The organism is Pedobacter lithocola (genome assembly GCF_042650845.1).
Classification (GTDB): domain Bacteria; phylum Bacteroidota; class Bacteroidia; order Sphingobacteriales; family Sphingobacteriaceae; genus Pedobacter; species Pedobacter lithocola.
In genome coordinates, this window is record NZ_JBHSBW010000011.1 from 346,029 (window position 1) to 403,699 (window position 57,671).

General features: G+C 35.5%; 51 protein-coding genes and 1 tRNA gene (2 of these 52 cut by a window edge). 28 read left to right on the forward strand and 24 right to left on the reverse strand.

Annotated elements, in window-relative coordinates; all coding sequences use genetic code 11:
• The 6 genes from ACFOWA_RS11850 to ACFOWA_RS11875 all read left to right on the forward strand — a co-directional run.
• Positions 1-1,615 carry the 3' portion of a SusC/RagA family TonB-linked outer membrane protein gene (locus ACFOWA_RS11850; protein ID WP_378985366.1) on the forward strand. Its footprint begins 1,445 nt before the window's first position, so only the last 1,615 of its 3,060 coding nucleotides appear in the window; the start codon falls outside the window, past its left edge; it ends in the stop codon at positions 1,613-1,615.
• Between the two features lie 11 nt (positions 1,616-1,626).
• The gene (locus ACFOWA_RS11855) at positions 1,627-3,012 is read left to right on the forward strand and encodes a RagB/SusD family nutrient uptake outer membrane protein (RefSeq protein WP_378985368.1); all 1,386 of its coding nucleotides are present in this window, start codon (positions 1,627-1,629) and stop codon (positions 3,010-3,012) included.
• A gap of 114 nt (positions 3,013-3,126) precedes the next feature.
• Positions 3,127-3,771, forward strand: coding sequence for a hypothetical protein (locus ACFOWA_RS11860; protein ID WP_378985370.1), 645 nt, complete (start codon positions 3,127-3,129; stop codon positions 3,769-3,771).
• Positions 3,772-4,081: 310 nt separating this feature from the next.
• Positions 4,082-7,183, forward strand: a complete 3,102-nt coding sequence (locus tag ACFOWA_RS11865) for a SusC/RagA family TonB-linked outer membrane protein (protein WP_378985372.1) — start codon at positions 4,082-4,084, stop codon at positions 7,181-7,183.
• Positions 7,184-7,206: 23 nt separating this feature from the next.
• The gene (locus ACFOWA_RS11870; protein WP_378985374.1) at positions 7,207-8,802 is read left to right on the forward strand and encodes a RagB/SusD family nutrient uptake outer membrane protein; all 1,596 of its coding nucleotides are present in this window, start codon (positions 7,207-7,209) and stop codon (positions 8,800-8,802) included.
• Positions 8,803-8,882: 80 nt separating this feature from the next.
• Complete coding sequence (locus tag ACFOWA_RS11875; protein WP_378985376.1) at positions 8,883-9,515, forward strand: hypothetical protein; 633 nt, start codon at positions 8,883-8,885, stop codon at positions 9,513-9,515.
• A 49-nt stretch (positions 9,516-9,564) separates the two neighbouring features.
• Here ACFOWA_RS11875 and ACFOWA_RS11880 read toward each other — a convergent pair whose 3' ends face one another.
• The gene (locus ACFOWA_RS11880) at positions 9,565-9,972 is read right to left on the reverse strand and encodes a DoxX family protein (protein WP_378985378.1); all 408 of its coding nucleotides are present in this window, start codon (positions 9,970-9,972) and stop codon (positions 9,565-9,567) included.
• 1 nt (position 9,973) lies between these two features.
• A complete protein-coding gene (locus ACFOWA_RS11885) occupies positions 9,974-10,873 on the reverse strand; it encodes a S66 peptidase family protein (protein ID WP_378985380.1) in 900 nt (299 codons plus the stop codon).
• A gap of 38 nt (positions 10,874-10,911) precedes the next feature.
• On the opposite strand from ACFOWA_RS11885, the gene metG reads away from it, so the two are divergent.
• The 5 genes from metG to ACFOWA_RS11910 all read left to right on the forward strand — a co-directional run bounded on the left by metG (position 10,912) and on the right by ACFOWA_RS11910 (position 15,589).
• A complete protein-coding gene (metG, locus tag ACFOWA_RS11890; RefSeq protein WP_378985382.1) occupies positions 10,912-13,017 on the forward strand; it encodes a methionine--tRNA ligase in 2,106 nt (701 codons plus the stop codon).
• A gap of 129 nt (positions 13,018-13,146) precedes the next feature.
• Positions 13,147-13,218, forward strand: a tRNA-Arg gene (locus ACFOWA_RS11895).
• 212 nt (positions 13,219-13,430) lie between these two features.
• Complete coding sequence (locus tag ACFOWA_RS11900) at positions 13,431-13,817, forward strand: hypothetical protein (protein ID WP_378985384.1); 387 nt, start codon at positions 13,431-13,433, stop codon at positions 13,815-13,817.
• A 51-nt stretch (positions 13,818-13,868) separates the two neighbouring features.
• Positions 13,869-14,585: a hypothetical protein gene (locus ACFOWA_RS11905; RefSeq protein ID WP_378985386.1), complete on the forward strand. Its 717-nt coding sequence runs from the start codon at positions 13,869-13,871 to the stop codon at positions 14,583-14,585.
• 392 nt (positions 14,586-14,977) lie between these two features.
• Positions 14,978-15,589 carry a GIN domain-containing protein gene (locus ACFOWA_RS11910; RefSeq protein WP_378985388.1) on the forward strand — a complete coding sequence of 204 codons (612 nt, stop codon included), beginning with the start codon at positions 14,978-14,980 and terminating at the stop codon, positions 15,587-15,589.
• 340 nt (positions 15,590-15,929) lie between these two features.
• Here the strand turns inward: ACFOWA_RS11910 and ACFOWA_RS11915 are convergent, their stop codons facing one another.
• Both ACFOWA_RS11915 and ACFOWA_RS11920 read right to left on the reverse strand, forming a co-directional pair.
• Positions 15,930-16,313, reverse strand: coding sequence for a hypothetical protein (locus ACFOWA_RS11915; protein WP_378985389.1), 384 nt, complete (start codon positions 16,311-16,313; stop codon positions 15,930-15,932).
• 76 nt (positions 16,314-16,389) lie between these two features.
• Positions 16,390-17,091: a hypothetical protein gene (locus ACFOWA_RS11920; protein ID WP_378985391.1), complete on the reverse strand. Its 702-nt coding sequence runs from the start codon at positions 17,089-17,091 to the stop codon at positions 16,390-16,392.
• Positions 17,092-17,518: 427 nt separating this feature from the next.
• On the opposite strand from ACFOWA_RS11920, the gene ACFOWA_RS11925 reads away from it, so the two are divergent.
• The 4 genes from ACFOWA_RS11925 to ACFOWA_RS11940 all read left to right on the forward strand — a co-directional run bounded on the left by ACFOWA_RS11925 (position 17,519) and on the right by ACFOWA_RS11940 (position 20,335).
• A complete protein-coding gene (locus tag ACFOWA_RS11925; RefSeq protein WP_378985393.1) occupies positions 17,519-17,926 on the forward strand; it encodes a hypothetical protein in 408 nt (135 codons plus the stop codon).
• Positions 17,898-18,524, forward strand: a complete 627-nt coding sequence (locus ACFOWA_RS11930; protein ID WP_378985395.1) for a hypothetical protein — start codon at positions 17,898-17,900, stop codon at positions 18,522-18,524. The genes ACFOWA_RS11925 and ACFOWA_RS11930 overlap by 29 nt, the downstream gene beginning before the upstream one ends.
• A gap of 235 nt (positions 18,525-18,759) precedes the next feature.
• The gene (locus tag ACFOWA_RS11935) at positions 18,760-20,136 is read left to right on the forward strand and encodes a hypothetical protein (protein ID WP_378985397.1); all 1,377 of its coding nucleotides are present in this window, start codon (positions 18,760-18,762) and stop codon (positions 20,134-20,136) included.
• Position 20,137: 1 nt separating this feature from the next.
• Positions 20,138-20,335, forward strand: a complete 198-nt coding sequence (locus ACFOWA_RS11940; RefSeq protein WP_378985399.1) for a hypothetical protein — start codon at positions 20,138-20,140, stop codon at positions 20,333-20,335.
• A gap of 287 nt (positions 20,336-20,622) precedes the next feature.
• Here ACFOWA_RS11940 and ACFOWA_RS11945 read toward each other — a convergent pair whose 3' ends face one another.
• Positions 20,623-21,354, reverse strand: coding sequence for an HNH endonuclease (locus ACFOWA_RS11945; protein WP_378985401.1), 732 nt, complete (start codon positions 21,352-21,354; stop codon positions 20,623-20,625).
• A gap of 302 nt (positions 21,355-21,656) precedes the next feature.
• Between ACFOWA_RS11945 and ACFOWA_RS11950 the strand changes: the two genes are divergently transcribed.
• Entirely contained in the window at positions 21,657-22,706 is a 1,050-nt protein-coding gene (locus ACFOWA_RS11950; RefSeq protein WP_378985403.1) for an HNH endonuclease domain-containing protein, read from the forward strand.
• A gap of 135 nt (positions 22,707-22,841) precedes the next feature.
• Complete coding sequence (locus tag ACFOWA_RS11955; RefSeq protein ID WP_378985405.1) at positions 22,842-23,204, forward strand: response regulator; 363 nt, start codon at positions 22,842-22,844, stop codon at positions 23,202-23,204.
• Positions 23,205-23,210: 6 nt separating this feature from the next.
• On the opposite strand, the gene ACFOWA_RS11960 is transcribed toward ACFOWA_RS11955, so the two are convergent.
• From ACFOWA_RS11960 to ACFOWA_RS11980, 5 genes are all read right to left on the reverse strand, one after another.
• The gene (locus ACFOWA_RS11960; RefSeq protein ID WP_378985407.1) at positions 23,211-23,423 is read right to left on the reverse strand and encodes a hypothetical protein; all 213 of its coding nucleotides are present in this window, start codon (positions 23,421-23,423) and stop codon (positions 23,211-23,213) included.
• Positions 23,416-23,625, reverse strand: a complete 210-nt coding sequence (locus ACFOWA_RS11965) for a hypothetical protein (protein WP_378985409.1) — start codon at positions 23,623-23,625, stop codon at positions 23,416-23,418. The genes ACFOWA_RS11960 and ACFOWA_RS11965 overlap by 8 nt, the downstream gene beginning before the upstream one ends.
• Before the next feature lie 397 nt (positions 23,626-24,022).
• The gene (locus tag ACFOWA_RS11970) at positions 24,023-24,274 is read right to left on the reverse strand and encodes a hypothetical protein (RefSeq protein ID WP_378985411.1); all 252 of its coding nucleotides are present in this window, start codon (positions 24,272-24,274) and stop codon (positions 24,023-24,025) included.
• A 118-nt stretch (positions 24,275-24,392) separates the two neighbouring features.
• Complete coding sequence (locus ACFOWA_RS11975; protein ID WP_378985413.1) at positions 24,393-24,839, reverse strand: pyridoxamine 5'-phosphate oxidase family protein; 447 nt, start codon at positions 24,837-24,839, stop codon at positions 24,393-24,395.
• 102 nt (positions 24,840-24,941) lie between these two features.
• On the reverse strand, positions 24,942-25,808 hold the full coding sequence (locus tag ACFOWA_RS11980) for an aldose 1-epimerase family protein (protein WP_378985415.1): 867 nt from the start codon (positions 25,806-25,808) through the stop codon (positions 24,942-24,944).
• Between the two features lie 175 nt (positions 25,809-25,983).
• Between ACFOWA_RS11980 and ACFOWA_RS11985 the strand changes: the two genes are divergently transcribed.
• Positions 25,984-26,310 (forward strand): hypothetical protein, encoded by a 327-nt coding sequence (locus ACFOWA_RS11985; protein WP_378985417.1) that lies wholly within the window; start codon positions 25,984-25,986, stop codon positions 26,308-26,310.
• Positions 26,311-26,345: 35 nt separating this feature from the next.
• On the opposite strand, the gene pepT is transcribed toward ACFOWA_RS11985, so the two are convergent.
• Complete coding sequence (gene pepT, locus ACFOWA_RS11990) at positions 26,346-27,608, reverse strand: peptidase T (protein ID WP_378985419.1); 1,263 nt, start codon at positions 27,606-27,608, stop codon at positions 26,346-26,348.
• Positions 27,609-27,668: 60 nt separating this feature from the next.
• Between pepT and ACFOWA_RS11995 the strand changes: the two genes are divergently transcribed.
• Genes ACFOWA_RS11995 through ACFOWA_RS12005 form a run of 3 tightly spaced genes read left to right on the forward strand, consistent with a single transcriptional unit; the run spans position 27,669 to position 30,780 of the window.
• Entirely contained in the window at positions 27,669-28,400 is a 732-nt protein-coding gene (locus ACFOWA_RS11995) for a hypothetical protein (RefSeq protein WP_378985421.1), read from the forward strand.
• A 19-nt stretch (positions 28,401-28,419) separates the two neighbouring features.
• Positions 28,420-30,159, forward strand: a complete 1,740-nt coding sequence (locus tag ACFOWA_RS12000) for a M14 family metallopeptidase (protein WP_378985423.1) — start codon at positions 28,420-28,422, stop codon at positions 30,157-30,159.
• 6 nt (positions 30,160-30,165) lie between these two features.
• On the forward strand, positions 30,166-30,780 hold the full coding sequence (locus ACFOWA_RS12005) for a rhomboid family intramembrane serine protease (protein ID WP_378985424.1): 615 nt from the start codon (positions 30,166-30,168) through the stop codon (positions 30,778-30,780).
• Between the two features lie 42 nt (positions 30,781-30,822).
• On the opposite strand, the gene ACFOWA_RS12010 is transcribed toward ACFOWA_RS12005, so the two are convergent.
• Positions 30,823-31,785 carry a hypothetical protein gene (locus ACFOWA_RS12010; protein ID WP_378985425.1) on the reverse strand — a complete coding sequence of 321 codons (963 nt, stop codon included), beginning with the start codon at positions 31,783-31,785 and terminating at the stop codon, positions 30,823-30,825.
• A gap of 388 nt (positions 31,786-32,173) precedes the next feature.
• Between ACFOWA_RS12010 and ACFOWA_RS12015 the strand changes: the two genes are divergently transcribed.
• On the forward strand, positions 32,174-33,217 hold the full coding sequence (locus ACFOWA_RS12015; RefSeq protein WP_378985427.1) for a dipeptide epimerase: 1,044 nt from the start codon (positions 32,174-32,176) through the stop codon (positions 33,215-33,217).
• On the opposite strand, the gene ACFOWA_RS12020 is transcribed toward ACFOWA_RS12015, so the two are convergent.
• Entirely contained in the window at positions 33,183-33,380 is a 198-nt protein-coding gene (locus tag ACFOWA_RS12020; protein ID WP_123205905.1) for a DUF6358 family protein, read from the reverse strand. The two genes, ACFOWA_RS12015 and ACFOWA_RS12020, sit on opposite strands and share 35 nt — an antisense overlap.
• Before the next feature lie 244 nt (positions 33,381-33,624).
• The gene (locus tag ACFOWA_RS12025; RefSeq protein WP_123205897.1) at positions 33,625-33,942 is read right to left on the reverse strand and encodes a rhodanese-like domain-containing protein; all 318 of its coding nucleotides are present in this window, start codon (positions 33,940-33,942) and stop codon (positions 33,625-33,627) included.
• A 269-nt stretch (positions 33,943-34,211) separates the two neighbouring features.
• Here ACFOWA_RS12025 and ACFOWA_RS12030 point away from each other — a divergent pair, with 269 nt between their 5' ends.
• The 3 genes from ACFOWA_RS12030 (at position 34,212) to ACFOWA_RS12040 (ending at position 39,025) form a co-directional block, all read left to right on the forward strand.
• Positions 34,212-35,336, forward strand: coding sequence for a DUF4407 domain-containing protein (locus ACFOWA_RS12030; protein ID WP_378985429.1), 1,125 nt, complete (start codon positions 34,212-34,214; stop codon positions 35,334-35,336).
• A 502-nt stretch (positions 35,337-35,838) separates the two neighbouring features.
• Positions 35,839-37,671 (forward strand): M61 family metallopeptidase, encoded by a 1,833-nt coding sequence (locus ACFOWA_RS12035; RefSeq protein ID WP_378985431.1) that lies wholly within the window; start codon positions 35,839-35,841, stop codon positions 37,669-37,671.
• Between the two features lie 46 nt (positions 37,672-37,717).
• The gene (locus ACFOWA_RS12040) at positions 37,718-39,025 is read left to right on the forward strand and encodes a M20/M25/M40 family metallo-hydrolase (protein ID WP_378985433.1); all 1,308 of its coding nucleotides are present in this window, start codon (positions 37,718-37,720) and stop codon (positions 39,023-39,025) included.
• Positions 39,026-39,202: 177 nt separating this feature from the next.
• On the opposite strand, the gene ACFOWA_RS12045 is transcribed toward ACFOWA_RS12040, so the two are convergent.
• From ACFOWA_RS12045 to pnuC, 7 genes are all read right to left on the reverse strand, one after another.
• Entirely contained in the window at positions 39,203-39,697 is a 495-nt protein-coding gene (locus ACFOWA_RS12045) for a GNAT family N-acetyltransferase (protein ID WP_378985435.1), read from the reverse strand.
• Positions 39,694-40,254, reverse strand: a complete 561-nt coding sequence (locus ACFOWA_RS12050) for a thiamine pyrophosphokinase (protein WP_378985437.1) — start codon at positions 40,252-40,254, stop codon at positions 39,694-39,696. Before ACFOWA_RS12050 ends, ACFOWA_RS12045 begins: the two co-directional genes overlap by 4 nt.
• 61 nt (positions 40,255-40,315) lie before the next feature.
• The gene (locus ACFOWA_RS12055; RefSeq protein WP_378985439.1) at positions 40,316-41,605 is read right to left on the reverse strand and encodes a hypothetical protein; all 1,290 of its coding nucleotides are present in this window, start codon (positions 41,603-41,605) and stop codon (positions 40,316-40,318) included.
• A 52-nt stretch (positions 41,606-41,657) separates the two neighbouring features.
• Complete coding sequence (locus ACFOWA_RS12060) at positions 41,658-42,290, reverse strand: thiamine phosphate synthase (RefSeq protein ID WP_378985441.1); 633 nt, start codon at positions 42,288-42,290, stop codon at positions 41,658-41,660.
• Positions 42,291-42,415: 125 nt separating this feature from the next.
• Positions 42,416-44,857, reverse strand: a complete 2,442-nt coding sequence (locus ACFOWA_RS12065) for a TonB-dependent receptor (protein ID WP_378985443.1) — start codon at positions 44,855-44,857, stop codon at positions 42,416-42,418.
• A gap of 543 nt (positions 44,858-45,400) precedes the next feature.
• Complete coding sequence (locus ACFOWA_RS12070; protein ID WP_378985445.1) at positions 45,401-45,931, reverse strand: AAA family ATPase; 531 nt, start codon at positions 45,929-45,931, stop codon at positions 45,401-45,403.
• Complete coding sequence (gene pnuC, locus ACFOWA_RS12075; protein WP_378985447.1) at positions 45,915-46,499, reverse strand: nicotinamide riboside transporter PnuC; 585 nt, start codon at positions 46,497-46,499, stop codon at positions 45,915-45,917. Before pnuC ends, ACFOWA_RS12070 begins: the two co-directional genes overlap by 17 nt.
• A gap of 480 nt (positions 46,500-46,979) precedes the next feature.
• Here pnuC and ACFOWA_RS12080 point away from each other — a divergent pair, with 480 nt between their 5' ends.
• Both ACFOWA_RS12080 and carB read left to right on the forward strand, forming a co-directional pair.
• On the forward strand, positions 46,980-47,297 hold the full coding sequence (locus ACFOWA_RS12080) for a carboxypeptidase regulatory-like domain-containing protein (protein WP_378985449.1): 318 nt from the start codon (positions 46,980-46,982) through the stop codon (positions 47,295-47,297).
• Between the two features lie 213 nt (positions 47,298-47,510).
• Positions 47,511-50,348, forward strand: a complete 2,838-nt coding sequence (gene carB, locus ACFOWA_RS12085) for a carbamoyl-phosphate synthase large subunit (RefSeq protein WP_378985451.1) — start codon at positions 47,511-47,513, stop codon at positions 50,346-50,348.
• A gap of 471 nt (positions 50,349-50,819) precedes the next feature.
• On the opposite strand, the gene ACFOWA_RS12090 is transcribed toward carB, so the two are convergent.
• Positions 50,820-53,261: a TonB-dependent receptor domain-containing protein gene (locus ACFOWA_RS12090; protein ID WP_378985453.1), complete on the reverse strand. Its 2,442-nt coding sequence runs from the start codon at positions 53,259-53,261 to the stop codon at positions 50,820-50,822.
• Between the two features lie 253 nt (positions 53,262-53,514).
• Complete coding sequence (locus tag ACFOWA_RS12095; RefSeq protein ID WP_378985455.1) at positions 53,515-55,197, reverse strand: dipeptidyl-peptidase 3 family protein; 1,683 nt, start codon at positions 55,195-55,197, stop codon at positions 53,515-53,517.
• A gap of 114 nt (positions 55,198-55,311) precedes the next feature.
• On the opposite strand from ACFOWA_RS12095, the gene ACFOWA_RS12100 reads away from it, so the two are divergent.
• Positions 55,312-56,148 carry an N-acetylmuramoyl-L-alanine amidase gene (locus ACFOWA_RS12100; RefSeq protein ID WP_378985457.1) on the forward strand — a complete coding sequence of 279 codons (837 nt, stop codon included), beginning with the start codon at positions 55,312-55,314 and terminating at the stop codon, positions 56,146-56,148.
• 162 nt (positions 56,149-56,310) lie between these two features.
• On the opposite strand, the gene ACFOWA_RS12105 is transcribed toward ACFOWA_RS12100, so the two are convergent.
• Positions 56,311-57,671: the 3' portion of a glutamine--tRNA ligase/YqeY domain fusion protein gene (locus ACFOWA_RS12105; RefSeq protein ID WP_378985459.1), read on the reverse strand. 295 nt of this gene lie beyond the right edge of the window; only the last 1,361 of its 1,656 coding nucleotides appear in the window; its start codon lies off the right edge, out of view — the gene reads right to left on this strand; it ends in the stop codon at positions 56,311-56,313.

The following is a 57,671-nucleotide window of genomic DNA, read 5'->3' on the forward strand; positions in this document are numbered from 1 at the left end:
GCTTACAAATGCAGGTGCTGGTTCTGGTGGTTCTGCAACAGAAGGTCAAAACCAAGAGGTTAACTATATATTTGATAATACTTTGAACTATACTAAAGTATTTGGTGGTATACACAATGTTAATTTATTAGCAGGTTTTTCTTATCAGGAATCTAACTATGAAAATATTTTAGCTTCTGCTACAGGATTTCCTGGTAACGATATCAGAAGACTTTCAGCAGGTTCAGTTAGAACAACTGCTAGTTCTGGAGGTACATCAAATGCCTTAGAATCTTATTTTGCTAGAGCAAATTACTCTTATAAAGGAAAATATATTTTCCAGGCATCAGGTCGTTTAGATGGTTCATCTAGATTTGGTTCTGAGAAAAGATATGGTTTTTTTCCTGCAGTTTCAGGTGCATGGAGATTATCGGAAGAATCATTCTTAAAAAATGTTAGATCTATAAGTGATTTAAAAATTAGAGCAAGTTATGGTATTGTGGGTAACCAGGAAATTGGAAACTTTACCTCGTTACCTTTGGTAGGCGGAGGTTCAAACTACCTTCAAAATCCAGGTCTAGCACCTACTCAATTAGGTAATGTTAATTTAACTTGGGAAAATACTGCTGCTTTAGATTTAGGATTAGATTTAGGTTTATTTAACAACAGATTAACCTTAAATGTAGATGTTTATCAGAAAAAAACATCTGACTTACTTTTAGGTAAACCACTTGTTGGATCATCTGGTTTCACAACCATTCAATCAAACCTTGGTAAAACAGAAAATAAAGGTTTAGAGGTTGCATTAACAGGTGTAATCATCGAGAAGAAAGATTTTTCATGGACAACCAACTTCAATATCTCTTTAAATAAAAACAAAATAGTTGAGCTTTCTGGTAATCCTTTTGCGGCGGGTTTCGCTTCTTGGGTAGAGGCAGGTCAACCTTTAGGTGCATTTAGAGGTTACAGAGTTTTAGGTATCTTCCAAAGTGCTGCAGAAATTGCTGCATCACCAACACAAGCAGTTACTGCAAGTCCGCTTACTTCTACTGCGCCAGGTGATATCAAGTTTGCTGATATAAATAATGATGGTGTTATCAATTCATTAGACCAGGAAATTATTGGTAAAGGTATGCCAACGTATCAGGGTGGTTTTACAAATAATTTTAAATATAAAAACTTCGATTTATCTATCTTCTTACAATATCAAGGTGGAAATCAAATCTATTCAAATACTCGCTCATTTGGTGAAGGTATGAATAGTGTTTTTGGTCAGTTAGCTAGTACATTAGATAGATGGACGCCTACCAATACAAATACGACTATGCCTAGAGCGGTTTATGGGGATCCAAACAATAATAGAAGGGTATCTGATAGATTTCTTGAAGACGGTGATTTTTTAAGAATAAAGAATGTTAATTTAAGCTATAATTTTGGTCCTAAAGTGTTAAATGCACTTAAGGTATCAGCTATAAAATTATACGCTTCAGCACAAAACCTTTATACTTTTACAAATTACTCAGGTTTAGATCCAGAGGTAAGTACATTCTCAGTAACCAACACTGCTCCAGGTACTGATTTTTTAACCTATCCTCAAGCAAGAACATACACTTTTGGTCTTAACTTAACTTTTTAATGAATCTTGATATGAGAACATATATAAAATATAAATATTTAACCTACTTATTTGCAGCATCTGCTGTTTTCTCTTCCTGCAAAAAGGAATTGGAAGCGCAAAAGCCTCAAGCGTCGTTAGATGCTGCTGGTGCATTTACTAATGTTGCGAGTGTTAGGGCAGGATTATTTGGTGTCTACAATAGTTTACAAAGCGGAAATTATTATGGTTTACAATACAATGCATTTGCAGAATTAGGTGGCGGTAATTTAATTCATGTTGGTACATTCCCTACTTATGCACAGATTGCCAACAACCAAATCCTTACAGATAATGTTAACATTAGTGATATGTATAACACCATCTATACTGGGATAAACAATGCAAATACAATGATTGCTGCGGTTCCAAGTATTACGGATGCAGCATTAGATAAAGATGCAACGTTAGCAGAATTAAGAACGCTAAGAGGCTTAATGTATTTCGATTTATTGAGGTATTTTGGCGGTTCAAATGATGGTTACGGTAAAGCAAATGGAGTTGGTGTTTCTTTAAAACTTACACCAACACTTACAGAATCTGATGCTACTCCAATCGCAAGAAATACAGAAGCACAAGTTTACACTCAAATTTTAGCTGATTTAGATTTTGCGATAGCTGCACCAACCTTTGCAAACAGAATTACAAACAGAGCAGGGAAAGATGTTGCTAGCGCTTTAAAAGCCAGAGTACAATTATATAGAGAACAATGGGCAGAGGCTGAAGCTTTAGCTACATCTGTTATCGGTAGTACTAGATATTCATTGCTAACTACTGCTAATTATGGTAATATTTGGGCTGCTAAAAATTCTGCAGAATCAATTTTTGAATTGGATTACAATTCGGCCGACCAAAACAGTATTGCATTTTATTATTACACAACTGCTGCTGGTGGTCGTAACGAGATTAGCTCATCAGGTGCTCTAAATACAGCGCATGAAGCAAATGACGTTAGACAAGCAATCAATTTTACAACTGTTGCACCTCTATCAAAAACCAGAAAATTTACTCGTATTGCAACTGGCGATGATAATGTGATTTTGTTTAGATTGGCAGAGATTTATTTAATACGTGCAGAAGCAAGAGTACGCCAAGGTAGTGCACAGAAAATTGCCGATGGTTTAGCAGATTTAAATGTAATTAGAGTTAGAGCAGGCTTAACACCTCTTGTATCAGTATCTCAAGCTGCTATTTTAACTGCTATTTTAGCCGAAAGAAGAGTTGAATTAGCACATGAAGGACATAGATGGTTTGATTTAAGACGTTACAATCTAACATCAACATTGGGTATTTCTCAAGCGTACAGAGCTTTGTATCCTATCCCTCAAAGAGAAGTATTAACATCAGGAAATATAATTGTTCAAAACACAGGTTACTAACACTTTTTAATTATATAATGCCCTCATAAAGTTTATTCCTTTTTGAGGGCATTTTTTTTTTAACAGGGATATATTTCTTATAAAGTCTTCGTTTTATAAAATCTAAAATTAATTATGATAAGGTTTCTAATACTAATGTTGTTTTTAAGTGTTTCATCTAAACAACTTTTAGCACAAGCATTAAGTTATCAAGATGGTAGTCCGGCAAAGGAAATCAAACTAATAAATGTTGAAGGTACGGAATTGCTCTATCCAGATTGGCGCTTAGGTTCAGCCACAGTTTCTTCTGGAGCATCTTACACCAACTTGCTTTTAAAGTATAACGTTTTTGAAGAGGTACTTTATTTTTTAGGAAAGGACAGCGTATCAATGAAATTTGTAAATCCAGTTAAAGAATTTCATATCGATAAGGACGTTTATAAAAACGGCTATCCTCCAGTAAAATCTTTTAATAATTTATCATATTATTTAGTTTTAGCAGAAGGTAAGGCTACATTATTAAAAAAGATATCTAAAAATATAATCGATGTTAAAGACTTCAATAGTTCAATTACTACTAAAAGGATAATGGATGATAAGTTTTATTTTTTATTCATTAATGGGGCAATAAGTCCAGTTAAAAATGATAAATCTTCATTTTTAAATGTTTTGAAAGATAAAAGTTCAGAAATGGAATCCTTTTTTAAGGCTAATAAAACTAATTTTAAAAAAGATGAGGATTTAATTGCTGCAGCTGCCTATTACAATTCTTTGAAGTAAGAAGTTGGAAGTAATTTATTAAAGCATATCGTCAAAAACCTTAATATTCTTTAAATTAGGCTTTAAAGTATTTAAGACATAATATTTTCTAATCCTACTTTAATGTAATTGTATTTTCTTTGGTGCAATTTTTTAATTAAATACTTGTTTTAGGTTTGATGTTGCGATTCCAGCAACATAACAATGATTATATAATCATTTACAGTAAAAACATAGACAATAGAAATTGTTTTAATTTTTTTGTAAAGATTGTTTTACAAAAATTTTTATATACTTTAGCTGTAAACTAATTAAACTTTAACTATTATTTATGAAAAAACTTTTACAAAGTTTGTTCATTTTGCTATTCGTTGCGGCTTCCGCATTCGGGCAAGAGCGAACAATCACAGGAACAGTTACAGGTAAGGAAGATGGGCTTCCAATTCCTGGTGTAAGTGTAAAAATCAAAGGTTCATCTATTGGAACAACGACTTCATCAGATGGAAAATTCTCAATTAGGGTTTCTTCAAGTTCTGCAACTTTAGAATTTAGTTCTATAGGTTATGCAGCCGAAAGCAGACAAATTGGCTCATCAAACTTGGTCAACATTTCTTTGAGCTCTGATGCTAAAACATTAACCGACGTCGTTGTTGTTGGTTATGGTACAGTATCTAAAAAAGATAACACATCATCTGTTTCAAAAATTACAGGTGGGCAAGTTACAGATGTTTCAATTCCATCTTTTGATAGAGCATTAGCTGGTAAAGCAACTGGGGTTCAGGTTATCACTCCTTCAGGTTTACTTGGTCAGGCACCACAAATCAGGATTAGAGGTGTAAACTCAATTAGTTCTGGTACATCTCCTCTAGTAGTTATTGATGGTGTTCCATCTTTAAGTGGTAACGTTGGTGGTTTTACAAGTGCGAATGCTTTAGCCGATGTTAACCCGAATGATATCGAGTCAATTGATATCTTAAAAGATGGGGCTGCTACAGCAGTTTATGGTTCTAGAGCTGCCAATGGTGTTATTTTAATAACAACCAAAAGAGGTAAAAATGGTACTACCTTCACTTATGATGGATATGTTGCTATAGCTAATGTTTCCTCAAAATTCGATCTTTTAAATGCTGATCAATTCGTTGAAATTGCAAATGAGAGATTTGTTAATGCTGGTCAAACACCTTCGGCAAGACCAACACCAGATGGAATGGGTGGTTTCATCAACACAGACTGGCAAGATTACGTATTCCGTCAATCTGTTCAGCAAAACCATGCAGTTGCAGCTTCAGGAGGAACAGATAAAACTAAATATTATTTCTCTTTAGGATATTCTGATCAAAAAGGTGCTATTGTATCTAACTCTTTAACTAGATATACACTAAGAGCCAATGTTGATCAAAAAATCAATAAATTTTTAACCTTCGGTGTAACATCAGGTTTAACATATCAAAACAACTTAGGTCCTCTAGCTGGTTCTAATAACCTTTCTGGTAACACATTTGCTGCTATGCGTATGTTGCCAAACGTAGCTGTTTATAACCCTGCAGATCCAACCGGATATAACATTACTCCCGATAGAAGAGCGCTTGGTGCAGGGGCGAACTTAATTCCAATTTCGGACAACATTCCAAACATTATGTTCGTTTTGGAAAATAACGTTAGAAAATCTCAAACATATAGATTATTAGGTTCGACGTATCTTGAAGCAAATATTTTACCTGGCTTGAAATTTAAAACTCAATTAGGTGTTGATGGTTCTTATGTTGATGATTTTGTTTTTACAGATCCAAGAGCAGGTGATGGTTTAAGTGCAAACGGATCAATCTCTCAGGCATACTCACCAACTTTCACTTGGAACTGGCAAAATATTTTAACCTACACCAAATCTTTCAATAGTGCACACAATTTAGATGTTACTTTGGTACAAGAGCTTCAAAAAAGAAGGTCTTCATTCTATCAGGCCAATATCTCAAATATATCTGATATCTTCTTTAATCAGAACATCACTACGGGAACTTTCGTAACACCAACAGTTGGAGGTGGTTTAACCTTTAATGGTATCGAATCTTATCTTGCAAGAGTAAGCTATAATTATAAAAGCAGATATTATATCGGTGGTTCGATTCGTAGAGATGCGCTTTCTGCATTGCCAATTGCAAACCGTGTAGGTTATTTCCCAAGTGCATCATTTGCATGGAGATTATCAGAAGAGGATTTCTTCAAAAATTCTGGAATCAGTAATGTATTAAGCGATATTAAGTTAAGAGGTTCGATAGCTGAAGTAGGTAATACAGATATTGGTTCATTCCCTTACTTAGGTACTTATGGTGCTGCAGCATATGGAAACCAAAGCGGTATCGCATTTAACAATACTGGTAACCCAGATTTGAAATGGGAATCGCAAAAAACTTACGATATAGGTTTAGATTTCGGTTTATTTAAAAACAGAATTAATGTTGTTACTGCATATTGGAGAAAAGATAACGATGATATCATCCTTTCTGCACCAACTCCACCTTCAATCGGAATACCAGGAAACAGCATCAGCAGAAACATTGGAAGTATCAGAAATGATGGTTTTGAGTTTGCAGTATCTTCTGATATTTTCTCGGAAAGTAAAGTAAGATGGAATGCATCATTAAATTTCTCAACACAAAGAAACGTAGTTAGAGGATTGGTTGATGGACAGGATATCCCTGGTGAGTACAACATCATCAGAGTTGGAGAATCGCTTAGAGCAATTTATGGATACGATTATGCAGGTGTTAACCCGGCAAATGGTAATCCTTTATGGAGAAAAGGAAACGGACAAATTATTCAGGGTAACATCAATAATTCCTCATATTTTGGCTACGACCCAAGTAATCCAGGAGTTTTAGGTGCTGCATCTTCCTTACAAGCAAATTCAGACCGTCGTGTTCTAGGGAGTTCACTTCCTAAATGGTTTGGTGGTTTCAATAACACCATTACTTACAATAACTTTGATTTAAATGTTTTCTTACGTTTTCAAGGTGGTAATTACATCATGAACCGTTCTCGTCAGGATTTATTAAATATGAACTTTGTAAACAATGGTACTGAAGTTTTAGGTAGATGGCAAAGTGCAGCAAACCCTGGTGATGGAAACATGCCAAGACTATTTGCTTCAAGAAGTGCGTTCATCAACTTAGAAAATGCTGCATCAACCAGATTTGTTGAAAAAGGTGATTTTCTTCGTTTAGACAACTTGGCCTTGGGATATAATTTTTCTGGTGAAGTAACCAGAAAGATAGGAATCAGTAAGCTTCGTGTTTATGCTTCAGCACAAAACGTATTTGTAATCACAGGCTATTCAGGTCTTGATCCAGAGGTTAACACATCAGGTGCAGGTGTAGATTTTAACGGGAATCCTCAATTGAGAACCTTTACATTTGGTCTTAACTTAGGTTTTTAGTGTTAATTATTAAGATAGAAAAAATGAAAAATATATTCAAAAATATAAATCAAAGTGCGGCAGTAGCGGTATTGGGTGTTGCCTTGGTTCTGTCATCATGCAAAAAACTGACTGATCTTCAACCAAATAACAGTTTCTCTGAGGAATCTGCATTCAGTTCTCCGGCAAGGGTTGCTTTAGCGGTTACAGGTGTATATAGTGCTGCTCAAGCTGGAGCATACACGGATGGTAGTAACAGGGGCTATCCTTTTGGCGCAGCAAATACCGAGCAACAGGATGCAAGAGGTGAGGATGTTATTGCGATTCCATCTTTTTACCTTGTTACTTATGAAGGTACTTATAGCCCAATAACAGCCAATAATCAGGCCATGTGGGAAACTAACTATGCGCTAATTAATAGAGCCAACGTAGTTATAGAAGGTGTTAAAAAGGCTGCCAGCGATGGAACCATTACACCAGCATTGGCTTTACAATACGAAGGCGAGGCAAGATTCTTGCGTGCATTAGCTCACCATGAGTTATTGGTACACTTTGCTAGACCTTATAGCCATACTCCTGGTGCAACACACTTAGGTGTGCCATACAGAACTGTGGCGGCAAGCTCTCCTGCTGGAGTTGACATCAACAAAAGCCAAGCCAGAAATACCGTTAAAGAATGCTATGACAAACTTTTGGAGGATTTAAATTTTGCAGAAACTAATCTTCCAGATACGTATGCGGCAGGATTAAAAGTTTCAAGAGCAACTAAAGGTGCTGCAATCGCAATCAAAACCCGTATTTATTTGCACATGGGTAATTGGGCAAGTGTTATCACCGAAGGTAATAAATTGGTTCCTGCTACAGCGCCATATACAAGTCCAGTTGGTGCATATGCTTTAACCGCTTCGCCAGCAGCACCATTTGTTACCGCAGCTAATTATACGAATAGTGAGTCTATTTTCTCGATAGAAAATTCTACAACACGTAACGCAGGTACTAACGGTTCTATTTCAACCATGTACACAAAAGCAGCAGGTAGAGCATTAATTGCAATTTCTCCACTAATTTATAATGCTCCATTCTGGTTGCCAACTGATTTACGTAGAACAGCAATGACTACAAATGATGGTCGTGGTTATTTTACAACCAAGTATCCTGAGTTTTCAACATTTACAGATGCAAACCCAATTATTAGATATGCTGAAGTATTGTTAAACGTGGCAGAGGCAGAAGCCAGAACAACGGCAGGAAGCGCAAGAGCCTTAGCTTTATTGAATGCAGTTAGAAACAGAGCTGTTACCACCGCTGCCAATCAATATACTGCTGCAAGTTTTGCCGATGGAAATGCTTTAACTCAAGCAATTTTGAATGAAAGACGCATAGAGTTTTTAGCTGAGGGACATAGATGGGGTGATATTCACCGTTTGGCTAATGATGCCAATTTCTCTACTGGTGGTGTGCCTGCAAAAATTGCTTGGACAGCTACTACCTTTGCTACCTGGAATCCGGCTGTACCTTACACTGGAGCTAGATCGGTTACTGCAATACCTTATGCAGATTTTAGATTTATCTGGCCATTGCCAGCATCAGAAATTGCTACCAACCCGGTATTGGCTGCGCAGCAAAATCCAAACTATTAATCAATTGTTTTAATATTTTTAGAAAAAGGCCTCGAATAGAGGCCTTTTTTTTAGTATTTTTATTTACAAAATTATTATCTATGAAAACGATTAAATTATTTCTCATTTCCGCTTTATGTCTTTTTATTCATGAAGTTGATGCACAGTATGTATTTATTCCCGATCAGAATGGCAGGCCTCTAACCGATGCCAGGTATCAAAACCTCACTGGTTCACCTTATTTTGTAGATGAGTGGACAAATGCTGAAGTTAAACTGGCAGACAATAATGTTATTAAGCCGGCAGAGGTAAGGTATGACATGGTTGAGGATAAGCTACTTTTTAAACAAGACAATAAGGTTTATGAATTTTCCCCAAAAGTGGCTGCCTTTACTTTAATGACCAAAAATGGTAACAGAACCTTTCTGCTAAAAGATGATGGCAATAGTGAAAGTGGCTACTATGAATTGCTTAGTGATGGTAAAGTTAAATTGTTGAAGAAAAATAAAAAAGTGATTCTTGAAACAAAAGGTTACAATTCGGCCAATGTGGAGAAAACTGTTGACGAGAATAAAAAATATTATGTGCTTTACAACGGCGCAGAAAAGGAAGTTAAACTCAATAAGAATTCATTTTTAAATGCTTTACCAGATTTTAAGGACCAGATTACTAATTATGGCTCGAAATTATCTAAAGAAGACGATTATGTAAAGTTGACAGCAGCTTTAAATTAAACAATAAAAGCCAGCAATTTTGCTGGCTTTTATTGTTATAAGCTATCACTTACTTCTTATCTACACTATATTTTCCTGGGCCAATAAATATCAAGCCTAAAAACACAATTGCCAATTCTATTGCATGGCTTGCGCCTTGTAATCCATCTCCTTTAGCAAAATGAACCAATGCCGCAATTATCATAGTGAAGATTAATAATATACATGCTGGTCTGAAAAATAACCCAACGATAAGTAAAAATCCTCCAAAGGTTTCGGTTGCCGCAGCCATAAAACCCCAAAAAGTTGGTAAGAAATCAACTCCTACTACTTTCATACTTCCACCAAGGCCAGTCCAGCCATCAGGGCCACCTGCTAATTTCGGGAAACCATGAATAATAAACATGATGCCCAAACCAACCCTTAATACCAATAAGCCTGTGTTGCGATATTTTCCTAAATTATCTAATATTGCCATTTTATAAATATTTAAAGTGTACGTTATTTGTTTCAATTTTTAATTCAACATCTGCTCCAACAACCATTGTTCGGTTATCATCGATATGACCTACCGGAAAATTAAAGCATACCGGATAGTTATAATCTTTTACAATATCCCAAATCACTTCATCTGCAGTTTGGCCAAATGGTATTTTTTCTTCTTCAATTTCGTTAAATGCACCAACAATTAATCCCTTTAAATTGGCAAGTTTCCCTGCTCTGTCTAACATTCTCAGCATTCTGTCTATAGAATATTCGTGTTCACCTACATCTTCGAGAAATAAGATTTTATCCTCAAAATCCATTTCTGATATGGAGCCTTGGAGCATGCAAAGCAAGGTTAAATTTCCACCCACTAAGGTTCCGCTACAATTCCCAACACGATTTTTAAATTCACTTTGATACGTATAGGTTTGTTTTTCCCCAAATAAGGCATTTTTTAAAGATAACAATGCTTCGGGTGTTGAACTATCAAATGTGTAGGGCATTTGCGCATGCATAGATTGTGAATAATGCTCTGTAAAGACATGAGAAAGCAAAACCGTAATATCACTAAAACCCACAATCCATTTTGGATTTTGTTTAAAATTTTTAAAATCCAATTCATCAATAATCCTGATGGTTCCGTAGCCACCCCGACCAGCAATTATTGCTTTCACCATTGGATCATCTAAAAACATTTGAATATCAGAAGCCCTTAAAGCATCGGCTCCTGCAAATTGATTCTCCTCGGCATAAACACTTTTACCAATAACCACATCCAATCCCCAGCTTTTTAAAGTAGCAATGGCATAATCAATGGTTTTAGGTAATTTCTTCGCCGGACAAACAATGGCAATCTTATCTCCTTTTTTTAAATATGGTGGCTGTATAATCATGGTTAAAACGATATCTTTGTCAAATTAAATAATTTGTTTTGGATAATAGTAAAATAAAAAGATATACCGTAACTGCGGCACTACCATACACCAATGGACCAGTACACATTGGGCATTTGGCTGGCGTATACGTTCCTGCTGATATTTATGCAAGATACTTGCGTTCGAATAAACGAGATGTAAAATTTGTATGCGGCTCTGATGAAAATGGAGTGCCAATTACTTTAAAAGCTAAACGAGAAGGAATTACTCCTCAACAGGTTGTAGATAAATACCATAAAATAATAGGCGATTCCTTCAGAGAGTTCGGAGTATCTTTCGATATTTACCATCGTACATCGTCTTCAACCCATCATCAAACTGCTGCCGATTTTTTTGAAACCCTTTACGATAAAGGTGTTTTTACAGAAGAAATAACGGAACAATATTATGATGAAAAAGCAAAGCAGTTTTTAGCTGATCGTTACATTACTGGTACATGCCCAAATTGTGGCAATGAAAATGCATATGGCGACCAATGCGAAAACTGTGGTACAACACTAAACGCAACCGATTTAATCAACCCAAAATCTACGCTATCTGGCGATAAGCCAATTTTAAAAGAAACCAAGAATTGGTTTTTACCTCTAGATAAATACGAAGACAGGTTAAGGACATATATCGAAAGCCATAAAGAATGGCGACCAAACGTTTACGGGCAATGTCAGAGTTGGTTAAATGCTGGTTTACATCCACGAGCAATGACCCGCGATTTGGATTGGGGCATACGTGTTCCGCTTCGCGATGCTGAAGGTAAAGTTTTATATGTTTGGTTTGATGCTCCAATAGGCTACATTTCGGCTACTAAAGAACTTTGTAATTACGCTAAACTTGATGTTTGGAATCCGATGGCGGAAGAATATTACATCAATAATTTCGAAGCTGATAAATGCGGTTGGGAAGAGTATTGGAAAGATGAAGACACGAAATTAGTGCATTTCATAGGCAAGGATAATATTGTTTTTCATTGCATTATATTCCCGGCAATGTTAATGGCGCATGGTGGTTTTATCCTGGCAGATAATGTTCCTGCAAATGAGTTTTTAAACCTTGAAGGTCAGAAAATATCTACATCAAAAAATTGGGCAGTTTGGTTAAACGAATATTTAAGGGAGTTTGAGGGAAAACAAGATGTTTTACGCTATGTTTTAACTGCCACAGCTCCCGAAACTAAAGATAACGACTTTACCTGGAAGGATTTTCAAGCTAGAAATAACAATGAACTGGTTGCCATTCTCGGCAATTTTGTAAATCGCGTTATAGTACTTACACACAAATACTTTAATGGTGTAGTACCTACCTTAATGGAAATCACTGAACAAGATCAGGCTGTAATAGATGATTTGGCAGCATTTCCGGCAAAAATATCAGCATCTATCGAAAATTATCGTTTCAGAGAAGCCTTATCAGAAGTAATGAATGTAGCTCGACTAGGCAATAAATACCTTGCCGAAACAGAGCCATGGAAACTGATTAAAACAGATGAAGATCGCGTTCGTACCATTTTGCATATCTCCTTACAAATTTGTGCTAATCTTCAAATTTTAATGGAGCCATTTTTACCTTTTACTGCAGATAAGCTAATGAAAATGCTAAACAATGGTAAGCAAGGTTGGGAAGAAGCGGGTTCTATCACACTAATTAAACGTGGTCATGATATTTTGGAAGGTGTTCTTCTATTTGAAAAAATTGAAGATGCTGCAATTGATTTCCAGATAGAAAAATTAAACCAAAGTAAGGCATCTAACGCTACTACAGTTACATCTATTCCGGCAAAAGAAAATATTAATTTTGATGATTTTTCCGCTATGGATATTAGAGTTGCTACCATCATCGCGGCAGAAAAAGTAGAGAAGACAAAAAAGCTTTTAAAACTAACCGTAAATACTGGTATTGATGAACGTACCATTGTTTCTGGCATTGCCGAACATTACAAACCGGAAGATATTATTGGTAAACAAGTGAGCATAATTGTTAACCTAGCCACAAGAGAGATCAAGGGAATTTTATCACAGGGAATGATATTAATGGCCGAAAATTCGGAAGGTAAACTTGCTTTTGTAGCAACTGCCGATAGGTTTGAAGAAGGTAGCGTGATTAGGTAAATTGAAAGTTAATATTGCGAATAAATCTTTGGAATCACCCTAAGATTTTTCAAAGATTGAAGACTTAAAAATTTGATTATCTTTGCCCGCTGATTAATAATCTAGTTCATTATCATTTTAGCATGCCATGGTCCCGTAGTTCAACGGATAGAATAGAAGTTTCCTAAACTTTAGATATGAGTTCGATTCTCGTCGGGACCACTTTTTAAGATTCAAACAAATTCATAGGGGTTTAAAAACCCCTTTTTTTATGATTATACTGTACTTTTATGTTTATCTAGGTTGGTGTAAATTCATCGTAAATATTCAAAAAAACTACCTGATTTGAACTTTTGAGATTTTAGATTCCAGGGGAAATAAAAGCAACGATTAACAGTTATTTAAATGCTAACCCCAGACACTCATTTGGTGATATGAAAAAGAAAAATAACTTCATTATGATGAAAGTTTCAGTGATTATACTGCTGCTATGCGCTATATTAAGTTGCGACTCACAGACCGGCGATTATGAAAAGAAAATAATCGGAAACTGGGCGGGCGAAATCACGCTTCCCAATTCAGGAAAATCAATTGGACAGATGCATTTGCAATTCACCCGTGAAGGAGCTTTTCTACAAACCACCGGCGAAGGAGCAGAAAAGGTGGTTTCGAAACAGACCTACAGAATCACCAAAAACAAAATCTTTTATAAAGGAAAAGCAACTGGAAATCAAGAATTTGATTCCGACTACCACTTTAGAGGAGACGTATTGGTGATGCAAGTTGGCGCAGACAGCGCTGAATACCAGAGGGTAAAATAGCTAATGCATATTTAAAATTCACCTTAAGCTGCCGTGTTGGCTAACCACTACATGCCAGCCAATAAAAATTTTAATCCATCGAAATCCAGTGTCTGTATTCTGAGACAATTAGCTTTGACAGACATAAGTGCCAACCTTCCATTTATTAAAAATCAGCATATGAAACTTTCCTTTGCATCCCTGATCATTCTGATGATCGTATCTTGTAAGTCGCAAACAAAAACAGATCTTCTCTCCTTGAAGCTTGATGCGGACATTTCAAGCCTGGTGCTCCAAGACAAAGAACTAAAGAAAGATTTTGAACGTAATTACGGCCTGGCATCGCTCACAACTAGTAAATTGGATGGGTATGCAATCGGAGATGTAAAACTTAATACCTATGATTATCCCAATGGAAATTTGGCTGATTATAATAGACTTTCAATATTTAAAAGCTCAAAACAGAAAAATAACTATCTGGGATTTAACAATAGCTCTGTTAATCAGGAAGAAACAAAGTCAATTGTAGGTTATCTAAAGAAAACTTACCCTGCTTATCAAAAGAGCGACACAAAAGGAAACGGAGAATCTTTTTTTTGGGATATCCCAAAACTAGATGCCTGGATTTTCATCTATCAGGGAATATCAACAGATAAGAATGACAAAAATTTTTTTAGTACCAACTTCATTTTTGTGAGAAAGGGCACGCGATTGGAGAACAGTACTGATGCCAAAGTTATCACTATAATGGACTATTATAAAATGATGTTTCCAGACGTTATAAAGTAAGAAACCAACCTCTAATTGGGCGCTGTACTAATTGTAACCGAGCTTAAAGTTAAAGCAAACATAAAATACCTGAATAACCTCGGTTTGGTATAACGAGGAAACACATCTTATCAGTTGGATTCCAGCGCCCTGTTAAATCACGTTGTTCACGATATCTGAACAAACAAATAAACCGAACATTACTACATTTTGTAAAAGCTAAAAAAGGTATAGATACAAATGCTCGATTTACGCGAATCTGGCTATAGAATTTGCAACGGTTCGTCTAGACATTACAGGCGTTGGTCTAGCAGTTACCCACGCTGGTATAATACAAGGTTTTTGCTTGCAACGTTTGAAGCTTGGTTGCGTCTTAATAACAAACAATAGCAAAAACCTAAAATATAAAAGATATGAAAACTCTAGCAAAATCATTATTCGCAGCAGCATTAACAGCAGTAGTATTAACTTCATCAGCCATAACAACTTTCGCAACTGAGCCAGTTAAAGCAGAAACAAAAACTTCTTCATTATCAAAATTAAACAGAATTTGGGTGAGTGGAAACGTTAAAATCATCTTAACACAAGGCGATAAACAAAATGTAGAGGGTGCAATCAACTATGATGCGGCTAAAACTTTTGTAACCACCGATGGAAGAACCTTATTTATTAATTCAATGGAAACAAAACAGGTAACGATGAATATTACCCTAAAAGATTTAGAAAGAATTGAGGCTTATGGTGAATCGGCTGTTGTAACCAGCAATAATTTCGATGTAAAACACCTTCAGATATTATTGAGCCAAAGTGCTTCAGCGAAGATTAAAACTACGGCAGGAAGTTTATATACTACTGTTAAGGAAGATGCAGTATTAAAATTAAATGGTACTGCAAATCAAAGTACAATGATTGCAAGCAACATGAAAAATGTAAAATTAGCTGACTTTGCCAGTCTTAAATCAGAATCATACGCTTCTGAAGCGATTATGCAAGCTGAGCAAAATGCAATGATTTTAGCAAAATAAAAACATTAATTAGATAAGCCAAAGCTGCCCATTGGGTGGCTTTTTTTTTTGACAAAAAATATTGGATGAAAGATGATGCTTAAGTATTTTCCTTGAGCCATGTTATCGCCACGGGCGCTGAAAAATCAATTATCTGTTTTAGCAATTGGATTGCAAGCATTGAAAAATTTACGGTCAAAAGGACAGTGCAGATAAGGGTATATGCGATATCATTTATTGTTTCAGCTTATTACATAGAATTCAAGTTTAGCTTACCATTATTTACATCCCATAATTAAATTACAACGGGCCTTACCATCTGATGAAGAAACCGTCTTTTGTTTTTTAGGGTTTCGGTTGTCTATTGCCTGATAAATCTAAATCCACATCCCTCAAAGCAGGGTGGGTTAAGGGTGAGCGTATTAGCTGTCGCTTTGTATCGGTATTGCAAGGTTCTATTGTAGGTTTTAGAAGTTACTTCCATGGTTAGGCTATCTAGAATCTTAAAATCAGATAAATCTGGTAGCGCATCACCTTCCATTTTGCCTGTCCTCGACATGACGAGGTATTTGTCTCCTTTAACCTTAATATATCTACCACTCCCATCTCCAGGGTCGGATAGGGTTTCTGTTAGTTTCCATTTTCCATACAATTCACCAGGACCGTCATCAATGCCATTTTTTTTGCATGATGTGTAAGAAATAAATATGGTGATAGCCATTAGGGAGAACACGATTCTTTTCATAGAGAGGGTTTTTTTTATCGATACGAGGTAAGCGTTCAAAACGCTACAAAAGCCAAAAGAAATTGTTTAACTTAATTTAACGAAAATCTTCTTCCGAAATCTTTTCATTTGCCAAAAGTTCTACCATTTTAGCTTTTTGCATTTTATCACCGTCTCCAAAGCTCATCTCAGAGTAGTACGTTAATTTTCCGAACTTCTTATAATCAGAAAAATAAGTACTGCTGAAGCCTCCCTTTTCGGTTGTAAATTTATCCTCCCGCAGCTGAAAGAATGTTTTTTTGCTATAATAGAGCATTCTAACGGTACCATTTATACAGGCGGCTTTTACTTTATAACAGTCCTCCTTATCAACCTTTTCGGTACTTTCAAGTGTTAAGGTATATAGGTTGGGATCTATGTAATCCAGTTCGTTGAAAATATTCCTGCGGAATTTTTTATCACTAAACGCTGTTTGGTCGGCCAGTTTCTTTATTCCTGCTGATACTTCATAGCCTTTTTCTCCATCATAAAAGTTCTTGAAAACGGTTCGGCCTTGATAGATAATCATAAAGGAACCTTTATTTGGTAGCATTTCTTTGGTAACCCAGTTAACCTTACGGCCTTCCATTTCTGTAGCCATATCGGAGTAAAGTGTTTTAATAGACTGCAGGTACTGTTTTCCTCCGGTAGCCGCTATAGATTTTTCAATAATTTGCTGGGCCGTGAATTCAGTTTGTGCAATGATTTTTGTGTGATTTAAAGTTAATAGAAACAATAAGGAGAGTAGCGCAGGCTTCATGTTTTGGTTTGTTTATAGGAGTGCAAAATAAGAGTTTACCACGACATTAATATCCTTTAAGCTCACGCCTCGCTTAACAGACAATGAAATTATCTGGGATGATCTCACTGAACCAGCAAAAGCAGTAGTTCGAAATAAACCCTTATCTATATATGATCATTTAAAAAATTCTGAGGCTTATGTTAAAGTAAAAAAAGATTACTTAGAAAAATATCTATATCTCCGTAAAAAAAGGGCAGTTCAAGTATTTAACATCCAAAAAGAAATATATCTAAACGATGAAATTATAACCCTACTTAACGGAAAAAAATACTATCAAGAAGAGACGGAACAGTGTGAGTTTACCGTCAAAACTTACGCTCATAAAAATGATATAGTCTTTTTAGAAATTAATGGCTTTCAAGAACTACCTCTTGATTACAACTTTTTGACCAAAAATGTACAAGAGCCTTTAGGGCATCTATGGAAAGGAATAGACGGCTTGGTGACGCCCGAGTGTGCAAGGCATAAAATGCCATTTGAATATGTGTACGTTTCTGATAAGGTACTAAATAAATACGAAAATGATGAAGATTATAAAGTCTATCCACAATCTGGAAGTGTAGCTTACCGCAATCAGTGGTCCATTAGCCATTGTGAGCGTGTAGGAAAAAATGCTATTAAAATAGAAATAAAAAAGCTTTACGAAGGCAATCGGTTCGATACTATTGATTATTGGAATCAATTTAATATTGATCCTAATGATATTGTTGATGGTGAAAACATCGCTTCAAAAGCAGAGCGATTAACTCAAAAATATTTTCTTTTTGGCAGATTGTTTACTTCTCTTAAATAAATGTTTAAAATCACAATTAAATGCTGAAGATATCATTTCATATAATGAAGAAAACATTAAATATACTGGATGGACAGATTTTCCTGATTATAAACTAATTACACATGTGGTAGATTTGTCTGCTTTTTCGAAAAGTGATTTTACATCTCGATGCACCAGCCTTTTAAAGCTTTTAGTAGAAAGCCTTAAACAACGCTCTTTAAGAAAATTAGTTGACTCACTTGGTTTTAATAAGAAAGAGACCGAAGGATTTAGAAGCCTTAAATTATTAGAGTTAATATTAAAATATTTCTATGTATCAGCAGAATCAGGGTTAAATGCCAGCACCGATAAAGAAGCCATTATAGAAAGAGTAGTTGAGGTAAATGAATTTAAATTTTTGGCACCATTATTTGCATTAAATGATATCAGACAACTTGATGTACATCAGACTAAAGAGGCCAAAGCTAAATTAGAAAATGCATTAGCTGTATTTTCGATACACCCGAAGACCGCAGCAGGGAACTATGCTGAAGCATGCTTTCAAATTTATGATAGATTAATTGATATGTTTACTGAGGTTAACTTGTTGCTGTCAGCTTTTTATGGACTTGAATAACCTTCTTAGTTTTTTAATGTCTGCTGGATTTGATATCTTGTAAAGACAATAAAAATTTTCATTAAGTAAAAGACTATAAAATAATCAATTAACGCTCATGAATATTTCGTTATATATAGAACCGATAGGAAACTCCGCAGAATTAATACAAACTTTACTTGTAGAAGAGTTTGATATAACGGAGAATTTTGCAAAGTTACTTTTCGAAAAAAAAATTAAAAGTCACCTTGAAAAGTTGAAAGATTGTATTTACTTAGTTGCAGAAACTAATTACATTGATCGCGTTTACAGAGATAGTTATTATCATTATTACTCGTCTAAATTAGCTGCTTATAAAAGAAATTGCATCAGAATATCTTTATTTGATTCGCAGGTTGAAGCCAACGACTTTCGATTAGAGGAGACTAGAGAAAAACTTCAAACTTCTTATCTTGGTTTTTTTGTTTTAAGGCCAATAGAGCCTCATGTTGTTGGGAGGAGTATTATTTCACCAAAAGCGCTAAAAGCAGCTGATTTTCAAATTTGTACTACCGTTTATCACAACACCGTAAATACGGTAAAGTTAAGTGTAGATGCCTTCCCTCATTCATCACAAGATACAGAAACTATTAGTTGTGCCGAGACAACACTTTGGGCAATGATGGAATATTTTAGTAATCGTTATGCCGAATATAAACCATTGCTTCCCTCTAAAATTATACAGACCTTGAATAAGGTTACTTCAGAAAGACAGATCCCATCAAAAGGATTGAATATCCAACAAATGTCTTTTGCGTTAAAGGAATATGGATTCGGAACAAGAATATATAGCCGTTCCCAATATCCAAATGAATTTGATCGATTGATTAGTTGTTATGCTGAAAGTGGAATTCCTATTATAATAGCAATGGAAGATTTTGCTGGCATTGGGCATGCACTATTGTGCATAGGGCATGAAACAGTCAAATCAAACCATATAGATGCATTGGGAGCACATAATTTTAAACCGGGGGTATTAAAGGATAAAGCTAATTTAAAAAACATAACCTTATACGATTTTGATAGCATTGAAAAGGAATTTATATTTATAGATGATAATCAACCGGTATATCAAACAGCACTTTTATCTAAACCAGCTGCTCATTACAATGATACTTGGCATAATTGTAAAATCACGCATTTTATAGTTCCTCTATATACTAAAATATACCTCGAAGCTTACGAAGCGAAAAACTTTATTGCTAGGTTTTTAATTAGTGGTCCTGAGCCATTAAATAATGACACTGAAGTTTTGTTAAGAACCTACTTAGCATCTAGCAGGTCATTTAAAGATGTTTTAGCAACTAATGCCAGTTTCTCTTCTGATCTTAAAGATATTATTTTAGAGCTAGCCATGCCAAAATTTATATGGGTTACTGAAACCAGCGATAAGGAATTGATCAAGACTAAGAAAGCAAATGGTTTAATAATTTTAGATGCAACGGAAGCAAACATTATCTTTAATAAGCCGTTAATTATAGCAGCATACCAGGGCAAAGTAATTAATTTTGAGGCAGATACTAAAAAATTAGAAAAGAATGATTTACCTTTGAACGATTTTACAATCTTTGAAAACAACCTAAAATCCTATTAACATGATTAAAACAGTGAGTAAAACCAATCAAATTAAGGACAAACTTAAGATGGATGGCAAAGTTTCTTATCTTGATAAACCAGAACATTTTAATGCAATTATAGAAATGAATGATGAAATGGAAGATGTACGTAGAGATTATCACGTAAAGGATAGAAGGTCTCAAAATTCTGCTTCTCATGTTATATTAACTGCATAGGTTTTATTTGTTCTAGCCTTATATTTAACATCAAAAATCTATAATTGAAATCTGTCGCAAAAGTGACTAATTCAAAGTATCAGCTTCAGAAATACCTGAGGCTTTTTTATTTTTAAAGGAATTAAATATCCCTTCTCTATACCATTTCCAAGATTGTTTTGGATTTGTAGTTGAGGTAAGGATATTCTTTCCTGTAAGTGAAGTAAGCATAAAGGATATTACTCATTTTCCATAAAGCACTTGCAATCAAGTCTTAAAACTAAATTCATTGTGATATTTCAAAAACTTTACATCAGGTAAAAACTTTGATGGAAGTATGATTTGCTTGTCATGAAGGTTAAAAAAATATTCATCAAGTGACTTTGATTCCTTTTGCTTAAATAGCGATGGCGAGATTTTAATTTTAAAATCAGGGTAATGGTCATTAGGCCTGTTTCAAATGCCTTGTCATGTAAAGCGTTAATTGCAATGCCATTTTGGGGATTTAGTCTATTTTTCTCATCAACACTCCATGGCTTGATATGCCCAGCAACCAAAAGTTCTGGCTGAGTAATTCCAGTTATGCAACATGTATTGTTATATGATGCTAATATGGAGCTTCGAAAAAAAGATTGATTCACGCGAACCATTACCAGTTGCTCCTTAGTTTTTCCTTCCCTATAAAGTTCAGCCTCTGGAATCGGATTAAGTTGCTCAATGGTTTTATGCTGTAGTTTTGCTAATAGTTTTTCGCTTTCATAAGGTAATACATCCCAGTTATTAAAGAATTCATTCCAAATTTCTGCATCTAGCTTACTTGCATTTGAAGCACCTTTAATGCCTCTTGCTTTTAGGCTTGGGTCGAGACTAGCAAAATTTACAAGTTTATAGGCTACCGAACTTGCCGTTCTACCAATGAGGTTAGCAAGCTTTATGATTTCAGGATTGGAATTGTGTAACCTACCAAATGGGATTTTACAATATAAATTAATAGCAAGTATCAATTCTTCCCTTGTCCATAGTTTTTGGCCTTCTTTCATATCTTATCGAGTTCTAAGATGAATTCAAAATTGCATTTTTCATTAAGACAAATGTGTTTTTGAGACCCGCCAATATCTTCTACTATTTCAGTTCTCACTCCACATCTAGGACATGTAGTTGGTTGGTCGGAATCTAAAAATATTTCAATCATTTTATGTTAATTAACTATCGCCAATATAATATTTAATGCTAACAGTTTGTTTGATTAGTGATGATGAAAATATAAAACTGATAGGAGGATACTGCCGAATTTGACAAAAATATTTCCTGAATGTTGGGGTAATGAATATCTTGCATCTGAATGATCCCTAATCATGAACGCTTACCTATAAACCTTTTAGCCGCCAGTTTCAACAAAACTGCTGCGGCTTATAAATTCTATTGGTTTTTATCCATTTTAGATGAGGTAGAAGAAGGGCAATATTATATACCTAAGCAAAGGTTATTTTCGGGGATGGTTGCAACCAGTTGGTACACCATTAATTATTTCAAGATTAGTTTTGGTAAGCAGGATCAGCTGCATGATAAAGTGAAAGAAATTGCAGCTGTAGAGGGGATAAATATTGATGAAGATAGAGGTAAGATTAAGAGTCGTTTAAACACGAGTAACGTGCTATCAACCCAAAAGTTATTGTGGCGTTTTGATAAGCAGGTGCCACATCGTTTTTTAAGTCCCTGGTTTCCTTCAATAGCGGAGAACAAAAATGCAGTTTATCAGGCATCGCAGGATTTTGAAAACGACGGCCTGTATTCATTAGAACAGACGCACATTACAATTAATCCCATCTGGATAGATTACCTCAGTAGAAATGCGGGAATTTTGAAAAGCTTTTGTTATTGGAAACTGAGTTTGTATTTGCAAAAACATAATCCCAACGTTCCGGATATACCAAACAAATTGGTCAAACCGGCAAAAAGAAACAGCTTGGCTAAGCCGCGAAAGGTTTGGGATATGGTAGTTGAAGAGTTGGGCGGAGTAGATTGCATTTATACCAATACCAGGCTCTATAAAAATGGTTTTGCAGTAGAGCACTTCATTCCTTATGCATTTGTGTCGCATGATTTGTTCTGGAATTTAATACCGGCTTGTCCTTCTTTCAATAGCTCAAAATCGGATAAGCTGCCGCAATTGGAGAAGTACTTTGATGCTTTTTACGATTTGCAAAAAACGGCTATCGAAATCATTAAATACAGGATGCCAAAAGAAAAACTGCTGGAAGATTACCTGAGTATTTTTCCGGATTTGGAAAGTTTGCAGAAATTACCGGATGATTATAAGGCAAAGTTTAAAACTACCATTGAACCTTTAATTACGATTGCGGGGAATAATGGGTTTGAGTATATGATTTAAAATAATGCTAATCCAATTATAAGTTTTCCTAACCCCTCGCCTTTTCAGTATTAATACTCAATCGCCAAAACCATCTACTCCTAAATCGCGTATATATACGCTCTATTTAAACCTTAAACCTCTAGCGAACTGGCAATGATTCGTAAGCGAATTTTGATACTAGATGATGATTATGATATTTTAGATTCACTCACGACCCTGTTTGAATACGAAAATTGCACCATAGTAACTTTAAGCCAGCTATTTACTATCGATGTAATAGAAGATATTCGTTTGCTTAATCCGGATGTGATATTGCTAGATATTAATTTTGGCAAGCACAATGGCATGGATATATGCCTCAGGCTTAAAGACAATCCAGATACTTGCAAGTATAAGATTATATTGATAAGTGCTGGGAAATATGCTCAGGTTGCTTTTCAGAGCAAATGCGATTTCTACATTCAAAAACCATTTGATTTAGAGCATTTAATAGCGCTAGTTTGTTCGCCTAAATAGAAAAAATTAATCTTCCATGCTGCTATAAGCCTCAAATGCAATTTCTAATGTTGTTTTTTCGGCATAGAGTACAATTTCTTGTGGTGCCGAAGTTTCAATTTTCTTAAAAATAGTTAAGCAGTTTGCTAAAGTATTCAGTTCGTATGCGGGTAACAGTTCGCGTAATTTTAAAGGATTAATCTTCAAAATTGTATTGCTGTAATTGTTTTGCTTAGTCATTACAATATCCTTCTCCTATTTGGTAGTTTCCTCTACTTTTCATAGGGACAACCTCACCACTTTCTAAATAAATTTTATACAAAGGCTCTCCATCTGCAGGTGATGATTCTGTACTGATAGCCATAATAACACCGCAAAACTTTTTTTTGCAGCCGCTAAAACATAATATTAAAGCACAAGAGATGAAAAGTAACTTTCTCATAATTAAACAGCCTCAATTCAAATTTAATACCAACTTGCGCAAAAAGTAGTATAAGTTGTATGATTAAGTGTATGTCTTTCTAAAAAAGTATTTGATTTCTAGAGCTTTAAATTCAATTTTTTGAAATAGTTGCTGTTCAGGCTTATTAACCGAAAAGAAGGTAAGTAGTTGATTATAAATCAGAAAGCAGCGTAAATTTCTAGGGTAAAGTTAATAAAACCTTTAAAATAGAAAAATATTTTTACAAAAAACTACAGATGACAAGGTTGTAAGCTATTTGCAAGCTTAAAATTTATTATTCCAGGTGGTAATTGATTAATTGAAGGATTTACAGGCAAATTGTAATGCCGGGCCGAATCAATAACTGGTGATAATCAATAAATTTTGAATTCGATGCTTAACTATGGCCCGTTCCGCTAAAGTTGGCTGTATTTTCGATTGCTGTGTTAGCAGATATGGATGGAGTAGTTTCATTATAGGATACCGAAACAATTTCCAGGTATTCTTTTAATTTATCGAGTTTTTGATTTACCAGTTGCTTTTCTTCTGAATTATGCTCGGGAGCGCCATCCATAGATTTGATTACATCGAGGGCATAATCCATAAAATCTTTCACATTTTCGGATAGGAGTGGTTTGGCTGAAATCATATGCGCTTTTGCTATTTAAATTATTTTAAAGCAACAAGAAAAGCCGATTAAAGTTTTAAAAGATTGGTTTAAAGCTGATGTTATCAATGGCTATGTTTCCTAGAGGAAAGTACGGCGCCTAAGCTTCATCATCATGCGATTCGTATTTGCCGCTGATGGATGAAAATTCGATTTTATATACGATAAGGTTATCGTGCTCGGCGGGGTTTATGCCATGCGAAGGGTCCTGTGTTGGTTTGCTGGTTAAAGGCATTATCTTATGAATAATGCCCTGCATCGCTTGTTGCCTGGTTTCACCCTGCAATTCGCTAAAGGTTCCTTGTATGATAGCGCTTTTCCAATTGAAGGTGTTTACAATTTCATCAATAAGGAAACAAACTTTTGGATTTGCCCGCATCATATCTATCTTCTTGCCAGTGCCCGAATGTGCGTGAATGGCATTTTCGCGGTACACATAATTAATAGGAACCACATAGGTTTCGCCATCGTTAGAACAACCCAACCTACCAATAAACTGGTGATTTAAAAAATCAAGAAGCTGTGCTTTATTTAAATCTCCCAACATAATGCTATACCCTTATAATTTACATTAAAGGTGCGCAATTGCTTAGGTAAAAGAAATGATGAGGATCACTAAATTGGATGATGTATATAGATATTTATCTGATTAAAAACACTCCACTTCCCAGCATCGTTGCCAGGTTTTACCGGCATCAAGTTTAACAACTCCTTCTTTGTTATTAAATTTTTGGTTGTGGTTCACACTATCCGCAACGCCACACCATGGCTCTAAGCATACAAATGGTGCATCTTTAGCTGCCCAGATGCCAAAGAAAGGAAAATCATCAAAATGAAAGTGTAAACCAAAATCGTTCTTGGTGTTTAATAAGCTGATGCAATTGCTTTGCATGTTTTTAAAAACCAAAGCATCGTTGTAAAAGAGCTCGTGTTTTAAGTTTAACTTATGGCCGCTTAATTCTATGGTTTCCGTTTCATCTGCTACTAAACCATCCTGAAGTTTCCAATACGTTAAGCGTTCATCATCATTAAAAGCAAGGTAATAATCTTCGTAATTGGTTTCTGGTGTATTTGGAACTGCAAATGCCGGATGAGCACCTAACGAAAACAACATTTTTTTGCTGCCTTTGTTGATAACGGTGTAGGTTAGACTTAATTTTCTATCAATAATTTGATAATTCACTTTTAATTCGAAAGGGAAGGGAAAAACCTTTAATGTTTCATGCGTATCTGTTAAAGTAAAAACAACTTCCGTGTTGCTAATTTGTTCTGCTTTAAATTCATTATCTCTTGCAAAACCATGCCGTGGTAACGGATAGGTTTTATCTTTATAAACGTAAGTGTCGTTTTTTAATGAGCCTACAATTGGGAAGAGCACCGGACTGTGCTTAGCCCAATATTCTGCATCTCCGTTCCACAGGTATTCAATTTGAGTTTCTTTGCTGTATAAACCTTGTAGCTCGGCACCTTTTACCGCTATATTAACTTTTAAAAAATCGTTTTCGAGTGTTATCATTACATTTAAAAGTAACAAATTTGAACATAATTAAGTAGCCTTTTGCAATTTAAAGGGAAGTTATTTTTTAAACTTTATCTCTTAATAAGTATTGTGCTGTTGTGTTCAGCTATTTTTTATTTAAGTTTGATAATCATCCCGTTCATCAAACGCCCTACCTTTTAGCATTATAATTATGGCTATCGATTTAAGTAAATTAACCAATAAAAAAGTTAAAGCTGCTATAGAAGCATTGCAAAAAGGTGATGGAAAGGCATGGTTTCCTTTATTCGCTGCTGATGTTATTTTATATGATGATGGAAATCAGATGCAGTTTAATAACTTTTTTAAAAAAGCTTTAGGTAGAGAAAGATTTATAAGCATTGATAAAGTAGAAAATAATGGGCTTGATGTTTATGGGCATTTCCATTCCGACCAATGGGGAGAATTTAAAACTCACTTTAAATTCTACCTAAATAAAGAAGGAAAAATTAGTCGATTGGATATTGAACAATTTGTTTAAGTATTCAATATCCAATATTTAGCAACATCCAAAAACTAAACCAAGCTAAATTTTTCTTCCCAAATACAGGCAATATTTACAATCGTTTGTACTGCTTTTTCCATATCCTGAACGCTTACCCATTCTTGTTTGCTATGAAATGCATGTTCGCCGGCAAAAATATTTGGGCATGGCAAACCCATAAACGATAATCTGGAACCATCTGTACCCCCTCGGATGCTCTGTTTCTTGGCTACAATTCCTGCTCGTTCTATTGCCTCAATACCGTAAGCAACTATGTTTGGATGTAAATCCAAAACTTGTTTCATGTTTCTATATTGTGCCTTTACTTCTAAATTAAAGCTGGAATTTGGGTAATTTTTTAGAATCCTTTCTGCTGTGTTTCTTAAAACCTCTGCATGTTCGGTTAGCTTTTCATCTGTAAAATCGCGAATGATGAATTGCGCTTCTGCTTGCTCTACCTGTCCTTTTATCATTACCGGATGAATAAAGCCTTCTTTGCCCAAAGTTGTTTCAGGTGTAAGTTTATCTTTGGGCAAGGCGGCTATAATTTCAGAAAGGATTTTTATGGCGCTTTCCATTTTACCTTTAGCAAAACCTGGGTGGCTGCTCACGCCATTTATGGTTAAGGTTGCGCCATCGGCCGAGAAAGTTTCATCTTCTATAGAGCCCAAGGTTTCTCCATCAACAGTATAGGCAAAATCAGCACCTAATTTTATCAAATCAGCTTTATCAACTCCTCGTCCAATTTCTTCATCAGGGGTAAAAAGAATTTTAATTGTGCCATGTTTTATATGCTTATTGGTAATCAAAAACTTTGCAGCCTCCATAATTTCGGCTACACCAGCCTTGTTATCGGCGCCAAGTAAAGTGGTACCACTTGCTGTAATAATATCATTTCCAATTTGATGAATTAAATCTTTATGCTCTGACGATTTTATTATAATTGATTCATCATCTGGCAATATCAAATCTTCGCCCTGGTAATTTTCATGAATAATAGGTTTTACATTTTCACCACTACAATCTGGCGAGGTATCCATGTGCGAACAAAAACAGATTACTGGCACTTTCTTATCTGTTGTTGATGGAATGGTTGCGTATACATAACCATTTTCATCCATTTCGGCATCTGCAATACCAAAGGCTAAAAGTTCTTTAACCAGTTCTAAACCTAAATTCTTTTGTTTTTCGGTAGATGGACAAGTTGCCGAATCCGGATCAGATTGCGTATCGATTCTGGCATATTTAATAAATCTATTCTCTAAAGATTTGTTAATGTTGTGGTAAGTACTCATAATTCCAAAGGTAAAAGTTATAGATATTGAATAAACATATTATTTTTGTAAAAAAAGCTTATGAGATATAAACACCTGAAAACTACATCCCTAACCATTACTTTACTGTTTTTTACTATCATTAGTCAAGCTCAGTCTAATTATTACAAGTGGTCTATCGGATTTGGTGCAGGTGCTAACTACTCAAAAACCGATGTTGTTCGTGGTAACTGGGGGCATACATTTTCTGGTACTATCGACCATCATTTTACTCCATTTGTAACCGTAGGTTTAGAAGGGCAATTTGGTATGATTCAGGGTGGCGATATTTACACCGACCGCAATAACAGGCAGTTTGTTAATCAATATATGGGCATTAATGCCAATATGAAAGTTATGCTGGGGCAGTTTGTAGATTATCGTCAATCTGATTTCCTGTATAATATTAGAGGTTTATATGCTGGTATTGGCGTTGGTGCAATCAAAAATAATATAACCGATATAGTCCGCATAAAACCAAGCTTTGCTTTTTTTGATGCGGGTTATGGTCCTTTCCCTGGTGAAGATAAGAGCGTAAACTTATGGGTGCCGCTAAATTTGGGCATTAATTTTTATTTTAAGGATAGATGGGATTACGCCCGTTACGTACTAACCGTAAATGCGCAAAGCAACTTTACTTTTGGCGAAGGTTTAGATGGCTATAACGACCCGGAAACCACATTCCAAAATTACGATCCGGATACTTATAATGTGTATAGCATTGGATTTAAATATTATTTTGGTAATATTAGATTTTTCCGAAAAACACTTTAATCAATCCCTAAATTAATACATGAGAAACACCTTTCTGGCTTTGCTGCTTTTTTTTAGTTTGCAAAGTACAGCACAACAAACCCCTTACGAGCGAAGCAATAAAAAAGAAACAACAACATACAATGCGGCAATTGCGTATTACGAAACTTTGGCAAAAACATATCCAAAAGCTAAGCTTTTAACTTATGGAAGTACAGATTTTGGAAAGCCATTACACCTTTTGGTTTTGTCGAGTGATAAGGTTTTTGATCCAGCTGTAATCAGAAAGAATAACAAGCGAATACTGCTCATAAATAATGGTATCCATCCTGGTGAACCTGAAGGAATTGATGCATCAATGATGCTGGCCAGAGATTTGCTCAAGGGCGATAAAATTCCGAAGAATGTAGTTGTTTGTATCATCCCAATTTATAATATCGATGGAAGTTTTAATCGAAGGGGCACTTCAAGAGCAAACCAAAACGGACCAATAGCTTATGGCTTTAGAGGCAATAGCAAAAACCTTGATTTAAACCGCGATTTTATTAAAACAGATAGTAAAAACTCAGCAGCTTTTCAATTAATATTTAACACCTGGCAACCCGAAATTTTTGTGGATACGCACACCAGCAATGGTGCCGATTATCAGTACGTGATGACGCTTATCCCTACTCAAAAGGATAAGCTAAATTCTATTTTATCTACCTACTTAACCAAAACTTTGGTTCCAGATTTATATCGGGGAATGGAGAAAAAGGGTTATGCAATGGTTCCGTACGTAAATTCTATTGGCCAAACCCCAGAAACAGGCATTACGGGTTTTATCGAATCTCCACGTTATTCTACCGGTTATACAACTTTGCACAACACCATTGGTTTTATGCCCGAAACCCACATGCTAAAATCATTCGATTTGCGGGTTGATGCCACTTACAAACTTTTGCAAACCTATGTAGATGTAGTAGAACGTGATGCAAACCTAATTGGTGAAAATAAGCGCAAAGCGGATGAGTTTGTTACTAAACAAAAAGAATTTCCTTTAGAATGGGCCTTAAATAAAAATTTAGGCGATAGTATTCCTTTTAAAGGTTTTGAAGCAGGGAAAAAGCCAAGTGAGTTGAGTGGCTTTGATAGGTTGTATTACGACCGAAATAAACCATTTACTAAATATATTAAGCAGTGGAATAATTTTGAACCATCTGTGAGCATTCAAAAACCCGTTGCCTATATCATTCCAAAAGCATGGGATAAAGCAATTGCATTACTGAAACTTAATAACGTTAAAGTAGAACAACTAGAAGCGGATGTTAAACTTAATGTAGAAACTTACTACATAGGCGATTTTAAAACCGGCACGAGACCTTATGAAGGTCATTACGTACATTCGACGGTTAAGGTAAATCCTGTCAAGCAAACGTTGCAATATTATGCTGGAGATTATGTAGTTTACACAAACCAAGTTAGCAATCGTTATATTATCGAAACCTTAGAGCCACAGGCAACGGATTCATATTTTAATTGGAACTTTTTCGATTCTATATTGGATATGAAAGAGCATTATTCGGCTTATATTTTTGAAGATACTGCTGCAGAATTGTTAAAGAATAATCCTGCTTTGAAAGCCAAACTATATGAGAAAAAAGCTGCAGATACTGTTTTTACAAAGAATGGTTCTGCTCAATTGGAATTTGTGTATAAAAATTCTGATTATTACGAAAAAACACATAACCGATATCCTGTGGCACGTTTATTATCAAACGTAAAACTTAATTTAAAATAACATCAAATGGAATACTTTAATATAGCACCAGTTGCATCCGTAATCTTTGTTTTTACCATTATCACAAGCCTTTATGCTTTTTATGATAATGGAATTTACGGTAAGTTTATGCTTCATCCTTACAGTGTATCAAAAGGAAAAAATGTTTATACGCTTATAACCAGTGGCTTGATACATGCAGATTGGATGCATTTGTTTTTTAATATGTTTACTTTTTTTGCTTTCGCTTTCACCTTAGAGCGATTAATGGGCAGCTGGCAATTTGGTTTGCTGTATTTTTTAGGTTTGGTTTTGAGCGATTTGCCAACAGTTTTTAAGCATAAAGATAATTTCCATTACAACAGTTTAGGTGCTTCGGGCGCAATTAGTGCCGTGCTGTTCAGCTATATATTATTCAACCCGATGTCTAAAATTTACATCATGTTTATTCCTATCGGGATACCAGCTGTAGCTTTTGGCGTTATTTACCTGATTTATTGTGCTTATGCATCAAGAAACTCAAGAGACCACATTAACCATGATGCGCACTTTTTTGGTGCATTAACTGGTTTAATATTTACGATAATTTTCGTTCCGGGAATTATACAGAATTTTATATCTATGTTAACGGGCAACAATTAAGGTAAGCTTATTGGCTGTTTAGGGAGCTTAATAGAAGAAATTTTAGACTTCAGGTAAGCAAGGTTTTTCAAAAAAGCTCATCGGATTATCCGGGTCTTTAATAATCTCGAATTTTACATAACCCCAAGGTTTCCAGAAGGTTTCTAAAACGTGTGCGTATATTTTATGCTGCCAAACATCAAAGAGAGGTTTGCTCATATTGCCTCGTAATGGCATTGCCTCTATATAAATTGTGCCTTCTACAGGCATAAAAGTATATTCGGGTAAACGGTTAAACAGATAGGCAGAATAATAAAACCGAGCCGTTAACTCTTCAAATTGTTGGGCAGATAATGCTTTTCCTTCTATTTGATTAATAATTTTCTGGTGGTAACGTTTGTTGGTTCCGTTATCCTGCAAACAGGCTATAATCCCGAAATCTTTCATTTTTAGCGAAAAAGTAAGGGTGTTTATTTCATCGCGAAAGCTGAAAGGCGTTTCTTCATCTTCGAGTTTTACAACTGTAATGGACCAAGGTGTAAAATCTTCGAAGCTCACACTTGTATACAGATTCTGCATCATGAAATTTAGGTTGGCAAATTTCATCATTAAAGATTTCGACATGTTTAGTCCATCGGCTGTCATTTCTTTGCGCAAAGCAGAATGCATTTCGATGTAAATAAAACCATATAAAAATTTGCCAAGCCAATTAAATAAATCAAGCTCATTTAATGCCGATACCGCTTCATAGCCACCCGAGAAGGCCTCCTCAATTTTAGCTTCCAAAGGATTTAGAAATTGTTCGTTCACTTCGCTATTTATAGGAATAACCAAAGTGTTATAAGAGCGAATACTTTCATCTAAAAACTGAATTTGTTCTTCGCCAGTTAGCTTAGCCTGTTCTAAAAGCCACTTAGGTATTAACGGAACTTGCAACAGTGGCGTACTAAATGTATTTCCACTTAGGAAGCAGGTTTTGTAAAGGAAATCAAAATTTTGAAAAGGATTGTATAAGCCGGTGTTCATCCTTGCAATATTAGGTATTATATATTTACGGTAATAAATTGAAAATTATTTTAACTCAATAATTACCAAACCTAAATCCTGGCATTTCAATGAAGTCATATTAAAACGTTTTGTTATAGAACTCTCTAATTAAATTCTGCTTAGATATATCATCCTACATGTTGCTTCAATTAAAAATCATCGTTTAATTTCTGCGTAAATCTGTGTGATCCGCCGGGAAAAACTTTTTAAAATTGCTACAACGCCATCTATGTCCAATTCTATTAAATCTGATGAAAATATTTTCACAAACGCGAAATCTCATCAAGATTTGAGACAATCGTTTTAGCATAATCGGATAAAATACCGTAATCTTGAAATGTTTTTTTATGTAATCTTGCGTTGAACAATGAAAATTAGTAGCACCCAATTTGAACTAGAATTGAAACACCCTTTTTCAATTTCTAAGTTTACCCGAACAAGCACACCCTTAATGCTATTGAAAATTCAACACGAAGATGTAGTTGGTTATGGGGAAGCATCGATGGTGCCTTATATGGGCGAAAGCTATGAAACAGCAAACGCCTTTCTAAAGCTAATCGATTGGAATAAAATCAGTTACCCTTTTAATTTTGAAGCAATATTTGCTTATCTCGACGATTTGGCAACCGGGCAACCAGCCATTAAGGCTGCGATTGACATTGCCTTGAATGACATACAAGGAAAAATTTTAAACAAACCATGTTATGAAATTTATGGCGCTGATTTAGCCAAGATGCCGGTAACTTCATACACGATTGGCATTGATACCTCGGCAATTATCAGAGAAAAACTAAAAGATGCGGAAGCGTTTAAAGTAATTAAAGTTAAACTGGGTAGAGATAACGATAAGGAAATAATCGATACCATTCGCAGCCTTACTAACGTTCCACTTTATGTTGATGCGAACCAAGGTTGGACGGATAAAGCCAAAGCAATTGATTTGATATATTGGTTGCATAGTAAAGGCGTGGTGTTGATTGAGCAACCTATGGATAAAAATAATCATGATGGAAATGCCTGGTTAACTGAAAGAAGTCCGGTTCCGTTATTGGCTGATGAAGCTGTACAGCGACTGGCTGATATGGATAAACTTAAAGGTGTTTACCATGGTATAAATGTTAAATTGATGAAGAGTTGCGGCATGTACGAAGGGCATCAAATGATTTTGAAGGCCCGCTCTTTCGGCATGAAAGTTTTAATCGGCTGCATGAGTGAAACCAGCTGTGCTACCTTAGCGGCTGCGGCTTTAGCTCCGCTTTGTAATTGGGCAGATTTGGATGGACCATGGCTTACAAAAAACAACCCATTCGCAAATCCACCGTTCGAAAATGGTAAGTACCAACTTAAAAATTTGCCAGGATTAGGCCTGGAAGGCGTTACTCCGGATCTTTTTCCTTATACGATCTCCTGATTTCTTTCATCAGCTGAACCTTAAAATATAGCAAACAAGCCGCCGTGCCAACTAAAAAAGCGGCAGGAATATATTTACCATTATTGTAGCACCATATCAAGCCAAAAATTGAAAGGATGATGCCTAAGTTGTAAAAGATATTTAATGCGAATTTTTTACCCACGATTATTGTTGAATTATTGAATGAGTGAATTTTGAATGAATGAATTTTGAATGAGTGAATGTGGCTTGCAGTTTCCCAAATCAATCATTCATTTAAAAGTTATTGTAGCGCCAATTAATTCCAAAATGGGAATATATGGTGTCCAAAGATTAAGATTATTGAAGGAGAGAATTTTGAATGAGCGAACGTAGTTAGCAGTTAGCCAAACCAATCAATCATTCATTCAAAACTCAATTATTTATTATTAGTAAACCGGCATATTTGGGTCGTATGCTTCTTGCCAGGCTAAAATACCACCTTTTAAATTGTATAGGTTTTCAAAACCGTATTGAGCCTCCAATTGCATAACTGCAGCGGCACTTCTTTTCCCGCTACGGCATTGCATAATAACAGGCTTATCTTTAGCAACCTTATCAGCCTCAATTAAAATTCCGCCTAGAGGAATGTTTTCGCCATCAAGATTAGAAACTTCATATTCGAATGTTTCGCGAACATCAATCAACTGAAAATCTTCTTTATTATCGATTTTCTGTTTAAGTTCTTGTACCGATATCTCTTTCATGTAAAATATATTTTTTCAAATATACAAAAAACACTTTAGCACATGTGTGGCTTGTGAGGCATTTAGTATGCAAAACTTATGGTTTGACAATTTAAATAGATAACATATAAAATATCCTCAGGTTATTCATATTCCTGTGGGTTTGTAATTGATAGAAACCAGCTTTATTTAATATTTCCATGAAATTATTGCAAGTGATTTTATAAAAATACTTGGTTTTAAACTGTAACATATTAATGGCTTAGGCGTTTAATTATAAATAGTTACAAATGGATAAAATAAACCGATTTTTTTGGTTTTGCTCTGGCGCCCACATCCCGACACTGGAAAAGTATTCTTCAGAACAAAATAAATATACAGGCATTGGTGCCACAATTTTTTTTACAGGTTTATTCGCCGCATTATCTGGTGGTTATGCCATGTATTTCGTTTTTAAGGGCGATGATTTAGCGGTAGTTTTTGCCATCATTTTTGGTTTTTTATGGGGTGCTGCTATTTTTAATATGGATAGATACATCGTATCCAGCATCAACAAAAGCGCATCCACAAGCAAACAAGTTTTACAAGCCACTCCACGTATTTTGCTGGCCATAATGATTGGCATTGTAATTTCCCGACCAATTGAATTAAAGATTTTTGATAAGGAAATTAAACAGCGTTTAAAGGTTAGTTATTTAAATGGACAACGTTCTAAAATTGATACTTTAAATAAAGCTTTCCAAAATAAATACCAGGTAGAATTTGGTCGGTTAAATCAGCAAAAGGCAACTAGAGATTCGCTGGAAAAGGGCATAAAAACCGACAGACAGAAGCTCAATTTCGAAATCTTTGGTAATAAAACTACAGAAACCTCTGGGGTTTTAGGTTATGGTCCTTTCGCCAAACGCAAGGAAGCAGAAATACAACAGCGCACAGCTGAACTGGATAGTTTAAAAGCTAATATTAATAAAGCAGAATCTTTTATTGATAAGCGAAAAGAGTTTGACGGCTTATTTACCGCCAAGCTTTTTACAGATAAACAATTGGATAGTTTGGCCAATCTTGCCGGTTTTGCAGATAGAAACTGGGCATTAGGGCAACTAAAATTTAATGCCGATGGCACCAGCGATAACAATACAGCTTTGGCGGTTACATTTATTGGCTTGTTATTTATCTTTTTCGAATGTTTACCTGTTTTTGTAAAACTGATGAGTGCTCGGGGTCCGTACGATTATGTATTAGCCGATGGAGATGAAGTCTCGGTTTATGAATCTAAAAAAAATAAGGATTTCCGCTTTGAAGTAGCTGATAACATTCATGAAACCCGGGTAGATTCGGAAACATCAAAGCAAAAGGAAATTATTAAAGGTAAGGCTTATCGAGATTTAGAACGATACGACTGGGATAAAGAATAATGGAAGATGTAAAAGGTAAGATGTAAGATGGGTGATGGAAAAGGTGAGATGGGACATGGGGGTTTTAACCTGAGTCCGATTCTTAAACGTAATATTTTGCTATCTCATCATCGTATTGCTTAAACGACACGTCTTGCTGAATTTATTTCAGCATCTTTTCTGCAAAAAAGGAGGCCGTATCATAAATACAAAATGTCATCCTGAGCCTGTCGAAGGACTTGTAAAAACTGTCTTTCGGGGCGTTTCGACAAGCTCAACGTGACAAAATAAAGCAGAAATTGATTTGTCATACAGCCTCGACGTAGACTAAAAAAAGCAGCTTATTAATAATATGAAGGAAAATTAATAATCGAATTTAGGTTGTTAATGTAATGCCATGTAAATCCTTCAATCATGGTTTAGTCTTTATTACATCAACCATCTTACATCATTACATAATACATCAACCATAATTACATCTTACATTGAATTTTATGTAATTTAACGCCATCAAAACCTATTTATGAAGAAAATTCTTGGAACCGCTGCGGCAATGTTATTGTCTTTAGGCGCTTTTGCTCAAAATGAAATCAGTTATACCGTTTCTTTTCCCAACGCCATTCATCACGAAGCGGAAGTAAGTATGTTCATTCCGAATGTTCCGGCTGGAACTTTAGCGGTTAGGATGAGTCGCTCATCACCAGGAAGATATGCTACACATGAATTCGGCAAAAACGTTTACAGCCTTAAAGCTTTCGATGGTTCGGGGAGAGAACTAGCCTTAAATCAATCTGCAGGCGATGTTTACGAAATTCCAAATCATGGTAAAAGCGTCAAAATTACGTATACAATTTTTGGTAACTGGATCGACGGAACCTACGCAGGTTTTGATGAAAGCCATGCGCACATGAACATTCCTGCAACTTTTGCCTTCCCGATTGGGATGGACAACCGTGCCCGCTTAGTGAAATTTAATTATAGCGAAAAACAAAATTGGAAAGTTGCTACTCAATTAAAGCCAATGAGTAATGACACGTATTATGCTGCCAATCTTCAGTATTTTATGGATAGCCCAACAGAAATTGCAAACTATAAAACTGCAAGCTGGCAGGTAAAAAATACGGACGGGAAAATGCAGACCATTCATCTGGTTTCACATTCAAACGATGATCAAAAAACTATTGATAACTATGCTGTAATGCTTAAAAAAATGGTCGGTGAACATTTAGCAGTTTGGGGCGAATTTCCGAACTATGATTATGGTAACTATTATTTCCTACATGATGTTTACCCGGATAATGCAGGAGATGGAATGGAGCACAGAAACTCAACTATAATTGTTCAACGCACACCAAAAATTGATGGTTACGAATCTAACTTGTTAGGTACATTTTCTCATGAATATTTCCACAGCTGGAATGTTGAAAGATTAAGACCAAAAACGCTGGAGCCTTTCAACTTTACACACTCAAACATGAGCAACGAACTTTGGCTGGCTGAAGGGTTTACACAATATTATGGTGCCTTATTATTAACCAGAGCTGGTTTTAAAACAGTTGATAATGCGGCACAAACCTTTACTGGTTTGGTCAATGCAGTTTTGAATTCTCCCGGTGCTAAAAATTATTCTCCAATACAGGCAAGTCGCTACGCAGTTTTTGCTGATGCAGGCGTTGCGATTGATCAAACGAACAAAGGCAATATTTTTCTTTCCTATTATACTTATGGTGCTGCTACTGCGCTGGCTTTAGATCTTCGGTTACGGGCAGATTTTAAGCTAACACTTGATGATTATATGCGGGCTTTATGGAAAGCTTATGGTAAGCCCGAAATTGCTTACACTGTTCCCGATTTGGAAAAAACGTTAGGCGTTTTAACCAAAAACCCAAGCTTTGCTGCCGATTTCTTTAGAAGATATATTTACGGAACAGAGAAGAGTGATTACGCAAAATTATTACTAAACGCAGGCTTTGTATTGCGCAAAGCAAATCCTGGTAAGGCTTACACAGGTTTAATTCGCTTATCTTTTGAAAACGGAAAAGCAACTTTACCACAAAGCACTGTCGGTACACCTGTTTATCAGGCAGGTTTAGATGTTGGTGATGTGTTGTTAACTTTAAATGGTGTTGAAATAAAAGATCAGGCTTCGTTAACTAAAGTAACTGAAGCGCACAAACCCGGAGATGTTGTAGATGTTGCATATACTTATCGCGGTGAGGCAAAATCAACAAAACTTACCTTCTCCGAAAATCCTGCATTGGAAATTGTATCCATCGAAAAAACAGGAGGAAGTTTAACAAAGGATATGCAAACCTTTAGAGATAATTGGTTAAATACCCAGGTTAAATTGAAATAAGAATCAAACTAAAAAACTTAAATTAGCACCACTAAAAATATTATAAATGAAAAAAATTTTCCTTATCGCATTGGTCGGATTCGCATCTTTGCAACTCAGTGCTCAAAATATTGATAAGATCATTACCCGTGAATACACAGATTATCTAATTAAAACCTTAAGTGCCGATGACATGCAAGGCAGGGCAACTTTTTCGCCTGGTATTGATAAAGCTGCAACTTTTATCGAATCTGAGTTTAAAAAAATTGGTTTAAAACCTTTAGCGGGTGAGACATCATTTCGTCAGAGTTTCTTTAAAATCAGACTTACACCAGAACCTACAAAATTGGTTATTGATGGACAAACCATTCCTCAAGAAAACATCTTGGTTACCGGGAAATCTCCATCAGTAGCATTTACGCAAAGCAATAGTGATGGATTTGTAAAATTAGATACCTCAAAAACGTTTGCTGCACAATATAGAACGCTAAGTCGTGCAGGCAAAAGACAAATTGTTTTGGTTGATAACAAATTTGCAGCAGACTTTAAACGCTACAAATCATTTACTGGTCGCGGTGCTATATTAGATGAAAAGGATATGCAAAACCCAACGCAAGATGCAATGATATTTGTGCTTGGTGTTAATGACGCAAAAGAGTTTAATGTTGAAGTGAAAAATAAAATAGAGAAACTGTCGCTTTTTAATGTTGGCGGAATGATTCCTGGTAAATCAAAAGAAAAGGAATTGGTGGTTTTTTCTGGGCATTACGACCATTTAGGAATTACTAAATCAGTTGATGGCGATAGTATTGCAAACGGTGCCGATGATGATGCTTCCGGAACCACCGCAATGATTGCTTTAGCAAAGTATTACAAAGCTCAAAAAAATAATGAGCGTACTTTAATTTTCGTGGCTTTTACTGCTGAAGAGATTGGTGGTTTTGGTGCAAGATATTTCTCAGAAAAATTAAATCCTGATGATGTTGTAGCCATGTTTAATATTGAGATGATTGGAAAGGATTCTAAGTTTGGCAAAAACACAGCATTTATAACTGGATACGAGCGTTCTGATTTTGGGAAAATTTTACAGAAAAACTTAACGGGCACTGAATTTACTTTTCATCCAGACCCATATCCAGAGCAAGGACTTTTTTATAGAAGTGATAATGCAACACTTGCCGCATTGGGCGTTCCGGCACACACCATTAGTACCGATAAAATTGATATTGATAAATTATACCACACCGTTAAAGATGAATACAGTTCTTTAGATGTAGAAAATATTTTATCAACGATTAAAGCGATTGCAAAAAGTGCAACCTCAATTATTAATGGAACGGATACGCCAACAAGGATTCCGAAGTTGAAGCAATAATTTCAGATTTAGTTGTGGTTTGTGAGGACTTAAGCTAAAGTAGTGAAAAGCAAAATAAGCCGCAGATTAACAGGTTAAATTTACATAATCAGGTAATCTGTGGCTTTCTTATTTTTTTTAATTTGTTTGTCTTTTCGACTGAAGCGCAGCGAAATCGAGATTATTAAATTCTCGGCTCTAAAACTTATACTCCATCACATAATCATCCATAAAATACCCATTGCCGATATCTAATTTTACTGATTCTTTAACGGTAAAGCCTGCTTTTAGATAGAAATCTTTGGCGTTATTATGCTTATTTACATTTAATTCTAAAGATGATGCGCCGGCTTCTTTAACCTGATTAAATACTTCATTCATTAGAATTTTGCCAACACCTTTGCCATGGGCAGAAGGTAAAACATAGAGTTTATGCAATTTGTAAATCCTTTCTTCATGCCCGACAATGGAGTAACCTGCGAAGCCGTAGTTTTCTGAGCCATCCTCGGCGATAATAAAGGTATGGCCATCCATTAACTGCTTAAGCAATTCGCCTTTGCTGTACATTTTATCAAGCATATAATCAATTTGTGCCTGACCGATAATGTCGAGATAGGTTGATGGCCAGGTTGCTGATGCAATTTCCTGAATCAATTCAATATCTTCTTCTTTAGCTTTTTTTAGCGTTATCATAATGGTTCACTGATATAAATGGGTTGCCCGCTGAAAGTGAATTCTACAAAACCATCATTTACCACTTCAAAAATTTCATCTTCATTTTGGGTGAGGTTAGTTACCTCTAAATAGCGATTGCCATGAATTAAAAACTGGCTTCCTGCTGGTTTCCAAACAGAAAAACCTGATTTAATTGGATAGTGTTTGGCTTTTTCGGTAAACACAACCAGGTTAATCTGATCTTCAAAACCAGCAAATTTTTCCAAATCGAATTTCGCCGTAATTACATTTACAGCAGGAAATTTCTCATCGTATAAATGGTTAATGGCTACCATCAAAGCATCAACCGGACCTTGAATTACCTTCGTATCTTCTTGTGCATCCCCTTCTTTGCCATTGACTAAAACATCAATCTTAATGCCTAAAGAAAGTATTTTCTCGTAGTTTTCGCCGTTAACCAACAGGGTTGGGCTCCATTCTAAAAGCTGACCTAAAAGTTCCTCATTAAAATTTCCGAGCTCATCAATATATAAGGCCGGTTCTTGTTTTTCTTTTACGATATGGTGTGAAGACATAATGCGAAGATAAACTAATTTCAGATTTTAGAATTACGGTTTTAGAATTTTAAAGAATTGATTACCTATTGTACGGATACTCATTAATCCAATGAAAGCCTCGGTTAATTAATCTAAACTTTTTCAAATCTTTACATTTAAAGCTAATTGAGATTGAGTCCTGGTTTTTCACCCCTTTTAATATAAGATGATTTTCATCGGGTATATCGTATATAAATTGATACTGAGATTCATCTCCGTTGCGGGAAGTTAAAGTCAAACGTCTTAATTCTCTATGAAACACTGTAGTAAAGGTTTGGGAGCTGTCGTTCATCAATTTCACTTGAGCAAAGCCCTCCCAGTTAATAATCATTTGACGCCAACGCGTACTATCTGTTAGGAGAGGAAGCACCTCTTTTCCTTTAGATTTGACTGTTTCTACGTCATAAATACCATAAAGAAAAGGTTTTGGAGCTTTTGCACCGTAAGTGTATTGTCGGTTAAATGCGTTGTCTAACATTATACCAATGGTCCATACAATGAGTAAATATTTCAATGACCTAAATAAAATAAGCTGCCATTTTTTTGTAAATGTAGGAGTCTGAAGCGCTTTTAGTTTTTGCGGTTCGTTGGTTAAAAAGAACTTAAAAATGGTTTGAAGATAAGGTGCCAGGATAAACAGGCACATAAATACCAGTGTCGTAGATAAAATCTTTACAGGCACGTCAAAGAAGTAATCCATGGCCATTACATGAACGCTTGCGGCCAACGATAAAAATGCACCAACAACCATAGTGCGTTTAAAAAGTAAAAGTATTGCAGATATTTCTATAATACCCATAAAGATATTGTAGCCTTTAGAAAAACCCAAAAATGTCCATGCTAGCCCCATTGGCGATGCATCTCCAAATGGCTGTACAAGTCGGTTTAAAGTTGGTTGCGGAAATTGAAGTTGAATTACTTTTACGGAGCCATAAAGGATAAGTGTAAATGCAAGATAAAACCGAACGACAACAATAAGCCAATAATATAATTTGCCGTAATTCTTTCGCTTATAATCTAATAACGACCAAATTAAACATCCAAATACGGAAAGAGTAACAAAAAACAGAAGCAGCACATAATCATAAGTTGTGTCTCCGCTACCATTTGTAAACACTGTAATGTTGTAATCGTTTTTAAGAACATTAAGCGATAACCAAGGTATTATTCGGTGTAATAACTCCGTTGGATAGAAAAAAATCTGACGGGCATAGAGAAACGCACCATTATTGTTTAAGAAGACTAATAAAACCAATAAAATAAAGAAGAATCTGAAAGCTATTTTTTTGGATAAATTCCAGTTTAATTCATTATCGAGAGCTGCAGACATAATTTAGATTTGAGTTATTTCAAATCTATAAAATTATTTAATGGAATAATTTCTAACCTTTAACTGCCTCGTAAAAATCCTGATAGGCTTGGATAAAATCATCAGCAAAATTTATTGCTCCTGAAACGGCAATGCCATAAATTCCGGTTTGCATTAAGCTTTCGACATCGTAATTGGATATGCCGCCAACCGCTAAAATTGGGAGGTTTAAGTTTTGATTTTCTAATTCTTTAATTGCGTTTCTGTATTCACTTAGCGTTATAAAAGGATAATTATTGGGTTTAGTTTCTGTTGCAGCAAAAGGTCCGAACCCGGCATAATCTACACCCTGTTTAGCTAAACGAATTAAATTATCAATGGTATTTGCCGAGCCACCTAAAGTTATATCATCACCAACCTGGATGCGAAGTTTGTTAAAATCCGCATCCATATCTTCGATGTGAAATCCCTGAATATCAGCCTTTCCATTTAAATGGATATGATTGGTTACAATAAGGGTCGTTCCCCAATCATCACAAATGCCTGCAATCTCATTAATATCTTGCAAAAGTTCCTCATCAGTTTTACTTAAACAACGGTATTGAATCCATTTTGCACCAGCTTCGCAAGCATTTTGAGCTTGTTCTACGTGGCTTAAATGTGGTATATCGTGTGTTATGTATTGAAACTTTTCGATGTATTTCATGCTAGAATAGTCTAATGTTGGTGGTTATTCGTTTATCGTTGTTCGCTTTCCGTGATTCTTCCTTTGTTCCTTGCGCTTTAATCCTTATTCATTGCGCTTTTACACCTTCAGCCTTTTACCTTAATTTAAAATTTAACATTTAAACTTAGTAAAAAATTAGTGCCTGCCTGTGGATAATAAAAGTTTTCGGTAACTCTGCTTCCGCCAGATAAATAGCCATAGGTATAGCCATTGCTTTCATATTTTTTATCAAATAGGTTATTTACAAGCAAGCCAAGGTTTACATTTTTAACACCTGCAAATTTAAAATCGTAGCCCAAACGAGCATTGCTCACCCAATAACCATTTATAGTTCTGTCGTTGTTTTGAGTGTTATCCAAATATTGTTTACTAACGTATTTGCTCTGTAAAGCAACTGCAAAACCAGCGATAGGTTTATATACCAACTCTCCAAAAAGAACTGCTGCGGGTGAGTATGAAATATCAGTTAACGAATAGTTATTTACAACCTGTCCGCCATTATCATAATCATCATAATACTCGGTAAAGTTTTTGATTTTATTTCTGCTAAGTGCTGCATTGGCATTTAAGGCAAATGATTTATTTATGATGTACGAACCATCAATCTCAATACCCAGGCGATAACTTTTATCTACATTCTGACGGTAATTTCCACCAACATCGTTTATTTTACCCGTTACAACCAACTGGTTTTTATAAAACATACCGTAAGCGTTTGCACCTAAATTGAATTGCTTATTTTTAAAACGATAGCCTAATTCTACATCATTTAAGTTTTCAGGCTTTGGAAAAACGCCTACAGCTGCATCCGTATAATCATCGCGATTTGGCTCTTTATTAGCTACACTAAATGAAGCATATAAATTGCTTTCTGGATTTATAAAATAAGTTGCACCAAATTTAGGATTGAAGAAATTTAAGGTTTCGTTAATAGCTAAAGTGTTCAGCTTGTTTTCTGTTCCGGCAATATCATAATAAACCCTGCGGTACTGCAAATCCATAAATAAGCTTAGGTTTTCAATTGGACTGTAATTCACTTTGCCGTAAATGTTAAAGTCGGTTTTAAAGCCATCGTTATCATAGTAATGCCTGTCTATACTTCCATTTGATGCATATTGTGCCCAAATTATTTGTCCGAAGTGTGCACCTTTATATTCGTTATAAGCACCACCCAAGGTAAAATTCAGGTTCTTTTCTGGCACATAATTCAATGCGTAGGTAACACCATAAAAATCATTATCTAACCAACGGCGGCGAATTAAATCGGTTTTATCTATCGTTGTACCACCAATAACAATAGGCTGTAAACCATAATCTGTTAAATTATTTTGAACCCTATATTCTTCATAATAACCTTCGCCTTGCGTATAATGTAATGCACCATTGAATGATAATTTATCAGATAACTGCCTTGCATAAAGCAACTGGTAATGATTTTGCCAATAATTATCGGTTTGGTTATCGTATAAAAAGCTATTGTAGGTTCTTCCAGAATTTAACAGATTATCCGCATCTACTGGGCTTAATCCATTTCTATCGATGTAAGCCTGCATACCTGCAACATCATTATTCAGTCTCGATTCTGGTATTCCGTTCCATGATTGATAGGTTTTTTCCGAGCCAGCAAAAACGTTTATCCTTAATAAATCTTTATTGCCATGGTATGCACCCGACATGAAGTATGATTTTAAAAGCGAAGCACCTCTATCTACGTATCCGTCAGAACTGATTCTAGATAATCGTCCATCAAAACTGAAACGATTGTTGATTAACCCGGTACCAACTTTAACTGTATTTTTCCAGGTATCGAAACTGCCGTAAGTGCTATTAACTTCAGCATAAGGCTCCATTTCGCTAGCCGTAGTTTGAATGTTTAAACTGGCTCCAAAAGCTCCTGCGCCATTTGTTGATGTGCCCACACCACGTTGAATTTGAATGTTATCAACAGACGAAGCAAAATCGGGCATGTTTACGTAAAATGTACCCTGACTTTCACTATCGTTTATTGGTATGCCATTAACCGTTACATTAATTCGGCTATTATCGCTACCGCGGATGCGAATTCCGGTATAACCAACACCGGCGCCGGCATCGGATGTAACCACAACACCAGGTGTATTTTGGAGTATAAATGGCAAATCCTGACCAAAGTTATTTTCTTGAATTTCAGCTTTACCGATGTTTTTGTAGGTTGTAGCTGATTTTTCATTCGCTCGTGTGGCCCGAACAATTACTTCATCTGCCAAAAATGCCTGTGGCGTTAAAATAAAATTTAAGGTTTCATTTTTTGTAAGCGTTATAAATTGCTCAGTTGATTTATAACCTAAATAACTCACATTTAAAACGTAGTTACCTGCAGATAAATTTGATAAAGTAAAGTTCCCATCAGCAGTGCTTACGGCATCTGTTTTTCGGTTTCTCACTTTAATGGTTGCACCTGGTAAAGGTTTTTGATTGTTATCTGTCACTTTTCCTGTGATAGAAATTTGTGCTAATGCAAAGAATGGCATCATTGCAGTAAAAACCGCAAAAAGTAATTTTTTCAATTTTAAATTGTTTAGTTAAACCCATCGGAAATAGGGGTACTCCCGATTTCAGTTAAACTTCCATAACTCCAATCCCTACGCCGGCATTACCCGGATCAGGTGCATTTAAGGTTTAGGGTTTTGAGGTTTAGGGCTTAGGGTTTTTGCAATTTGCAGAACCTTTTACCTTTCACCTTTTACCTTTCACCGTAAAATGGGTATGATCTCAGCCCGTTTTTGTGTTTATAACAAACAAGGCACCCCTAATGATGTGGCAAATGTAGAAAATATTTTAAGAATACAGCAGAAAAAATATATTGATGTTTTTTAATTCTAGAAAAGCAGTTTTCTACTTTATCGGTAAGTTTCTGTCCCGCTTTATACTTCAAAAAAGCAGAAAAAGCTTTTGTTTTCCGTTCCAATCAGGTTTATTTTACCCCAAATAGTACTGCTATTTTAGCCACTTAAACCCGACCAAAGCGAGATGCCACCAATTTTTCATTGGGGCAGAAGCGGGGGCGGGGAGGTATTTTTATAGTATTACTGCAATTGCTTTCCAAAAAATTATGGATGTAAAAAATCATCAATTGTTGCAACAGCGTTATTAATCCTAATTTCCCCAATACCGCTAATTACCTTATAATTTGCATTTAAAGCCTTAAGTTCTTTATGCCAAACTTCCATAAAATATTCCCTTTGGTTTGGGAAATCGCGTAAAGGGTCATCTTGCCAAGGCAAATCAATATCCATTAAGAGGTAGAGATCGTAAGGTCTTTTTGGTAAGGCATCCAACACAATTTGAGGTGTTTCGCCTAACATTTCATCGCTCCATATTTTTACAGTAACAAATGTTGTATCACAAATTATAAATTCATTTTCTGTAGTTGTCAATACAGCGTCTTCCAAAGCTATCTGTCCGTAAAACATATTTACTTCATCCTGTAAAGTATATGGTGCTGTTAAATTTTCACAATAATAACGAGCGTATTCTGGCACCCATGCAACTTTGTAGTGTTTCGCCAGGAATTGAGATATGGTAGATTTGCCCGTGCTTTCAGGGCCTACTACAGCAATTTTCTTAATTAATTTGTTCACGAAATGTTTTTCTCCAATCTAAGTAGCCTTTTAAAGCAATTGCAATTAATACGAAATATAAAATTGCGCTTAAATTTAAATGTTTATAAAGAAATAATGGTACATAACAGATGTTGGCAAATATCCATAAAAGCCAATTTTGTAAAATTTTTCTGGTTAATAAAATTTGAGCAACAAAGCTTACTGATGTGCAAAAGCCATCGGCATAAGGTACCGTACTATTGGTGTACTTTGCCATAAACCAGCCTAAAAATAAACTTAATAAAGCGATAAATAAGATGGAAATTACCCAACCTTTAAAGTTTAATAAGGTAATTGGTTTTTGTATTTCGGTTTTATTGCTTAACCAAAAGTACCAACCATAAAAACCTGTAAAAAGGAAATATACTTGAAGCGTCATATCGCCGTACATGGCTTCTTTATAAAACAAAAATCCGTAAGCAGTTACGCTAATTAAGGATATCGGCCAGTTCCAAATGCTTTCTTTAGCCGCAAGATAAATACAAATAAAACCAGTTATAACAGCTATCCATTCGAGCCATGAAGTGTGTTCGAATTGATTAACCAAAAATTGTAAAAAGGAATTCGCCGATAACAACATTAACTCAAAAATAGAAACAAAAAGGTGATTAAAGAAAAAATCCGGTCGAGGAGGGCTCCTCTGACCGGATAATAAACCAAACAAACTATTTATGAAGAAATCCTCATTGCGGTTAACTACTCCGCGAGGAAGCTTTAGATTGAACTAAAGTATTTACAAAACGCAAATACATTCAGCTTATTACAACATTATTGCCAATAGTTACTTCTTATCCGTTTCGTGACGTATATATGACTACTACCCGCAATTTTATCCAAAATTTTATAATTCTTCATTCCAAACGGCTTAAACCATATAAATTATTTATTTCTATTGTCCAATTCATAGTACGAAACTTAAATTTTTGTTCATTTTTTCAAACTTTGTACGGGTAAATGGGTTTATATTTAACATAATTTAACTTTTGGTTATTATCTTGTATTTAATCTAATCGCAAATCCCTTTGTTATGAAAAAATTGAATATAGTTATGGTAGTTGGACTACTATTATCATTTATAGCATTTGCCTTCACAAATATTAGAGTTGGTGGAATTACCGGAAAAATTACACCACCTGAAGGCGCTTCCTCAGTGGCTTTAGTAGCTGGAACAGATACGGTAAGAGCTGAATTAAACAGTGGAAGTTTTACATTTATCAACCTTAAAGAAGGCGTTTATAAAGTTTGGATAAAAGGCAATGCACCGTATAAAGATGCTACCATAGAAAATGTTGCAGTAAAAGATAGCGCAACAACTGATTTAGGCGAAATAAAATTGCAACAATAACATCTATTACGAAAGAATAATTTACAAAAGAGGGCCTCGCAAGTCCTCTTTTTTATTTTAAAATAATAGGCCTAAAATACTTCTAAACGTGTATCTTTGCATCCCGACAGAACAGTTGGGATTTTCTTCTTATAAAAGCAAAAAACCTTCTTGCTTCATGGTTCTTAAAAGAACTTACACTTTAGAAATTTAATTACTGTATTAAGCTTTATCATGCCTAAAGACACCTCCATTCGCTCAGTATTGATTATCGGATCAGGACCAATTATTATTGGCCAAGCATGCGAATTTGATTACTCTGGTTCGCAAGCTGCGTTATCCTTAAAAGAAGAAGGAATAACAGTTTCCATTATTAACTCGAATCCGGCAACGATTATGACGGATAAAGTTATTGGCGACCATGTATATCTTCGTCCGCTATCGGTTGATTCAATTGAAGTTATTTTACAGGAACATATCGATTCGCCTGATTTGCCTAGAATTGATGCTGTATTACCTACCATGGGCGGGCAAACGGCGTTAAACCTTTGTAAAGAAGCCGAAGAACGTGGTGTTTGGGAAAAATATGGGGTTAAGGTTGTTGGAGTAGACGTTGATGCCATCGAGAAAACCGAAAACCGTGAATGTTTCCGCCAGTTAATGGTTGATATTGGCGTTGGCGTAGCCCAATCGAAAATTGCGAATTCCTTTTTAGAAGGTAAAGAAGCTGCTCAAGAAATCGGTTATCCATTGGTAATTCGTCCATCATACACATTAGGTGGTTCTGGTGGTGGTTTTGTGCACAAAAAGGAAGAATTTGATGCTGCACTTAAACGAGGTTTAGAAGCCTCTCCAACACATGAGGTTTTAGTAGAAAAAGCTGTTTTAGGCTGGAAAGAATACGAATTAGAGCTTTTAAGAGATAGCAACGATAACGTAATCATCATCTGTTCAATCGAAAACTTCGACCCAATGGGTATTCACACCGGAGATTCGATTACGGTTGCACCAGCCATGACTTTATCTGACCGCTGTTATCAAGACATGCGTAACCAGGCGATTAAAATGATGCGTGCCATCGGAAATTTTGCTGGTGGTTGTAACGTTCAGTTCTCGGTAAACCCGGCTAATGATGAAATCATCGCCATCGAAATTAACCCACGTGTATCGCGTTCATCAGCGTTGGCAAGTAAAGCAACAGGTTATCCTATCGCTAAAATTGCAGCCAAACTGGCTATCGGTTACAACCTGGATGAAATCGAAAATCAAATTACAAAAACAACTTCAGCATATTTTGAACCTACTTTAGATTACGTTATCGTTAAAATTCCTCGTTGGAATTTCGATAAATTTAAAGGCGCCAATAAAGAGCTTGGTTTGCAAATGAAATCGGTTGGTGAGGTAATGGCAATCGGTCGTACCTTTATCGAAGCATTGCAAAAAGCTTGTCAGAGTTTAGAAATTAGCCGTGCAGGTTTAGGTGCCGATGGCAGACAAGTGCGTAATATTGAAGAAATTATGGACGGTTTGGAGCACGCTTCATGGAACCGTTTGTTTTTAATAAAAGATGCCATGACGATGGGTGTGCCTTTGGAGTCTATCCGCAAGGTGACTAAAATTGATAAATGGTTTTTAAATCAAATTCAGGATTTAGTTCTTTTAGAAACTGAACTGAAAAGATATTCGTTAAATAATATCCCTCAGGATTTCTTCATGACCTTGAAACAAAAAGGTTTCTCTGATATTCAGATTGCCTGGTTGCTTGGAAACGTTACCGAAGATGAGGTTTATGATAGACGTAAAGCATTAGGAATTAACCGTGTTTATAAAATGGTTGATACTTGTGCTGCAGAGTTCCCGGCTCAAACACCATATTATTATTCTTCTTTTGATGAAGAAAACGAATCTGTTCCATCTAACAATAAAAAAGTGATTGTTTTAGGTTCTGGTCCGAATCGTATTGGGCAAGGGATAGAATTCGATTACTCTTGTGTACACGGTTTGTTGGCCGCAAAAGAATCGGGCATCGAAGCCATCATGATTAACTGTAACCCTGAGACGGTTTCTACGGATTTTAACATGGCCGATAAATTATATTTCGAGCCAGTTTTTTGGGAACATGTTCGTGAAATAATCGAATTGGAAAAACCAATGGGTGTTATCGTTCAGTTGGGTGGACAAACGGCACTTAAAATGGCCGAAAAACTTAAAGAAAGGGGCATCAGAATTATTGGTACATCTTTCGAGAATATGGATATTGCTGAAGACCGTGGTCGTTTTTCTGATTTGTTAAAAGAGTTGGATATTCCTTATCCACGTTACGGTGTTGCAGAAAATGCTGAAGAAGCCATTGTTGTAGCAAACGAAGTTGGTTATCCGGTTTTGGTTCGTCCGAGTTACGTTTTAGGCGGACAAGGAATGAGCATTGTAATTAACGACGAAGATTTAGAAAAAGCAGTTGTAAAATTATTGGGAGATTTACCTGGAAACAGGGTTTTAATCGACCACTTTTTAGATAGAGCAGAAGAAGCAGAATCGGATTCGATTTCTGATGGAGACGATGTACATATAGTAGGTATGATGGAACATATTGAGCCTGCAGGCATTCATTCCGGAGATTCATTTGCGGTTTTGCCAACATTCAGCTTATCAGAAAAGGTAACCAAATCGATGGAGGAATACTCTATAAAAATTGCCAAAGCTTTAAATGTTATTGGATTGTTAAACATTCAGTTTGCCATTAAAGATGAAAAGGTGTATGTAATTGAGGCTAATCCAAGAGCATCTCGTACGGTTCCTTTTATCGCAAAGGCTTATGATGTTCCATACATTAATATTGCCGCGAAAATTATGTTGGGTGTAGCAAAATTGAAAGATTTTACCATCGAACGTAAACTAAAAGGTTATGCCATAAAAGAACCGGTTTTTTCTTATGAGAAATTCCCTGAAGTAGCGAAGGAATTAGGTCCGGAAATGAAATCTACTGGTGAGGCCATTCGTTTCATAAAAGATTTGGAAGACCCATATTTCCGCAAGCTTTATAAAGATAAATCAATGTATTTGAGTAAATAATTAGCAAGGGCGATGGAAACATCGCCCTTTTTTTGCCGTCGGCTAAAGCCAGACGGCAATGAATATTAGATGGCTAATTTTAGTTGTTTATATCTTTTTTATCAATGGTCTTTGAGGAAACAGAGAATCGGCTCTATTATTTATATGAAGTTTGTAATTTATCAAAATACTCTCCCTGCTGTTAATCGAAATAATAGCTATTCATTGACGTCGGCTAAAGCCAGACGGCAATGAAATTGGATGGCTAATTTTAGTTGTTTATATCTTTTTTATCAATGGTCTTTGAGGAAACAGAGAATCGGCTCTATTATTTATATGGAGTTTGTAATTTATCAAAATACTCTCCCTGCTGTTAATCGAAATAATAGCTATTCATTGCCGTCGGCTAAAGCCAGACGGCATTAGTATTTAATTTTTCATCCTTGACCACAAATCATTATTTTCATCAAGAAAAAATCTCCTCTTTAACAATTAGTTTTTCATTCTATTCTGCTCGGCTTCTGTTCCTGTAGAACGACGGCGGGCAGGTTTAATTTCATTTTTACCGAAGCGGTAAGTAAAAGTTATTCTTCCAATTTGACTTTCATTTTTTTGATACAGATCATATTTCAAACCCGGGTAGGCACTCGATAAATCAGTTTTGTAGGTATTAAATACATCCGATAAAGCAAGTTTCAAACTCGCTTTTTTATTCATTAGAGATTTACTCAATCCGGCGTCGATTGAATATCTTGATTTTATACTTAGTGTACCATAATCAAGCGGAGATTCGTAGCTGCCGTTTAGCTCTGCAGTAAAACCACTAACAATGGTAAAGCTTTGCTGCGATTTAAATTGGAAAGACGTTTTACCGGTTTTTAGAGCACTTCCAGCCAAATCAGGCGCTTCGAAACTTAAATAAAATACATTTAAGTTGTTATTCATTTCCCACCATTTAACAACTTTAACAGGGATATTTAGATTTGCAGTATAGCTAATGTTTTTTGCAAGGTTTTCATTGGTTTGGTATAATGCTTTTTGAGCTTCATCTGGCAAAATCACTTCAGCAATTACATCATTAGTTCTGCTATAACCAATAGAAAGCATGTATTTCGACATAAGAGTGTAGCTCAACTCTACATTATTGGTGTATTGAGGTTTTAAAAATGGATTCCCTTTACTGTAGGTGTATTGGTCTAAATAATATATAAATGGATTTAAGGCATCATAACTTGGTCGGTCTATTCTACGGCTGTAAGAAAAACCAAGTTGGTTGTTTTTGTTTAAGGTTTGCTGAACAAAAAGCGTTGGAAAAAAATCCCAATAACTTCGATCAACAATTGTATTTGTGGTAATTAAATTGCCTTTAGAATTGGTTTGCTCTACCCTCAATCCAAGTTGAACACTAGTGTTTTTAAATTGTTTATTGATGTTTGTATAAGCTGCATTTACATTTTCATCATAAACAAATTGATTGCTTCGGCGAACATCGTTTTGCCAAACATTGTTAATTAATTCTTCAGCCTGCAAATCATTATCTGTTTTAACCCAACTGCTTTTAATGCCTGCTTCTAATTTAATGGTTTTACTCAATGCAACGTTATAATCTACTTTAAAAGCTTTAATATCTATTTTAGAAGGAGTATTGTTGCGGGTATAATTTATTGGGCGTATTCTGCTTCCGTTAGGTAACAAATAATCGTTTTCGTAATCAGAGCCGTCATTTCCATTGTATTTAGAATAATCAAAATCGGCAGAAAGTTCGGAGCCAGCCGTATCTAAAACTGATTTATAGTTTAAGTTGTAAGATAAGTTATTGTATTTATTGGTTTGCAAACTGTTAGAAAGTAAAGTAGAATCTACTTTTTGAAAAGAAGAACCAATAAAGGTATTGTTTTTGGAAGCTTCAGTTCCATTATTAAAGTATCCGTTTACTAGTAAACCTATTGTGTTTTTTTTATCGATGAAATAATCTAATCCGGCTTTAAAGTTATTGTTTTGTTGCTTCCTGATGCTTCCTCCGCTTTGCATAAAATATGTATCAGGCGTGCCATTTGAAATTCTATCAATAGAAATTAAATTTTCGCGTTCAGTTCGGCCATAATTATAATTGCCAAAAATATTTAGTTTTTGAGTTCGATGATTAAGGTTTAAACCTGTGTTTCCTCTAAAGTTTTTACCATAACCTGCAGTTGCATTTACACTTCCATTTGTACCGCCATTTTTGCTCTTTTTGGTTTTGATATTGATAATTCCAGAATTCCCCGCGGCATCGTATTTTGAAGATGGATTTGTAATTAACTCGATGGTTTCTATTTCCGAACTTTGCATATTTCGAAGTAAGTTAGCCACATCGGCACTACTCATATAAGTTTGTTTTCCATCCAATTGTATCAAAACACCTTGTTTGCCTTGCATAGAAATATTATCATTTTGATCAACCGAAACACCGGGTGCTTTTTGCAAAACCTCTAATGCTGTAGAGCCTGTCATAATTGCGCTACTCGAAACATTCATAACAACTTTATCCATTTTTCTTTCGATTAATGGTTTGGTTACTGCAATGTTAACTTCTTTTAAATTTTCGGTATTTGATATGAGCTGTACGGTGCCGAAATCTATCTTTTGATTACCATCTGCTAACGACAAAATTTTACTTTTAACCGTTTTGTAGCCCATGTTACTGGCTTTGTAATAATAATTCCCTGGTGCAGAAATGCTAAACCCAAATAATCCGTTTGGGTCTGTAAATCCGGTTTTTACAACGCTAGAGTCTGAAGCTTTGAACAAAACTACAGTTACATAATCTGCGGGTTTTTTGTTCTCATCGAGAATTATGCCTGTTATATTTGCTTTTGGAGTTGTTTGTGCAAACGTATCCAATGAAGTGATAACGGCTAAAAAAATAAGAGAGATACTGTAAAAATTTTTCATTGGTTTAATATTTTAATTTAAATTTTTGGCAAAACGATTCTCATAACGCTATTTCTGCATTTCAATCAATTTTGCATTATTATTAAAGCTTAGTTGGAAACGAACGGTTTCCTTTGTTTAGTTATAGGTAAGACGACCGTTTTTTTAAAAGGTTACAGGAATTCTTACCAAATCGTTAGAATAAAAAAAAGCCACAGATTTTCAAGTAGTTAATTACTTAAAATTCTGTGGCTTATTATTTCTTATCGAAGATTTATTTCATTCCTAAAACATCAACGCCTTGTTCAAAAACCACATCAACAGGAATGTTTTTTCTGGTCAATCTATCTAAATCTGATTGTAATTCTGGTGCAATCATAGCCATAGATTTTTGTGCTTTTTCTACCGCAACTTTATCACCATTGCCTTGTAAAGTGATAATGAAAGCACTCAAATCATTCATCGCTAAAGCAAATTTATCAAAATTTACTTTGTAAGTTCCTTTAGTAGTACGCTCAAATGCGCCTTTTTCTTTAAAATAGTTAAAGCATTGCATATTGGCTTTTCCATGCGCTTCTGATACGCCGAAACGAACTGAGCGTAAAATTCCGGCCATAAAAGTGGTGTAATACTCTTTAACATCGCCCTGCAATTCGCCTTTTTTTAATAATCCGGTTACCATATACAGGCCAAGTACATCTGCTTTGCCTTCTTCCAGCCAGCTATATTGTTCTTTTAATGCCGCACGAACATATCCTTTTCCATTAATTGTCTTTTTGATACCTAAGCCATGTGCAACTTCATGAAACATTACATTGGCAAAAAAGGCATCAAACTTGATGTATTTTTGTTGTTCTGCATCAATCAATTCTTTTGATATCGGAACTAAAATCTTGTCAAATTTTGCTTGCATTGCATTTTTTAACTGCGAACGTCGTGTTCCTTTTTCCTGCTGAATTTTTTCATCATTTGGAAGGTTAACCGCGATGGTTTTGGAACCGGCGTTACAATCTCCAGCATAATAAACTACATCGTAAGCGTTTAATTCAGAATCTGTACCAGGTGTTTCTTTTTTGTATTTTGCAGGTACTGGTAAGTTTTTCTGCAATTCAGGAAGCAGTTTTACATATTTCGCCAATCGCTTGCTCCATTCTTTATCCTTAATTAATACATAAGCTTCGTAACTGGTACGGGCATTAAAAAGCTTGTCTTCGTAGTTTTCTATTGGTCCGATAATAAGGTCCAAACCATTGGTTTTCATATCTAACCATGCATAATCACTTGCCGTAAAGTTATCTGATACCAAAGCATCTGCCCTTAAATTCAGGTATTTTTTCAAACCAGCATCTTCAGCAATTAATGCAGCTTGTTTTAATAATGAAGAAACTTTTTGAAGTTCGGAAGCAAATAAAACATGATAAGGAACGGTACTTAACTTTCCTGTACTATCTTTTTGTACAACAGAATACGCACCAAATTTATCTGCAAGGGTTGATTTTTCTATTTCTTCTTTGGTTATCCCATAAGGATAAAACGAAGCGCCTTCTGGTTTTGCTCCAACGCCTGCAACAAAGGGTTTATCATTACTTAACCTATCCCATGGACCATAATTTATATTAACAAAATCGCGGGTTTTTTCATCTTTAATTGTAGCCAGTAAACTATCTTTTTGCGGATAAGCTTGTTTCCAATACAGCTGATCCATAATTTCTGCAGCCTGAATTAACAGCGGTAAAACCTTCCTGTCATTTATGCTGAGATCGTTTAAATTGGTGGTAAGTTTTACCCTTTCATATATTGGTAAACGCTGGGCAACGTAGTTTAACAGCGTATCTTTTTGCACAACGGAAGTGGTTTTTCCATTAGTTGGTTTGGTTGTTTCCGTGCAAGCTGATAATAAACCTGCAGAAAGCGCTATGGCTGAGAGTAATATATTTGTTTTGTATATTTTCTTCATTTTAAATAGATATCGCCACTAAATTAGTAAAATTTGAAAGCTTTGTATAAAGTTTGATGCAAAGGATGAACTTTAGCATAACTTTGTACCTTCAACGCATTAACCATTTACAATATGTCATTAATCAACCTTAATAAAACCTATTCTGCTTTTATAATTGCTACTGTCTTTTTAATATCTGCCTGTTCATCAACTAAATATGCCGCTACCGAAAAGGTTTATAAAGAAAAAGCAAAAGGTTTTTCGAAAATTATAATGGCAACACCGCCTGAAGGACAACTTTATGATTCTACAAATGTTAAAAATCAGGAATGGATTGCATCGGTAAACTTTGGGATTCGTAAACCGAACTTTGTAATTATTCATCATACAGCACAAGATAGTTTGGCTCAAACCATAAAAACTTTTCACTCTGTAAAAGCTGCTGTAAGTGCACATTATGTTGTAAGTCGCGATGGTAAAGTAGTGCACATGGTTAACGATTATTTGCGAGCAAACCACGCAGGAATTGGTAGATGGGGCAAAGATACCGACTTAAATTCTTCCTCAATCGGAATAGAGTTAGATAATAATGGTACTACCGATATTTGGCCTGACGCACAAATTATTAGCTTAATTAAACTATTGGCAACGTTGAAGAAAACATATAATATTCCTACCGGTAATTTTATTGGTCATGCAGATATTGCTCCAAAGCGCAAACCTGACCCGAATAATTTCCCTTGGAAGAAATTGGCTCTAAAAGGTTTTGGTTATTGGTATGATGATGTTATGCAAAACCCACCTGTAAATTTTGATACAACAACTGCATTAAAACTTATTGGTTATGACACAAGCGATTTGGGGGCTGCAATTACAGCATTTAAACGTCATTTTATACAAACTGATATTACACCAAAATTAACGCCTGTAGATGTATTGGTTTTGTACAACGTTTATAAAAAATACTAGAATGGATGAGTACTAAAGATATTCTGCCACAGAAATACAGAAATCCCTGAATCTTTTCTGTGTAAATCTGTGTTTCTGTAACAATTTTTCCAAAAATTAAAGAAAAAAAAACGCTGATGAAAAATTAATTTATCAGCGTTTTTCTGTTATAAATATACGGTACTAATTGGGCTTTTTGAAAGTATCTTTCAGCGTAACCGTTCTATTAAATACCAATTTATCATCTGTAGAATCACGGTCTAAGCAAAAGTAACCTTTACGTATAAACTGGTATCGACTTTCTAAATCTGCATCAGCCAATGCAGGTTCTATAAATGCATTTGGTAAAATTGTTAAACTTTCAGGGTTTAAATAATCTTTAAAATCACCTTCTTCGGCATCTGGTGTTTCTGATGTAAATAAACGATCATACAAACGTATTTCAGCGGTTTTAGCATGTTGTGCGTTAACCCAGTGAATTGTTCCTTTAACGTTTATACCGCTTGTATCATTTCCGCTTTTCGATTCTGGAATATAAGAACAGTGAATTTCAGTAACGTTACCATTTTCGTCTTTCACAAAATCCTCACACTTAACAATATAAGCAAATTTTAAACGAACCATTGCTCCTGGCGCCAATCGAAACCATTTCTTGGCCGGAACCTCCATAAAGTCTTCACGTTCAATCCAAAGTTCGTTGCTAAAAGGAATTACACGTGTGCCACCACCATCTTCGGCCTCAGGGTTGTTCTCGCCAATTAAATCTTCTGTACCTTTTTCGTAGTTGGTGATAATTAATTTTATTGGGTCTAAAACTGCCATTACGCGATTGGCAGCTTTATTTAAATCCTCACGGATACAAAATTCTAATAAACTAAGTTCAATTAGGTTTTCGCGTTTTGCTATTCCAATACGCTCGCAAAATTCGCGGATGCTTTTAGGTGTAAAACCTCTTCTACGCAAACCAGATATGGTAGGCATACGTGGGTCATCCCAACCGGTAACTAAGTTTTCGTTTACCAATTGTAGTAACTTCCTTTTGCTCATTACCGTTGAGGTGAGATTTAAACGAGCAAATTCATATTGCTTGGATGGGAAAATCTCTAATTTTTCGATAAACCAATCGTACAATTCTCGGTGAGAAACGTATTCCAACGTACAAATAGAATGCGTAATGTTCTCGATGCTATCGCTTTGGCCATGAGCGAAATCGTACATTGGATAAATACACCATTTATTACCTGTTCGGTGATGTTCTGCATGCTTGATGCGATAAATAATTGGGTCTCGCATGAGCATGTTTGTGCTCGCCATATCAATTTTAGCCCTTAAGATGTAAGCACCATCAGCAAACTCGCCAGCTTTCATTTTAGTAAAAAGGTTTAAATTTTCTTCTATGCTTCTATTGCGGTAAGGGCTATCCTGACCAGGTTCTGTTGGCGTTCCTTTTAAAGCTGCAATTTCATCGGCCGAACTTTCATCAACGTAGGCCAAACCTTTTTCAATCAGCTTTACTGCAAACGCATATAATTCATCAAAATAAT

Coding starts and splice junctions, on each gene's coding strand:
- ACFOWA_RS11855 (WP_378985368.1), top strand. CDS start 1,627: ATGAGAACATATATAAAATATAAATATTTAACCTACTTATTTGCAGCA.
- ACFOWA_RS11860 (WP_378985370.1), top strand. CDS start 3,127: ATGATAAGGTTTCTAATACTAATGTTGTTTTTAAGTGTTTCATCTAAA.
- ACFOWA_RS11865 (WP_378985372.1), top strand. CDS start 4,082: ATGAAAAAACTTTTACAAAGTTTGTTCATTTTGCTATTCGTTGCGGCT.
- ACFOWA_RS11870 (WP_378985374.1), top strand. CDS start 7,207: ATGAAAAATATATTCAAAAATATAAATCAAAGTGCGGCAGTAGCGGTA.
- ACFOWA_RS11875 (WP_378985376.1), top strand. CDS start 8,883: ATGAAAACGATTAAATTATTTCTCATTTCCGCTTTATGTCTTTTTATT.
- ACFOWA_RS11880 (WP_378985378.1), bottom strand. CDS start 9,972: ATGGCAATATTAGATAATTTAGGAAAATATCGCAACACAGGCTTATTG.
- ACFOWA_RS11885 (WP_378985380.1), bottom strand. CDS start 10,873: ATGATTATACAGCCACCATATTTAAAAAAAGGAGATAAGATTGCCATT.
- ACFOWA_RS11900 (WP_378985384.1), top strand. CDS start 13,431: ATGAAAAAGAAAAATAACTTCATTATGATGAAAGTTTCAGTGATTATA.
- ACFOWA_RS11905 (WP_378985386.1), top strand. CDS start 13,869: ATGCCAGCCAATAAAAATTTTAATCCATCGAAATCCAGTGTCTGTATT.
- ACFOWA_RS11910 (WP_378985388.1), top strand. CDS start 14,978: ATGAAAACTCTAGCAAAATCATTATTCGCAGCAGCATTAACAGCAGTA.
- ACFOWA_RS11915 (WP_378985389.1), bottom strand. CDS start 16,313: ATGAAAAGAATCGTGTTCTCCCTAATGGCTATCACCATATTTATTTCT.
- ACFOWA_RS11920 (WP_378985391.1), bottom strand. CDS start 17,091: ATGAAGCCTGCGCTACTCTCCTTATTGTTTCTATTAACTTTAAATCAC.
- ACFOWA_RS11940 (WP_378985399.1), top strand. CDS start 20,138: ATGATTAAAACAGTGAGTAAAACCAATCAAATTAAGGACAAACTTAAG.
- ACFOWA_RS11945 (WP_378985401.1), bottom strand. CDS start 21,354: ATGAAAGAAGGCCAAAAACTATGGACAAGGGAAGAATTGATACTTGCT.
- ACFOWA_RS11950 (WP_378985403.1), top strand. CDS start 21,657: ATGATCCCTAATCATGAACGCTTACCTATAAACCTTTTAGCCGCCAGT.
- ACFOWA_RS11955 (WP_378985405.1), top strand. CDS start 22,842: ATGATTCGTAAGCGAATTTTGATACTAGATGATGATTATGATATTTTA.
- ACFOWA_RS11960 (WP_378985407.1), bottom strand. CDS start 23,423: ATGACTAAGCAAAACAATTACAGCAATACAATTTTGAAGATTAATCCT.
- ACFOWA_RS11965 (WP_378985409.1), bottom strand. CDS start 23,625: ATGAGAAAGTTACTTTTCATCTCTTGTGCTTTAATATTATGTTTTAGC.
- ACFOWA_RS11970 (WP_378985411.1), bottom strand. CDS start 24,274: ATGATTTCAGCCAAACCACTCCTATCCGAAAATGTGAAAGATTTTATG.
- ACFOWA_RS11975 (WP_378985413.1), bottom strand. CDS start 24,839: ATGTTGGGAGATTTAAATAAAGCACAGCTTCTTGATTTTTTAAATCAC.
- ACFOWA_RS11980 (WP_378985415.1), bottom strand. CDS start 25,808: ATGATAACACTCGAAAACGATTTTTTAAAAGTTAATATAGCGGTAAAA.
- ACFOWA_RS11985 (WP_378985417.1), top strand. CDS start 25,984: ATGGCTATCGATTTAAGTAAATTAACCAATAAAAAAGTTAAAGCTGCT.
- pepT (WP_378985419.1), bottom strand. CDS start 27,608: ATGAGTACTTACCACAACATTAACAAATCTTTAGAGAATAGATTTATT.
- ACFOWA_RS11995 (WP_378985421.1), top strand. CDS start 27,669: ATGAGATATAAACACCTGAAAACTACATCCCTAACCATTACTTTACTG.
- ACFOWA_RS12000 (WP_378985423.1), top strand. CDS start 28,420: ATGAGAAACACCTTTCTGGCTTTGCTGCTTTTTTTTAGTTTGCAAAGT.
- ACFOWA_RS12005 (WP_378985424.1), top strand. CDS start 30,166: ATGGAATACTTTAATATAGCACCAGTTGCATCCGTAATCTTTGTTTTT.
- ACFOWA_RS12010 (WP_378985425.1), bottom strand. CDS start 31,785: ATGAACACCGGCTTATACAATCCTTTTCAAAATTTTGATTTCCTTTAC.
- ACFOWA_RS12015 (WP_378985427.1), top strand. CDS start 32,174: ATGAAAATTAGTAGCACCCAATTTGAACTAGAATTGAAACACCCTTTT.
- ACFOWA_RS12025 (WP_123205897.1), bottom strand. CDS start 33,942: ATGAAAGAGATATCGGTACAAGAACTTAAACAGAAAATCGATAATAAA.
- ACFOWA_RS12030 (WP_378985429.1), top strand. CDS start 34,212: ATGGATAAAATAAACCGATTTTTTTGGTTTTGCTCTGGCGCCCACATC.
- ACFOWA_RS12035 (WP_378985431.1), top strand. CDS start 35,839: ATGAAGAAAATTCTTGGAACCGCTGCGGCAATGTTATTGTCTTTAGGC.
- ACFOWA_RS12040 (WP_378985433.1), top strand. CDS start 37,718: ATGAAAAAAATTTTCCTTATCGCATTGGTCGGATTCGCATCTTTGCAA.
- ACFOWA_RS12045 (WP_378985435.1), bottom strand. CDS start 39,697: ATGATAACGCTAAAAAAAGCTAAAGAAGAAGATATTGAATTGATTCAG.
- ACFOWA_RS12050 (WP_378985437.1), bottom strand. CDS start 40,254: ATGTCTTCACACCATATCGTAAAAGAAAAACAAGAACCGGCCTTATAT.
- ACFOWA_RS12055 (WP_378985439.1), bottom strand. CDS start 41,605: ATGTCTGCAGCTCTCGATAATGAATTAAACTGGAATTTATCCAAAAAA.
- ACFOWA_RS12060 (WP_378985441.1), bottom strand. CDS start 42,290: ATGAAATACATCGAAAAGTTTCAATACATAACACACGATATACCACAT.
- ACFOWA_RS12080 (WP_378985449.1), top strand. CDS start 46,980: ATGAAAAAATTGAATATAGTTATGGTAGTTGGACTACTATTATCATTT.
- carB (WP_378985451.1), top strand. CDS start 47,511: ATGCCTAAAGACACCTCCATTCGCTCAGTATTGATTATCGGATCAGGA.
- ACFOWA_RS12090 (WP_378985453.1), bottom strand. CDS start 53,261: ATGAAAAATTTTTACAGTATCTCTCTTATTTTTTTAGCCGTTATCACT.
- ACFOWA_RS12095 (WP_378985455.1), bottom strand. CDS start 55,197: ATGAAGAAAATATACAAAACAAATATATTACTCTCAGCCATAGCGCTT.
- ACFOWA_RS12100 (WP_378985457.1), top strand. CDS start 55,312: ATGTCATTAATCAACCTTAATAAAACCTATTCTGCTTTTATAATTGCT.